Genomic DNA, 54,766 nt, shown 5'->3' on the forward strand with positions numbered 1-54,766 from the left:
CGAGGCCTGTCCGCTAATGAGAACGCACGCGCGCTGATATCCATGATGGCCCGGAGCAAATGCTCCAATCAAAGGCCGGATACATTGATGCAAGACCACTCACCACCTGATCGACGAACCTCTTGCTACGCACGGCCGGACCATACATTGGGTCAAAATGCGAAGAACTCAGAGTGAGCAAATCCAGTCCGCTTCACCCCACTAAGCGGACCTCAACGAGGAGTGTCGTCACTTCGCTGATGGGTTATCAGCCGACGTGATTGCCTGTGAATAATCTAGGAGTCCGGGCCGCGGAGCGGCACTGGTCGAGGTATTGGGTCAATCCGGCCGCGGGAGCCGAACAACCACCCAGTCTCTGAGCGGAACGCAAACTTACCTGGCGCCGGAAACTAGATTGCCGACACAGCTTCTCGACGAAACGAATGTCGACCCAGAGGTGTGCGTGTGCGCAGTCGCAAGCTGTTCTATCTCGAGCGTTCGGCCGCCGCCGTTAGCACAGGATAGCGGGCATAGAGCGTGTCGACGCGGTCCCGCCACATCGCCACGAACGCACCCGAGGTGAGATCATCGACCGACTTCCATTCGCGTTTGACCGCAGGCAGCGTATTGCCCCAGATAGCGCGCTTGCACCATCGCTCGCCCTTTGCCGAGCCCTCCCGGGTTGCGCACATAGACTTCCAGGCAATCCGCTGCGGACGGCTGATGTGTTGGGCGGCTCCTTCCCAGCCCTGCTGGTGGATCAGGTAGAGGTCGGAAAGGGTCGGCTTTTTCTGCGTCAATATTTCGAATAGCGCAGCCTCGCTGAGAAACTTGTAGGCGGCACCTACAGCGTTGTCGCGAGGATTGAGGATGTCGCCCGATCCGTATTTGCTGAACTCATACTTGCTCAGCTGGAACAGGCCGACATAGGAGCCGGTGCGTTGCCTGGGATTGAAATCGGATTCGATTTTGGCGACCGCCTTCATGAAGTTGACATCGACACCGAACGCTTCGGCTGCACGTTCGATCTCCTGGACGGGCGTTCCGAGCGGAACGTCGCTCAACGCCGACAAGGCGATCTTTGCGGGCTTTTCCGGCGGCGGAATTTCCGAGTAGACGTAGTATTTGAGATACGACGGTTTGCCTTCGCCCGGATTGGGCGAAGCAACGGGCGGACGGTCCTGCTGTAGCGTTGCCGAGTTCTCGGGCGACGCTGCCTCAAGGCTGGCGACCTGCAACATTGGCTCTTGCGAAGTGGTTACATCGGACGGCGGCACCGAGTCCGGCGCCGCGGCGCCGAATCCCGCCGCAACGATCGCATTAGCCGATAATCCTGTATCGAATTTCGTCTCGATGGCCGGGGCCGGAAACGCGGCGCCAGCATTTGTCAGAACCGTCGTCACATTCAGCGGGATGCCGCTGAATGCATCAGCCACTCTTGCATTCGGCGTTGCGATGCTTGGGCGCGGTACCGCGATCTGACCAATCGCGACAAGCGAAGTCGCTGTCAGCGCGCCGGCAATACAGCTTGTTTGCCAAATCTTCAATGTCGCCAGCCGCGCGGCCGCGGTCCCCCCCATTCACGTCCCCGACTTGGCACGCAGATTAAGGAGGTGAGGGGATGACAATGGGGCGCACCTGTGGCGCAGGTGCGGCCAGTCTCGGCCGCGTCGCCAAGATTGCCTAAATTGAAAGTTGCGGTCGTGATGCGCCTCCCGCCGAGGAACAGGACGGGCGCCATATCGCGCAACCATCGCTAAACAAGGCATCTTCGTGCGTTAGCGCATCGAGACCGGCGCCCGCGCGCACGCCGCTCCCAAGCATCTCGAGGCCGCGACGTCGCAAGACCCGAGGACGGTTCGCTGGGAATGGACAATCGCGATCCGCTTTATGGCCGCTAGCGTCGGTCTCAGCGGAGCCGGTCTAGCCAAGCTCAGGTCTGCCGTGACCGTTGTCTCCGCTCGGGCCGGAGCGTTGCAGCTCACCACAGCGCCTGCCGCATTCTTGCGCAACAGTAAACTAGTGCGCCAATGTCTCAGTTGGGTCAATCGCGTCGCTTGGCCCGTAGCTCGACGACTTCCGGTCTACTCCCCGCTCCGGACATGTCGCAAACTGAAGCGATGGGCCATAACCGGACTCATGCGTCGCAGCAGAGTGCCGCTATTCAATCGCCTCATGGGATGGAGAGCTAATCGGGCAACCCCGCTTTCCGAAGACCCTCAATAAACAGCTTTGCGTTTGATAGTCCGGCCCGGGCGATAAGCGCCGATATTGTAAAGGCGGGATCGATCTCAAGCACACGCGCCGCCGCGTCGTGCGCCTCAGCGTCACGTCCGAGATGGGCGAAGGCGGACGCGAGCCATTGGTAAGTTGCCAAATAAAGGTTCTGACGAAGGGCTTTCTTCAATACGACGATGGCTTCGTCAAAGCGGCGAAGCTCGATAAGGGCCTGCCCAATGCCAGTAAGCGTCATGTATAGTAGCGGGTCTACTGGGCTCATGCGAACGGCACGTTCAAAGCTCCAGATCGCTTCCTCCGGCAGCCCCGCAATTCTATAGACATGGCCTCTGCAGCTCCATGTGAGCCATGAATTTGGGTTGAGCCCGACCGCCCGGTCAGCCATTTCGATCTCGGCTTCACGATCGCCGACCATGAACGCCGAGATTACGGCAGCCMTTGCTAACGTGTCCGGATCGCCATCGTCGATGCTCAATGCCAAACGAGCAAGCCGAACCGCTTCCTTGCGGTCGAACTGAGGATCGTTGGCATAGCCCAAAAGGACGTTGAGCATGTGGCAGACACCTGCCAGAGCCGCGACAGCGCCGAACCGAGGGTCGAGCTCCAAGGCGCGGTGGAACAGTCGGATTGCCTCGGCCAACCCTTCGCGGGTCCTTAGGTAGAACTGCGGCATGGCACGGAGATAAAAATCATACGCGGTGAGGTTCTCTGGCCGCCGCCGCGTCGCCAATTCAATTTCTGTTTGAAGCATCTTTGGCTCAATGGCCGACACAACGGCGAGCGTTACTTCGTCCTGAAGAGCAAAAACGTCGGTCAGGTCACGCTCAAACCTGTCCACCCAGATGTGTGCGCCTGTAACCGCATCGATCAACTGCCCTGTGATGCGAACTTTCCCCGACGCCTTCCGCACAGACCCCTCGAGGACATAGCGCACGCCGAGCCTTCGCCCGACTTCCTTGATATCGACCGCTCGCCCCTTGAAGGTGAAGCTCGAATTGCGCGCGATCACGAACAGCGACTTGAAGCGCGACAGCGCGGTGATGATCTCCTCGACCATTCCGTCCGCAAAGTATTCCTGTTCGGGATCGCCGCTCATGTTCTCGAACGGCAGTACGGCGATGGAAGGCTTGTCCGGGTGTGGCGGGGCCGCACTCAGCCCCTCTGTCAGCGCCCCTGGCGCTCCGGCGCGGACAGCGTAGGCGCGGACCGGCTTGGAGATGTTCTTGAGCTGCTGCTCGCCACGATCCTCGAAGCCAGCGTCTAGCTTGCCCTCGACTTCGTTGTAGACCTTGTCGGAAATCAGGATACCGCCCGGATCGGCGATCCCCTCCAGCCGAACAGCAATGTTGATCCCGTCGCCGTAAAGGTCGTCGTCCTGTCCAACGATCACGTCACCAAGGTTGAGCCCGATGCGTAGCTTGAATGGACCGCTACCCTCGGCGAGATGATCCTGTATCTCAACCGCGCATCTCATGGCGGCGAGGGGACTGGCGAACTCGGCGAGTGCGCCATCACCCGTTGTCTTGATTAGACGGCCTTCGTGGCGGGAGAGGCTCGGCTCGATCAGTTCTCGCTTGAGCCGCTCGAACTCGGCATAGGTAGCTTCCTCAGCGCGTTGCATCAACGCAGAGTAACCGACCACGTCGGCAGCCAAAATCGCCGCTAATCGCCTTTGAACCCGCTGCTCCGTCACAGCGCTCTCCGAACGGCCAGCCAAAAATTCGTCGCTGGGGCCAGGAGGAGCCTAGCACTTTGTTGCGGACCTGTGAGCGGTAATCGCGGGAGGGCCCTGTTGCCCCGAGGCGGCATTTGCTGTTGCACGGTGGCAGTAAGCGTGCGGCAACTCGGATGGTCCGAGTTGGGTCACGACCGGTAAGGCTTGGATCGAGCACGTGAGTTCTGCTTCGCATCCGAAAGCGGACATCTCGCCTCAATGAGTACACGCCCTCTGGAAGCACAACGCCAATCGGCTTGAATTTCGTGCAAACCTGGAGCTGCAGTGGCGGGAGTTCTCTCTGAAATCTCGCTCTGTATGCCGAGACCCAGTGCCGACCTCTATCGAAATCCATGAGCATCGCCGAATTGCGACACGCGGCCACAACCCCGGCTGTCGGGGAGCCTGCACTGGCGATGCGCTCAATCCCGCGACATCTTCTCATACTTCTTCACCAGCCGTTCCCGCTTCAGCCGCGACAGCCGCTGAATCCAGAACATGCCGTCGAGCTGGTCGATCTCGTGCTGGTGACAGACGGCGCGCAAGTCGTCCGACTCCTCGCTGTGCGTGTTGCCGTCAACATCCTGATAGCTGATCCGCACCCGTGCGTGGCGCTGGACCTCGTCGTTGACGCCGGGCATCGAGACGCTGCCTTCCTTGTGCAGGATCATCTCGGGCGAAGCCCACGCGATCTCCGGATTGACGTAGGTTTGCGGGCCCGCCTTGGCGTCGAGCTCGAGCACGACGACGCGCAAGGGCACGCCGATATGCGGCGCCGTGATGCCGATGCCGGGCGCGGCGCGCATGGTGTCGAGCAGGTCGGCTGCAAGCTCGCGCAACGCGCCGTCGAATGCGGTGACGGGATGGGCCGGCGTCGCGAGCCGGCGATCGGGATAGCGGAGGAGGGGACGAATGGTCATGCAGGCTCCTACCACTCACGGATGGTTGAAGCATCCCGTTCTTGACTGCCTACCAACTGGAAGGTAGTTAATCCGCCATGACCAACGTTTCCTCGACGGCCGACGACATCCTGGCCTGCGCGCGTACCCTGATCATCGCGGGCGGCTATAACGGCTTCAGCTATGCCGACGTGGCCGAAATCGTCGGTATCCGCAAGCCGAGCATCCACCACCATTTCGCCAGCAAGGTCGATCTGGTCCGAACCCTCGTGTCGCGCTATCGCGCGGAAGCCGAGGCGGGACTGTCCGCGCTCGAACGCAATGTCGCGGACCCCCGCGACCAGCTCAAAAGCTATGTCGGGTATTGGGAGGCGTGCATCAATGATGCGACGGCGCCCTTCTGTGTGTGTGCGCTGCTTGCCTGCGAGCTTCCGATCCTGCCGGAGGAGGTGGCGCTTGAAGTCCGCGCGCATTTCCGTTCGCTGGCGTCGTGGCTGACCTCGGTGATGGAGCGCGGTAATCGGAAGGGGCAGCTGCATCTCTCCAGCGCAGCGAAGATCGAGGCTGAAGGCTTCATGGCGACCGTTCACGGCGCGATGCTGTCGGCGCGTGCCTATGGCGATCCAAAGATGTTCGGTGTGATCACCGGGCCGCTGCTGGATCGGTTGTCCGCCAGGCACTGAAACATATCGACGAGACGACAACGACACGCCCGCAGGTGAGCTTGCGGGCGAGGGTGACTTGTTGTGCGAAAACTACCAACTAGTAGGTAAAGGAGAGAGTGCAGTGGCGCATCATCAATTGGATCTCGTTCGGGCCGACCGCGAGCAATGGCTGAAATTCTACTACTTCATCCGGGCGGTGTTCTCCGTCGCCTGGGTCGTTGCTGCGTTTGCCGTCGGGCCGTCATCTGCGGCGATCGCCGGAGCCTTGCTCGTGCTCTACCCGGCATGGGACGCCGCAGCGAACTTCGTCGACGCGTTGCGCAGTGGCGGGCTCGCTCAAAATCGCACGCAGGCGCTGAACGTTCTGGTCAGCCTGGTGACCACTGTCGCGGTCCTCGTCGCCTTGCAGATGAGCATGAACGGGGTGCTCGGCGTTTTCGGGGCCTGGGCGATCCTGTCCGGATTGCTCCAGCTGGGAACCGCGATCCGCCGCTGGAGAAGTTTTGGCGCGCAGTGGGCGATGGTGCTCAGCGGTGGCCAGTCAGCCCTGGCCGGCGGCTTCTTCATCTTTCAGGCCACGACGCCGATGTCTCCAACGATCGCGAATGTCGCGGGCTACGCTGCAGTCGGCGCGATCTACTTCCTGGTCTCGGCGGTATGGCTGAGCGTGACCGAGTGGCGGCGTGGCGCAGCCATGTAAGGCGTCGCCGTGCCGTTCATTCGTGCGGATAAGGCGTGCCGTCCTTGTGCAGGAACCGGCCGCTGGAAGCCGGGCTCATCATGTCAACGTCGGAGCAGGTGATGAGGTCATCGGGCGAGCGCGAGCCGACTTCGAGGTAGACGGCCGTCGCATCAGACCGGTTGATCATGTGATGGCCGTTGCCGCTTCCCTTCGGGAAGGCGGCGCAGTCGCCGGCGCTCAGCACGGTTTCGCCCTCGTCCTCGACAAGCGTCAGCTCACCTTCGAGCACATAGACGAACTCGTCCTCATGCGAATGCCAGTGCCGCTGGCTCGACCAGCTGCCCGGCGGCAGACGCATCAGGTTGACGCCGAAATCGGAGAGGCCACCGGCATTGCCGAGCCGTTTGCGGATGCGATCGGCGCAAGGGCCGGCGAAGGGCGCGGGATAACCGGAGCCTTTCCGGCCTGGCACGGCGGCGAGATCAATCTTTGGCATGCAGCCATTCCCTCCGAAATCGGAACGTTGACAGCGCACCGGATCGGTGGCGTGCGCCGGATCGGCGACGTCCGGAGCGTGATCTGATCGCGTTGGCGGGATGATGACATTGTGCCGGTGTTTTGCCCGACGTGTCAAACGCGCCCCTCGCGTTGCGGGTCGTTGGTAAGTCTTTGATCCGGCAGCGGCCGGCTACTGTGCATGGGGTTGTTTTCGGGATTTTTGTTTGGCGGCGCCAAAAAAATCTGGTGTCCTCGATGCCGTTGTCGGCAGGCGCAGTTCCCATTCGTCTTCCACCCAGACAGTCCTGACGGGAGACCCAAATGAACGCTTCCTCCTATCGCTGGGTGATCGTCGCCGCCGGCGGCTTGCTCGGCTGCGTCGCGATCGGCGGCATGTTTTCGCTGCCGGTGTTCCTCCAGCCGATCGCCAAGGACACCGGCTGGTCGGTGACCGGCATTTCCAGCGCGATGACGATCGGCTTCCTGGCGATGGCCTTCACCAGCATGGCCTGGGGCACGGCGACCGACAGATATGGGCCGCTGCCGGTGGTACTGACGGGATCGATCGTGCTGTCGCTCAGCCTGTTCGCGGCAAGCCATGCGACCTCGCTGCTGGCGTTCCAGTTCATGTTCGGCCTTCTGGTCGGTGCCTCCTGCGCGGCGATCTTCGCGCCGATGATGGCGACCGTCACCGGCTGGTTCGACACCCATCGCAGCCTGGCTGTGTCGCTGGTGTCGGCCGGCATGGGCATGGCGCCGATGACGATGGCGCCGCTCGCGGCCTGGCTCGTCTCCGGCCACGACTGGCGCACCTCGATGCAGATCGTGGCGCTGGTGGTCGGCGCCATCATGATCCCGGTCTCGTTCCTGGTACGACGCCCGCYCGCGCTCGCGCATGCCGTGGCCGCGCCTGCCGGCGAGAGCGCGCCGCAAGGGGAGATGTCGCTGGGCGAGGCGCTGCGCTCGCCGCAATTCTTGATCCTGCTCGCCACCAACTTCTTCTGCTGCGCCACCCATTCCGGCCCGATCATCCACACCGTCAGCTATGCCGTGAGCTGCGGCATCCCGCTGATCGCAGCGGTGACGATCTACAGCATCGAGGGCTTTGCCGGCATGGGCGGCCGTATCGCCTTCGGGCTGCTCGGCGATCGTTTCGGCGCCAAGCGCGTGCTGGTGACGGGGCTGCTGTTGCAGGCGTTCGGCGCGCTCGCCTATGTCTTCGCGCAGCAGCTCGCGACGTTCTACGCGGTCGGCGCCGTCTTCGGCTTCATCTATGCCGGCACCATGCCGCTCTATGCCGTGCTGGTGCGCGAGAACTTTCCGCTGCGCATGATGGGCACGGTGATCGGCGGCACGGCGATGGCCGGCAGCCTCGGCATGGCGACCGGCCCGCTCGCCGGCGGCCTGATCTACGATGCGTTCTCCAGCTACGCCTGGCTCTATATCGCCTCCTGGGCGATGGGCCTCGGCGCTTTCCTGATGGCGATGAATTTCAGGCCATTCGCGAAGCCGCAAGGCGAGGCCGCGGCGGCGGCGGCGTGACGAGGTCTATGACTGGATGTGCTTTTCGAAAAAGAGATCCGGGTAGGGATCATCGTTGAAGCGGGGGATCTCGCGCCAGCCCGTGGTGCGGTAGAGCTGGCCGGCCTCGGCGAGCGCGCTGTTGGTGTCGAGCCGCAGCAGCGCGATGCCGAGGTCGCGTGCGGCATTCTCGGCCGCGTCCATCAGGCGCCGGCCGAGCCGCAATCCGCGCGCTGCGGGGGCGACCCAGAGGCGCTTGATCTCGGCATAGCCGTGATCCGTTCCCTTCAATCCGACGCAGCCGATCGGCAGCGTGTCGGACATCGCGACGATGAAGGTGCCGCGCGGCCGGCGCATGTCCTTGGCGTCAGGATCGCGCGACAGCGACACGTCAAAACCCTGCTTGAAGCGGCGGCCGAGCTCGGAATAGTACTCGTGCAGGCAATAGCGTGCTTCTTCTCTCCGTGGATCCATCTCCTCCAGCGCGACGCGCTCGCGCGTCAATGCGGAGGCGATGAGGTCCATCGCCGCCAGCAGTGCCTCGCGCTGCGAATGTTGCGCCAGGAAGCCTTCGGCCTGCGTATTGGACAGCGCCTCGTAGGCTGCGAACTCGCGCCGTCCCGCACGCGTCAACGTCGCGACACGGCGGCGCGCATCGTCCTCATGCGTCGTGGTCTCGACCAGCCCTTCGTCCTCGAGGCTGCGGAGCAGCCGGCTCATCAATCCGGAATCGAGCCCGAGATAATCGCGGATCTCCGCCACGTCCGAGCGCCCATGTCCGATCGCATTGAGCACCCGCGCCGCCCCGAGCGGCCGGCCGCGCCCGAGGAACGAGGTGTCGAGCGCGCCGACGGCGGAGGTCACGGCGCGATTGAAGCGGCGGACGCGGGAGACGGAATCGAGCATGATACCTGACTTTAGTCAGATATTGTGTGCGGGTCAATCGAGACGGCCGGTCTCACTTCACCAGCGTCAGCAGCGGCTTGTTTTTGGCGACGATATAAGTCGCAAGTTCGCTCGCGGTGTCCTGGCCGACGTTCTTCGCCGCATGAACCGCTCCCGCTGGAATGAACAGCACGTCGCCTGCCTTCAGCGTCACTGGCGGCTTGCCCTCGACGTCGTATTCGATGGCGCCTGTCAGCACATAGATAATCTCCTCGCCTGGATGCGTGTGCCGGCCGAACGCAACTCCGGGCGCGAGGTCGACGCGGACCTGGATCGCCTCGCGGCCGGGCGCGCTGAGATCATGGCGCTGGAGGTCGGTGCGCGTGACGCCGGCCGGCTGGGCTGCCGCCGGCAGGGTGAGAAGGTTGGTGGCAAGCACGGCAGCGCTCGCAAGCAGGCGCAGGGTTCGTAATGGGTAGGGGCTCATGGTCGGCTCCTGATGTTCGCTTGATGGCGGGTCAGACGAGGGTGGTGGTCACCTCGATGTTGCCGTGGACGGCCTTGGAGTAGGGGCAGATGCCGTGCGCCGCCTCGATCAACTCCTGGGCGATCGTGCGATCGACGCCGGGAACGCTGACGTCGAGACGGGCCCGCAGGAAGAAGGCGCCATTGGCGTTGCTCAGGTCGATCGTGGTGTCGACCAACGGCTCGCTCGGCAGGTTGACCTTGCGCTGGGCGGCGGCGAGGCCGAGCGCGCCGAGGTAGCAGGCCGACCAGGCGGCAGCGAACAGGTTCTCGGCGGCCGGGTGCGGCTGGGCCAGCTTGATATCGAGAGAGCCGTCCTTCGCGTGCGCGGCGCCGTCGGGGCCGGAGGTGACGTGGGTCGTGCCGGTGAAGAGAAGCTTTGCAGCGGTGGTCATGGCGGATCCTTTCGGGCTCGGCTTAAATCGTATCCGATCTAATCGGATGCGTTCTTAAATAAACCCGTCGCTCTGTCCGGTCAAGCTCTTCCGATTTAATCGGATGCGATTTATATTGACGCGGAGATCACGAATTGCGGAGGTTCACGTGTCCCGTCCCGCCAAAGCCGCCGGCAAAGGCCGAAAACTGTCGAATTTCCTGTGCTTTGCCGTCTATTCGGCCAATCTGGCCTTCGGCCGCGCCTACAAGCCCCTGCTGGACAAGGTCGGGCTGACCTACACCCAGTACATCGCCATGGTGGCGCTGTTGGACGAGGATGAGCAGACCGTCAGCGCGCTCGGCGAAAAGCTGTTCCTGGAATCCAACACGCTGACGCCGATCCTGAAGAAGCTGGAGCAGATCGGTTACATCAAGCGCCACCGCGATCCCGCCGACGAGCGGCAGGTGCGGGTGAGCCTGACGCCGGGCGGCCGAAAACTGATCGAACAGGATCTCGGCAACTCCGTGATCGAGGCAACTGGCCTCGGCGACGAATTCCCGGTGGTGCAGAAGACGGTGAGCCGGCTGCGCGACAATCTGCTGCGCGCGACCCAGGCGGACGGAGAGAAGAAACGCTGAGCGGGCAGCGTCGTCCCGCTGGGAAAGTCGGAGGCGGCGTCCGCCTCCGATACAAGCACGAAGGAAAAGCGCGCGGCTCTAGTTGCAGACCGTGCGCGGAATCATCCAGGTCGCAAAAGTCTGCCAGAACCCGTCTTCGCGACGGCGCTGGTAAGCGACGAAGTCGGCGTCATCATCATCATGCACGAGTTCATAGCGATAAGTGTTGGCTGCAGTGGTGTTGGGCTTGCTCATGGAGCACTCCATCTCGAATGGGCTTTGCTTCGAGCTAGGTGCGGTGCAGCAAAAGTCCAATGGGAGTATGATGATCAGCGCATCACGTTGTGGAGAGTACTCAGTCCAGCCCGAGCGCCTTGCGCGATTTGCGCGTGAGCTTTGCGACGATCAGGGCATGGGCCTGCGCCAGATAGGCCGTGAGTTCCGCATCGGGAAGTGCGTTGTTGCTGGCGAGCTGCACCCATTTGGCGCGCGCCAGATAGGGCGCCGGTCGTGCCACGCCATGCTCGATCAGCATCGCATAGGCCATGTCCGAGACCTTGAACATGTAGCCGCCGGAGCCCGCGGCAAAGCCGCCGCCGAGCGCGAACATCTTGCCGCCGACCTTGAACACGGAGGTGCCTTCCCACTGCACCACCTTGGTGGCCGCGGGCAGGCGCAGGCAGCGGGCTTCGAATGTCTTGGGTGTCATGCGCTCGCACTTGAGACGAAAGGCCCGCCGTTATGGCAACATGCGTCTTCCAACCAGGGATGAATTGCCATGTCGCGCGTTTCGATCAAGACCAGGGACGATCTGCCGGAGGCGCTGAGGCCGCTGTGGGACAAGATGACGACCTACGGCGCGTTCGAGAACCAGGCCGGTGTCATGGCCCACCGCCTGCCGATCTTCAAGCATATGTGGTCGCTGCTGGCCGATCTTGCTGAAGAAGGCAATGTCTCGAAGCGCCATCTGGAGCTCGCGCTGGTCACGGTCTCGCTGCTCAACAAATGCGACTATTGTGTCTCGCACCACGCACCAAAGCTGGCGGTGCAGGGCGTGTCGGAGGACGGCGCCGCGCGCCTCGTCGATTACAAGGACCATCCCGAGCTCGATGAGCTCGACAAGCTCGTCGTCGAATATTCCATCGCCGTCACCAACAACTGGAACAAGACCCGCGACGAGATATTCGCCCGCCTGCGCGCGCATTTCTCCGAAGCCCAGATCGTCGAGCTGACCTGGCGCATCGCGCTCTGCGGTGCCTTCAACCGCTTCAACGACATCCTTCAGCTCGAGGTCGAGCAGGGCGTTCCCCACAGCGAAGCCGCGGAGTAATCGGCCCCCGGCGGTGCTGGTCCCCCGAGCCGGGACCGGCGCCAAGGCGCCCGATCACAGATTTGTGGGTTGTGGACTGTCTATCGCAAATTATATCGTAAGATATGTTTTACAAAAGGACGTACGATATGCACCACGGACGAGACCACAAAGACTTCCATTTTGGGCATTTCGCCCATTTCGTCATGGGCCGGCACGGCGGCGGACGGCGCTTCGGCCGCGGCGGGCATGGCTTCTTCGGGCGCGGCCCGGGGGGCGATTTCCCCGGCGCAAGGCGGCTGTCCTCGCAGGACCTCCAACTCGTGATCCTGGCGTTGCTCGCCGAAAAGCCGGCTCATGGATACGAGCTGATCAAGATTATCGAGGAGCGGTCCGACGGCTTCTACACGCCGAGCCCGGGCGTAATTTATCCGGCGCTGACTTATCTGGAAGAGGTCGGCCACAGCAGCGTCGAGCAGGATGGCGGTCGAAAGCTCTACAGCATCACGCCGCAGGGCGAGGCGCATCTCGCCGAGAACCGCGCCACTGCGGATGCAATCCTGCAAGCGCTGTCGCGGATCGGTCGCCGCATGGACGAGGTGCGCGAGGCCTTTGCCGGCGTCAGCGATCTCGATGCCGACGCCTCCGACGAATTGCACCGTGCCCGCCACAACCTCAAGCGCGCGCTGCGTTCCAGGCTTGGCAGCGACCCCGCCGAGGCGCGCCGCATCGCGGCGATCCTGGATCATGCCGCCGCGGAAATCCTCGGCAAATAACTGAGAGGCGAAGCAACACATGAATGATCGGCCCCACAGCCCGATTCAAGACCCACGCGTCAACGCCGTCCTCGCGCGCCTCCAAGGCGCGCGGCAGCGGCCGGCCGGCGGCGGGCCGCGCGGCTCCTTCAACAGCCGTGATCCCCACGCCTATGCCGAGCAGGGCTTTTCGATTCATTCCGAGCAGGGCGAACTGATCTATCTGCTGTGCCGTGGCTTGCGTGCTACGCGCGTGGCCGAGTTCGCCACCTCGGTCGGCATGTCCACGCTCTATTTCGCGGCCGCTATCCGCGACAATGGCGGCGGCACCGTGATCGGCTCGGAGATCGTGCCGGCCAAGGTCGAGACCGCCAAACGCAATCTCGCCGAGGCCGGCCTTGCCGACTATGCCGAGATCCGCGAGGGCGATGCGCGAAAAACCTTGCGCGATCTCGGCGGTCCCGTCGACTTCGTTCTGATCGACGGCTGGCCGGGTGAGAGCGGTCCCTCGCTGGCGCGCGAGGTGATCGGGATCGTCGCGCCGCAGCTGCGCGTCGGCGGCTACGTCATGAACGACAATGCCGAGCCCGACTATCTCGATTTCATCCGCGATCCCGACAACGGCTTCGTATCGATGACGCTGCCGCTCAAGGGCGGCACCGAGCTCAGCCTCAAGGTGAGGTAGCGGCGTCGCTTGCGCGATAGGCGTCGGGAACCACGAACACCTCGTCGGCGCGGCCATAACCGCCATCAGGCACTTCCTCGATCAGCACCATGGTGTGCGTCCGCGCCGCTTCGCCGAAATAGTGCGCGAACAGCGCGGTGAGGTTGTGCACGATCTCCGCCTTCTGCGCCCGCGATAAGGCGGCCTGGGGGATCTTGATATTGGCGAAAGGCATGATGGGTCTCTCCGTGTGATGGGGTGTGGTTGCTCCTGTTCGAGAATGCCCGATCGCCGCGACCGGATAATCGCGAAAAACTTGTCATCACTTGTCGGCTGTGGTGAACAATCGGCCATGGACCGGTTTGACGCCATGCGCCTGTTCGTCCGCCTCGTCGAACGGCAGAGCTTTACGGCTGCGGCTGCCGACCTCGGCATTCCCCGCTCGACGGCGAGCGAGGTTTTGCGCGGGCTCGAGGCGCGGCTGGGCGCGCGCCTGCTCGAACGGACGACACGGCATGTCACGCCGACGCTCGACGGCGAGGACTATTACCGCCGCTGCGTCGCCATCCTCGCGGAGGTCGAGGAAGCCGAAACCACGATGCGCGATGCGCGACCGCGTGGCTTGCTGCGCATCGACGCACATCCTTTGCTGACCCGCACCTTCATCTTGCCGCACCTGCCGGAATTCCTGGCGCGCCATCCGCAGCTCGACTTGCAGATCGGGCAGGGCGACCGGCTGGTCGATCTCGTGCGCGAGGGCATCGATTGCGCGATCCGGTCGGGCGAGCCCGAGGACAGCGGGATGATTTTGCGGCGCCTCGGCACCGTCGAGGAAATCACGGTGGCGAGCCCGGCCTATCTCGCCAGCCACGGCATGCCCGCGACGCCGGATGCGCTCGACGGCCATCAGATGGTCGCGTTCATCTCCTCGCGCACCGGCGATGTTTTGCCGCTGGAGTTTTCCGTCGCCGGCGCGCTGCGCAATGTCGTGTTGCCGAGCCGGGTTCGCGTCAACAATTCCGACACCATGGCAGATCTCGCGCGGCTCGGCTTCGGCCTGACGCAGGCGCCCCGCTATCGCTTCGCGGCGGATCTCGCCAGCGGTGTCTGGCTGGCTATCCACCGTCGCCGACGCCGCTCTCCGCGCTCTATCCGCAAAACCGCCAGCTCGCGCTCCGCCTGCGCGTCTTCCTCGACTGGATATCAGGCATCTTTGCTGAGGCGAAATTGTAGAGCTTCGTAGCCCGACAGGCAAAACACCCGAACAGTCGGTCAATCCACTCTACCGGAATTCGGAAACGGCGTCGTTGCGAGCGCGGCGGAGCAATCCAGAAATATCCGCGGAAAGATTCTGGATTGCTTCGCTGCGATCGTATTGACGATGTTGGAACAATCGCCCGCCTCTTTGTGAGTTGTGCCTGCGCCACGAGCCGCTACCATGTGACCGCTCCCGACCACGGGACGCACAGCGAGCGGAGGCGACATGAGCGGGCAGGAACGCAAGGCAAAAGGATCGGACCTGTTTGTCGCGGCGCTGGAGAACGAGGGCGTCGATCGCATCTTCGGTATCCCCGGAGAGGAAAATCTCGACCTGGTCGAATCACTGCGCACCTCCAAGATCGAGCTGGTCCTGACCCGTCACGAGCAGGCCGCGGCCTTCATGGCCGCCACGCACGGTCGGCTCACCGGCAAGCCGGGAGTGTGTCTCTCGACACTCGGCCCGGGCGCGCTCAACCTGTCCACGGGCGCCGCCTATGCACATCTCGGCGCGATGCCGATGATCTTGATCACCGGCCAGAAACCGATCATGAGCAGCCGGCAGGCGCGCTTCCAGATCGTGGACGTGGTTGCGACCATGAAGCCGCTGACGAAGCTCTCTCGGCAGATCATCAGCGCCTCCAGCATTCCGACCGTGGTGCGCGATGCCTTTCGCGTGGCGATGGAGGAACGGCCGGGGCCGGTGCATCTCGAGCTGCCCGAGGACATCGCGGGCGACGAAGTGCCGGCCGTCCCCGTGATCCCGGTCCATCCGATTGAAATTCCGGTCGCCCATCGCGCCGCGCTCGACCGCGCGGCCGAGATGATCCTCGCCGCAAGGCGTCCATTGGTGATGATGGGAGCTGCGACCAGCCGGCCGCGCTCGACCCACGGCATCGCCAGCTTCGTGCGGCGAACCGGCATTCCGTTTTTCACGACACAGATGGGGAAGGGCACGGTGCCCGGCGGCACCAATCTCTACATGGGCACGGCGGCGCTATCAGAGCGCGACTATGTCCACGACGCGATCGACGCAGCCGATCTGATCGTGGCGATCGGCCATGACCCGATCGAGAAGCCGCCCTTCATCATGGGGCCGTCGGGACCGAAGGTCATTCACGTCAGCTACACGCCGGCCAGCGTCGAGCTGGTCTATTTCCCCGATGCCGAGGTCGTCGGCGACGTCGGCCCGAGCCTGGAGCTGCTCGCCGACCGGCTCGAAGGCAAGCTGCCGCAGGCGGCGGCGCTGTTGCCGTTGCGCGAGGGGATCCTCACGCACATCGCCGACCGCGCCACCGAGGCGCGCTGRCCGCCGACACCGCAGCGCATCGTGCACGACATCCGCCAGGTGATCCCGGAGAATGGCATCGTCGCGCTCGACAACGGCATGTACAAGATCTGGTTCGCGCGCAACTACCGAACCCGCGTCGCCAACACGTTGCTGCTCGACAATGCGCTCGCGACGATGGGCGCCGGTCTGCCGTCGGCCATGATGGCTGCGATGCTCTATCCCGAGCGCCGCGTGCTCGCGGTTGCCGGCGACGGCGGCTTCATGATGAACAGCCAGGAGATGGAGACCGCCGTCCGCCTCAAGCTCAATTTGGTCGTGCTGGTGCTCGAGGACAACGCCTACGGCATGATCCGCTGGAAGCAGGCCGTCGATCACTTCGCCGATTACGGCATGACATTTGGCAATCCCGATTTTGTCGTCTATGCGAAGGCCTATGGCGCCAAGGGCCATCGCATCGAGAGCATCGACAGCTTCGGCCCGACGCTCGATGCGGCCTTCAAGGAGGGCGGCGTGCATCTGGTCGTGATCCCGATCGACTATTCGGAGAATGTGCGCGTGCTGGTCGACGAGTTGCGGGCGCATGAGAAGTCAAAGGCGTGAGAACTGCGATCTCGTGCCCCGGACGCAGCGCAGCGCCCCTTCGGCTCTGCGCAGCAACGCCAAGAGCGTTGCAGCGCGTCCGGGACACGAGAGATGCAACCGCACTTGTGTAGCGCACCCCGATCCCCGACACTCACAATCACCCAACCAACCACAGGAATAAGACATGACTCGCGTTCGCTGTATCACCGAGATGGGCATGGGCGTCGACGTACACGGCAGGGACGCCACGAAGGCGGCGAAGCGCGCGGTGTCGGATGCCATCCGGCATTCGAGCCTTGGTTTCTTCCGGATGATCGGGAAGACCGCGAACGATATGTTCGTCGATGTCACGATTGCGGTGCCCAACCCTGAGGCGGTGGACAAGGACGCCGTTGCCAAGGAGCTGCCTTACGGCACGGTGACCGTGACTGCGGTCAAGGGCGGGCTGGAGATTCCCTCGGCCACGGAAGTGGCCAACGATCCCATCCTGATCGCCAATGCGGCGGTGATCGTCAGCTTCGACAAGGACTAGGCCGGTGTCCGACAGCGATGAGCGGCTACTGGATCGTCCGATCTGGAGTGCGCTGACGACGAGCCAGAAGCATCTGGCGGAGGGCGGCCCGCGCGCGCGGCGCTATCCCGTGGACATGACACCGTTTGCCGACATGGTCGACATGTCCGAGGCAAGCTTCGCCGCGCTCGGTGATCTCCTGGCGGGCTCGCAGGTTGCCGCGCTGTTCACGCCGGAGCCGGTCGACGTTCCCGCCAATTTCAAGGTCGTTCTGGCCGAGACCGGCGAGCAGATGATCGGCTCGCCGGCCGACAGTCCGCTTCGCGATGCCGAGATCGTCAAATTGGGCGCGGCAGACGTCGCCGCCATGATGGCGCTGACGGAGCTGACCAAGCCTGGTCCGTTCGCGTTGCGCACCCATGAGCTCGGCACCTTCCTCGGCATCCGCGTTGGTGGAGAATTGGTTGCGATGACGGGCGAGCGGATGAAGCCGGGAACGTTCGTCGAGATGACCGCCGTGTGCGTGCATCCTGACTATCGTGGACGCGGCTATGCGCAGGCGCTGCTGGCGGCGGTCGCGCGCCGGATCGAGGCGCGCGGCGAAATTCCGTTCCTGCACGTGTTTTCTCATAACGCGTCGGCGATTGCGCTGTACGAACGGCAGGGCATGAAGATCCGTCGCCGGCTGCACGTCACGGCGCTGATGAAGATTTGAGGGCCGATCGGACGGTCTTCATTTCCCGCGAAAGCGCGCTATATCCAYCGCAACCATAATTTGGGGGAAACACATGGACGTCAGGACAACGGATTTTTCCGCCGCACGGACGGCGATGGAGCGCTATATCGATCAGGAGATCATTCCGGGTGTGTCCTGGGCCGTGCTCCGTGGTCATGAGGTGGTTGACCAGCAATGCGTCGGCTTCGCCGATCGCGAGGCAAAAGCCGCGCTCCGGCCCGACCACATCTTTCGCGCGTTCTCCAACACCAAGATCTTCGTGACGTCTTCGATCATGCTGCTGGTCGAGGAGGGCCGCATCGGGCTTGATGATCCCGTCGAGAAATTCCTGCCGCAGCTCGGCAATCGCAAGGTGCTGAAGCAGGGTGCCGCGAGCGTTGCCGATGTCGAGCCGGCGAAGAGCCCGATCACGATCCGCCAGCTGCTGACCCACAGCTCGGGTCTCAGCTACGGCATCTTCGATCCCGGCACCGTGCTGTTCAAAGGCTATAACGAGGCGCGCGTGCTCAATCCGCTCACGCCGCTGACCGACATGATCGACAAGCTCGCCGATCTGCCGCTGTCCTATCATCCCGGCGCGGGCTGGGAATATTCGGTGGCGACCGACGTGCTCGGCCGCGTGGTCGAGGTCGTCTCCGGCCATGCGCTCGACACCTTCCTCAAGGCGCGCATCTTCGATCGCCTCGGTATGGTCGATACCGGCTTCTCAGTGCCCGAGGCGCAGCAGGGCAGGCTGGTTGCGCTCTACACCGGCGCAGACGTGCTCGATCCGATGAAGCCGGGCCTGACGCGGGCCGACAATCTGCCTTACCCGCAGGCCTATCGGCGGCCGTTTCCGCGGCTCTCGGGCGGCGGCGGTCTGGTCTCGACCTTGCCCGACATGCTCGCGCTGGTACGCGCGCTGCTCCCCGGTCCGGATGCGCTGCTGAAGCCGGACACGCTGCGGCAGATGATGACGAACCAGTTGCCCGCGGGCCAGACCATCCGATTTGCCAATCTCGGGCCGATCCCCGGCAAGGGCTTTGGTCTCGGCGGCGCCGTCACCTTTGCGCCGACGCCGTTCGATCCCCCGAATTCGACCGGCGAATTCCAGTGGGGTGGGCTTGCCGGCACCCATTGGTGGATTTGTCCGCAGGCCAACACCGCCGGCGTGCTGATGGCCCAGCGCCATATGGGCTTCTGGAACCCGTTCTTCTTCGAGTTCAAGCGTCTGGCCTACCAGGCGGTCGGGGGCTGATCGCGAAAAAATTGCCGGCGTCCGCGAATCCTTTCCGGCCTTCGCGTCCTCTTGATGGTCGAGGCATTTTGCTTCGGCTCATTTCGGAGGATGTGATGGCATTCTACAGGAAGAATATCGGCGGTCTGAATCAGGCGGTGCGGGTTGCGCTCGGAATTGCGGTTGCGATTGCCGCATTCGTGTATCTCGCCGGCGTCACGGCGTGGCTGGTGGCGCTCGGGAGCGCAGGCTTCGCACTGACGGGGCTCGTCGGCTATTGCCCGATGTGCGCGATGGCCGGGATCGGACGAGGAGGCGTGTCGTGAGTGCGGCGGCGATCTCGCTAGACCTGTTCGAGGCGGCCCGGCTCGGCGATCCCCAGGCGATCGCGTCCCTGCTCGAGACGGCGCAGCCGGATATCCGCCGCTACGCACGCGCCACCTGCCGCAGCTCGGCGGATGCTGAGGATGCAACCCAGGAGGCGATGTGGATCCTGTTCCGCCATGTCGGCACGATCCGCTCGCTGGTCGCTTTTTCCGCGTGGCTGTTCAGCGTGGTCCGCCGCGAATGTCTGCGGCTCGCGCGCAAGGCGGGCCTTGCGCCATCGATCGACGACGGCGAGGCGGAGGCTCTGCTGCTGTCGCGCTCCGAAGCGGATTTGCGTCTTGACGTGGCGGCTGCGTTTGAAGCGTTGCCGGCGCACTACCGCGATGTCGCGCTGATGCGGGACGTCAAGGAAATGACCATCGACGAAATCGCCGCCGCGCTCGGTGCGTCCAGGCAGACCGTGAAGGCGCGCCTGCATCGCGCCCGCGCCCTGATGCGCGAATATCTGACGAGGTGAGACATGACCGATTATCAAACGCCTGTCGATCTGAAGTCTGTCCCCGCTTTCGTGGCGCTGGCGCCGGTGGAGGCCAACGCGTTCCTTGCCTTCAACCACTCGGTCGAGCGCAAGGACGGTTTGATCCCGCCGAAATATCGCGAGCTGATCTCGCTCGCGGTGGCACTCACCACGCAATGCGCCTATTGCCTCGACGTGCATACGGCGCAGGCAGCGAAGGCCGGCGCGACGCGGGAGGAAGTCGCGGAAGCGGCGTTGATCGCCGCGGCCGTGCGCGCCGGTGGTACGCTCGGCCATGCGCTGCTGGCGCAGCGGCTATTCGAGCAGCATCGAGACGAGGGAGAAGCATAGATGTCTTGTCGACGTCGGGACGCATGATTTGCCAAACTATCTCGGTCTCGATGGATTTCGCTTCGGCTGGGTCGCAGCCTGGATCGACGAGCGCGGCGATCATGGCTTCGATTACTCGCCGGGCCTGACGCGCTTGCTTGCGTTGCCGCATGCGCGTGCGATGATCGACATGCCGATCGGATTGAATCCGAGCGGCTATCGAGTCTGCGACCTGCGCGCACGCGAGCTGGTCGGCCCTGCCGTGTTTCTTGGCGCGCGCCGCGATCTCTGGACATTTCCCGACATGGCGGCAGCCAATCGCCACTATTGGGAGCGGGAAGGCAAGGGCAGGGGCGTGTCGGCGCAGCTCTGGAACATCAGGGACAAGATCAGGGACGTCGACGAGATCATGACGCCGGTGCGGCAGGCGACAATTGGCGAAGCCCATCCGGAGTTGATTTTCTGGAATCTGGCAGGGCGAGTCCGTCTCCCGAAGAAGACGTCGGCGCAAGGTCGTGAGCAGCGCATTTCGCTGCTGGCGCAACGCGGCTTCACGCGCCTGGAGACATGGCTGACGCAGCGTCATGGCACCGGCATCGGCCGCGACGATCTCATCGATGCCTGTGCCTGCGCGGTCGCGGCCCGCGACAGCACACAGCGTGTCGGCGGCGAGGAAGTCGATCCGCGCGGTCTGCGGATGGAGATCAATTATTGAGGTCGCGGCCTGGTGCGTCTCGATTCGGGAGAAAGTGGCAATTTATTTGAGGCGTGCAGGAACTGTCGATAGTCGGCCCGCGTTCCCCGTGCGAACCGATGACGGAGAAGCTCGTGCGATGAAGGATGCCAGTCAGTTCGCGACCGCGATGCTCGCGCTCGTTTTCACCGGAGCGCTGCTCGTCACCGGGCAGCTCTTCATCGAGCAACGCGCGCAGCGCGATATCGCGTACGCGGCCAGGCATCTGCTGCGGCCCCTGTAGTCCGGCTTCGATGCATGATCACTGCTCGGCCTTGCGCCGTTCGACGGCTCGCCTAGATTAGGCGGCATCTCACGAACGAAGCCGGGGTCCCGATGCCTGATCTGTCCGCCTTTCCCATCACCAAGCGCTGGCCTGCCAGGCATCCGGAGTTGCTTCAGCTTTATTCGCTGCCGACGCCGAACGGCGTCAAGGTGTCGATCATGCTGGAAGAGATCGGTCTGCCTTACGAGGTCCACCTCGTCGACTTCGGCAAGGACGACCAGAAGACGGCGGAATTCCTCTCACTCAATCCGAACGGCAAGATTCCGACGATCCTCGATCCCAACGGTCCGGGCGGCCGGCCGCTGCCGCTGTTCGAGTCCGGGGCGATCCTGCAATACCTCGCCGAGAAGACCGGCAAGCTTCTGCCGGAGGACGCCGCGCGCCGCTACCAGGCCATCCAGTGGGTGCATTTCCAGATGGGCGGCATCGGGCCGATGTTCGGCCAGGTCGGCTTCTTCCACAAATTCGCCGGCAAGGATTTTGAGGACAAGCGGCCACTCGAACGTTACGTGGGCGAGGCCAAGCGTCTGCTCGGCGTGATGGAGACGCATCTTTCCGGCCGGCAGTGGTTCATGGATGACGACTACACCATCGCCGATATCTCCATGCTCGGCTGGGTGCGCAATCTCATCGGCTTCTACGGCGCCGGCGATCTCGTCGAGTTCAGCCAGTTCAAGTCGATCGGTGCCTGGCTCGAACGGGGGCTGGCGCGTCCTGCCGTGCAGCGTGGGCTGAACATTCCGAAGCGGCCGTAGAATCAGGTCAGCGCCTTATGCGTCATGTAGAGCGCCATCACCGAGATGAGGGCGATCATGACCCTGTGCAGCACCGCTTGGCTGACGCCGTTGGCCGCGCGTGCGCCGAGATCGGTGCCGATCCAGAGGCCGGCGAGAATCCCGACGATGGCCGGCCAGCCGACCATGAGCCCCTTGCTCCAGTAGATCCAGGCCGCCGGAATGTTGGTCGGGATGACCGAGAAGATGAGGCTGACGAGTTGCGCCTGGTGCTGCGGGACGCGTAGGCCCGCGGCGAGGCCGACGGTGATCGCGAGCCCGCCGCCGATGCCCATGAAGCCGGAGGAAAATCCGGCAAGCGCGCCGATGAGGAGCAGGGGGAGCCAAGGCAGTTCGTCTCGGTCGGCCGCCGCGAGGCTCCCGTCCTTGCGGTCGCGGCGCAGGATCAGAAGGGCGATCAGCGCGACGAGATAGACGACGTAGGTCCACTGCAGCACCGAGTCGGAGACCGCCGCCGCGGCGTAACCGCCGCCGGCACCGCCGACGAGAAATCCGAGGCCGATCCAGGCGATCCATTGCAGCGGGCTGCGATTGCCGCTCTGCCAGTAGCGGCGTACGCCGGCGAGGCCAGTGGGCGGGACCTGCGTGATCAGCGACGTCCCCTGGGCGACATGCTGCTCCGCGCCGAGCAGAAGCACGGTGAAGACGACAAGCCCGCCGCCCGGGCTCGTACCCATGAAGCCCGATGTCAGTCCGCCGACGAGACCGACGCCAATGCCTGCGAGGAGATCGTGAATCCAGGACATCGCTTACGTCCTGGTCCGTCGCTTGATGTCAGGCCTGGTCGAGCGAAATCCCTCGATCACGCCGCCGACGGCCGTCATGCAGGCCTCGATATCAAAATCCTCGCCCCAGCATTTCTGCAGCACGAAGCCCTGGAAGATCGCGATGAGCACGCGCGCGATCGCATCGGCGCCGAGGTCACGCTTGATCAGGCCGTCATGCTGGCCGCGCTCGACCAGCGCCACGATCAGCGCGCGCGGCATGTCGATGCCTTCGACGACGCTGGTGCGGACGCGGCGGTTACGAAGGGCCTCCGCCCAGCCGTGGATGCCGACGCGACGCCGCGCTTCGCCGGCGGGATCGGTGAGCCATTGCGCGTAGACGCGGATCAGCGCGTGGAGTCCTTCGATCGGATCACCCGATCCCTGTGCCACCGAGTTGAGCACGGCCTCGCGACGATGCCGGTCGTCGGCGAGCGCCTCGATCAAATCGTCCTTGCTCTGGAAGTAGAGATAGACCGCGCCGTGGCTCAAGCCCGACCGTTTGACGATGTCGGCCATGCCGGTCTGGTGAAAGCCTTGCTCGGCGAAGCAGGCAAGCGCCGCTTCGAGGATCTGCTGCCGCCTACCTTCGCGTTGCTTGTCGCTGATCTTGGGCATTTTGGCAGTCCATAAATAACTGACAGATCGGTCGTTTTGACCGTTCGCCTGATGGGGCCGCCATATAGTCGGGCATCAATAAAAAACGATCAGTCAGTCATTTTTATGACCAAAGGCGATCTTGGTCAAGTCCAGACGGTCCGGAAACAGGAGGATCAAGCCGCCGCCGGGGGTATGGCGGGAGGTAACGGCGGCCCGGCCCGCAATCGCGCGGCTAGAACAGTCGTCCGCCGTTCGGCACAGGCTTGCTCGGCTGCACCAGCACGACCTTGCCCTCGGCATCGGGGAAGCCGAGCGTCAACACTTCCGAGACAACAGGACCGATCTGGCGCGGCGGGAAGTTGACGACGGCCGCGACCTGCTGCCCCACCAGCGTCTCGAGCGGATGATTTTCGGTGATCTGGGCCGAGCTCTTGCGCACGCCGATCGCGGGACCGAAGTCGATCCACAGCCGCCAGGCCGGCTTGCGCGCCTCCGGGAACGGTTTTGCATCGACGATGGTGCCGACACGGATATCGACCGCGAGGAAGGCGTTGAAGTCGATGGCTGGCGACGCGGCCGCGGCGGGATCGTGAGTGGCGTGCATTGATGTATCCGTTCGGAGAGCGGGGTTCGTTCGCAATGTTGTTGCGCGAACCGGAGTTTCGTACAACGCTGCAGTCATCCAACGACGCATGCGCGAGGAAGGTCTTGCCCAACATCATCTACGGCATCAAGAACTGCGACACCATGAAGAAGGCGCGCGCATGGCTCGACACCCATGGCGTCGCCTACGAGTTCCACGACTACAAGGCGGCGGGCGCCGAGAAGGACAAGCTCAAGCAGTGGAGCGACAAGGCTGGCTGGGAGACGCTGCTCAATCGCGCTGGCACGACCTTCAAGAAGCTGCCGGATTCCGACAAGGAAGGCCTCACCGAGAAGAAGGCGCTGGCGCTGATGCTAGCGCAACCATCGATGATCAAGCGGCCGGTGCTCGAAGTCGGCGGCAAGCTTCTGGTCGGCTTCAAGCCGGATATCTATGCCAAGGAAGTCAAGGCCAAGTAGGTCAAGGCCAAGTAGGTCGGCGCCAGATCGCGCTAACCCCTAATTCAGCTCGACGATCTCGGTGGTGACGCCGGGCTGATCGGCGAACTCGACGACGTCGGCGGCAGCGATCCGGCCGGGAGCGCGATGGAAGAGATCGCGGTCGATCACCGCGCGTAGTTTCGGGCGCGGCAGCGCGTCATTTCCGCGCATCAGATTCTTGATTTCGAAGCCGCCGTCCTCGCAGAATGTCTTGAGCGAGGCGATGACGTGGCAGACCTTGCCGTCGGTCTGGAACGGCAGCAGCAGCCGTTCATAGGCAACCACGCGGCCATAGATGTCGTCGACGTCGGCCACGCTGTAGACCGGAAGGCCGCGCGCCACGCATTCATAATAGATCGGCATCACGAAGGGTGCGAGGCGCGGCCCGATGTAGTCGTCGAGCAGAACGCCCTTGCCGGTCTGTCCATAGGCGCGCGAGATGCGCGTACCTTCGCTCTGGATGATGAGGCGCGGCGTCGGCGCCGAGATGTCGACGGTATAATAGATGAGATCGGACAGCTCTTCCTCGAGCCGCGCGGGCTGATACTCCCAGATCGCCGGCACCATCTGCCCGCGCGCATAAAGTCGCAGCCACGTGTTCAGGAGATCACGCTGCCTGATCGACTTGACGACAGAAGGAGCGGCGCTTGCAAAATCCAAGGCAATTTCCAAGACAATATTCCCGACGCATAAAACCCGCGCATGATCCATGCGGCGGGAAAATTTTCTATGAAGGCTGGCGCGCGGGAAGAAAGACCGTTAACGACGGCTTGATGACCGGTGCCTTGCGAACCGGGAGGCCGGGCAGGCGACATCAAAACGCGTCCGACTAAGGGAGCATAAGCCTCCCGGCCGGAGACCTGATCTGCTCAGCTTTCCGCCTTGCCTAACCCCCGTCACCTCCGGCATATTCCGCGCCCGGAGGCGACGTTCCGGGACAGGCTCCAAGGCCCCCGGAAAGCCGAAGTAACTAAGGACAGCCACGCGTATTGTGCGGGCAGGGGGAAATCTGTTTGGCCGATGAGTTCATTCTCGAAACGGAAGGCTTGACCAAGGAGTTTGCGGGCTTCTTCGCCGTCCGCGACGTTGCGCTCAAGGTTCGCCGTGGGAGCATTCACGCGTTGATCGGCCCGAACGGGGCGGGCAAGACGACGTGCTTCAATCTTTTGACCAAGTTCCTCAAACCGTCCGCCGGCAAAATTCTGTACAAGGGGCAGGACATCACGGCGATGGCGCCAGCCGACGTGGCGCGCCTGGGACTGGTCCGTTCATTCCAGATCTCGGCGGTATTTCCGCATCTCACCGCGCTGGAAAACGTTCGCGTCGCGCTCCAGCGCCAGCACGGCAGTTCCTTCGATTTCTGGCGCTCCAAGTCCGTGCTCAACCGCTTCAACGATCGCGCGCGTGAACTGTTGAACGATGTCGGCCTCAGCGAGTTTGCCAATACGCCCGCGGTCGAGATGGCCTACGGCCGCAAGCGCGCGCTCGAGATCGCAACGACGCTCGCGCTCGACCCCGAGATGATGTTGCTGGACGAGCCGATGGCCGGCATGGGCCACGAGGACATCGACAAGATCGCGGCGCTGATCAAACGCATCTCCGCGAAGTACACCATCCTGATGGTCGAGCATAATCTGAGCGTCGTGGCCAATCTCTCCGACATCATCACCGTGCTGACGCGCGGACAGGTGCTGGCGCAGGGCCATTACAGCGAACTCACCAAGGACGAGCGCGTCAAGGAAGCCTATCTGGGAGCCGGTCATGCCTGAGACTGCAACCGCGGACGCTCCCGCAAAAGCCGCAACCGGCGGCAACATCCTCCAGGTCCGCAACCTGGAAGCATGGTACGGCGAGTCCCACATCCTGCACGGGATCAATTTCGACGTGAACGCGGGCGAGGTGGTTACGCTGCTCGGCCGCAACGGCGCCGGCAAGACGACCACGCTGAAGTCGATCATGGGCATCATCGGCAAGCGGACCGGCTCGGTGAAGTTCAACAACCAGGACATCATCCGCGCGACCTCCGACAAGATCGCGCGGATGGGCATCGCGTTCTGCCCGGAGGAACGCGGCATTTTCTCCAGTCTCGATGTGCGGGAGAATTTGTTGCTGCCGCCGGTGGTTCGCCCGGGTGGATTGCCGCTCGAGCAGATCTTCGATCTGTTTCCGAATCTGAAGGAACGTCTCAACAGCCAGGGCACCAAGCTCTCCGGCGGTGAGCAGCAGATGCTCGCGATCGCGCGCATCCTGCGCACCGGCGCGAGCTTCCTGATGCTGGACGAGCCGACCGAAGGTCTTGCGCCTGTCATTATCCAGCAGATCGGCCACACCATTGCACGGCTCAAGAAGGAGGGTTTTACCATCCTCCTGGTCGAGCAGAATTTCCGGTTCGCATCCACCGTCGCCGACCGTTATTACGTGGTCGAGCACGGCAAGATCATTGACGGATTTTCCAATTCGGAGCTTGCCGCCAACATGGACAAGCTCCACACCTATCTCGGCGTCTAAGACGGCCAAGCGTCAAACGGCCACGAGAAAATTCACGAGGGAAGTAGCATGAAAAAGTCGATTGCGTCGTTTCTGCTCGGCACGGCGTTGGCCGTCACCACGGCTGGCGTAGCCTTTGCGCAGGACAAGACCGTCAAGATCGGCGCGCTGTCCGATCAGTCCGGCCTCTACGCCGACCTCGGCGGTCCCGGCTCGACGCTCGCCGCCCAGATGGCCGTCGAAGATTCCGGCCTTGCGGCGAAGGGCTGGAAGATCGACATCATCTCCGGCGATCACCAGAACAAGCCCGACATCGGCACCGCGATCGCGCGGCAATGGTTCGACGTCGACAAGGTCGACATCATCGTCGACGTGCCGAACTCCGGCGTGGCGCTCGCCGTCAACAACGTCATCAAGGAAAAGAATGGCGTCTACATCAACTCGGGCGCCGCGACCTCGGACCTCACCAACGCGCAGTGCTCGCCCAACACGGTGCACTGGACCTACGACACCTACATGCTGGCCCACACCACGGGGCAGGCGCTGGTGAAGGCCGGTGGCGACAGCTGGTTCTTCCTGACCGCGGACTACGCCTTCGGTGCGGCGCTCGAGCGCGACACCACGGCCGTGGTCACCGCCAACGGCGGCAAGGTGGTCGGCGGCGTCAAGCATCCGCTCAACACGCCGGACTTCTCCTCGTTCCTGCTGCAGGCGCAAGCTTCGAAGGCCAAGATCATCGGTCTTGYCAATGCCGGCGGCGACACCACCAACTCGATCAAGCAGGCGGCCGAGTTCGGCATCGTCAAGGGTGGCCAGAAGCTCGCGGCGCTGCTGCTGTTCCTCACCGACGTCAAGGCGATTGGCCTCGAGACCGCGCAGGGCCTCAACTTCACCGAGACGTTCTATTGGGACATGGACGACAAGACCCGGGCCTTCTCCAAGCGCTTCTCCGACAAGATGAAGAACAACGCGCCGCCCACCATGGTGCAGGCCGGCGTCTATGCGGGTGTGCGTCACTATCTCAAGACGCTGGAAGCGCTCGGCGGCAATCCTCATGACGGCGTCAAGGTCGTCGAGAAGATGAAGTCGTTGCCGACGGAGGACGACCTGTTCGGCAAGGGCGAGATCCAGCCGAACGGCCGCACCATCCACAGCGCCTACCTGTTCGAGGTGAAGAAGCCCTCGGAGTCCAAGGGGCCGTGGGACTTCTACAAGCTGGTCGGCACCGTACCGGGCGACCAGGCTTTCACGCCGCTGTCCGAGAGCAAGTGCGCGCTCTTGAAGAAGTAAGATAACCGCCCGCAGGCCATCAGGCCTGCGGGCGATTTTCAGGCAACGCCGAAGGGACCGGGTGCGGGATCGATGCAGGCTCTTTACGCTCAGCTACTGGTGGGATTGATCAACGGCTCGTTCTACGCGCTGCTCAGTCTCGGGCTTGCCGTGATCTTCGGCATGCTCAACATCATCAATTTCGCCCACGGCGCGCTCTACATGATGGGCGCGTTCGTTGCCTATTTCCTGCTGAGCCTCGGCGGCATCAACTACTGGTGGGCGCTGCTGATCGCGCCTGTTATCGTCGGCATCTTCGGCATGATCCTGGAACGGACCATGCTGCAATGGCTGACCGGGCTCGACCACCTCTACGGCCTGCTCCTGACCTTTGGCATCGCGCTGATCGTGCAGGGCGTGTTCCAGAACTATTTCGGCTCCTCCGGTCTGCCTTACGCCATTCCGGACCAGCTCAAGGGCGGCATGAATCTCGGCTTCATGTTCCTACCGATCTATCGCGGCTGGGTCGTCATCTTCTCGCTGGTGGTGTGTATCGCCACCTGGTTCCTGATCGAGAAGACGCGGCTCGGTGCTAACCTGCGCGCGGCCACTGAGAATCCGACGCTGGTGCGCGCTTTCGGCATCAACGTGCCGCGCATGATTACGCTGACCTACGGTCTCGGCGTCGGCCTTGCCGCGCTCGCCGGTGTGCTCTCGGCGCCGATCAACCAGGTGCGGCCGTTGATGGGCGCCGACCTCATCATCGTCGTGTTCGCGGTGGTCGTGATCGGCGGCATGGGATCGATCATGGGCTCCATCATCACCGGCTTTGCGCTCGGTGTGATCGAGGGCCTGACCAAGTATTTCTACCCCGAGGCCTCCAACACCGTCGTGTTCGTGCTGATGGTGCTGGTGCTCTTGGTGAAGCCAACGGGACTGACGGGAAGGGCGGCCTGATATGACAGCCTTGACGGACGACACGCTGCCGGTAACCCCGCGCGCGATGCGTGACGAGATGGTCGTGTTCGTGGTGATGGCGCTGCTGCTGGCGTCGGTGCCCTTCACGGGCGTCTATCCGTTCTTCGTGATGCAGGCGCTGTGCTTTGCGCTGCTTGCCTGCGCCTTCAACCTGCTGATCGGCTATGGCGGCCTGTTGTCGTTCGGCCACGCAATGTTCATGGGCACCGCCGGCTATTGCAGCGCGCACGCGCTGAAAGTGTGGGCGTTGCCGCCGGAGCTCGGCATCCTCGTTGGAATCGTCGCGGCGTTCGGGCTGTCGCTCATCACCGGCTATATCTCGATCCGCCGCCAGGGCATCTATTTCTCGATGATCACGCTGGCGCTGTCGCAGCTCCTGTACTTCATCTACCTCCAGGCGCCGTTCACCCATGGTGAGGACGGCATTCAGGGCATTCCGCAGGGGCGGATGTTCGGCTTGCTCGATCTCTCCAAGCCGACGGTGCTTTATTACGTCGTGCTGGCCGGCTTCCTCGCCGGCTTCCTGCTGATCTACCGCATCATCAACTCGCCGTTCGGTGAAGTGCTGAAGTCGATCCGCGAGAACGAGCCGCGCGCGATCTCGCTCGGCTACCGGACCGACCAATATAAATTCCTGGCTTTCGTCCTGTCCGGCACGCTGGCCGGCTTTGCCGGATCGCTGAAGGTGTTCGTGGCGCAGAATGCCTCGCTCACCGACGTGCACTGGACGATGTCGGGCGAGGTCGTGCTGATGACGCTGGTTGGCGGTCTCGGCACCATCTTCGGCCCCGTGGTTGGTGCCTTCGCGATCATCGCCATGCAGCAATATCTGGCGGGTTTTGGCCAATGGGTGACGGTGATCCAGGRCTCGATCTTCGTGGTCTGCGTGCTCACCTTCCGCCGCGGCGTCATCGGCGAAATCGCTCATTACTTCCGGCGCTCGCTCTAAGTCATTGATATCGCGCCAATTTCATTGGCGCGATAATCCGGTGGATGATCCTGCTTCGCGGGCGTGAGATGACACGCGCGCGGGGTGGAAATGGTCTATGACAGTTTCATGACGGTCCGTTCGGGCCGGGCCATTTCCAACCGGTAGCCTATCCCCATGATGCGATGGTTTCGCGCTTTCCTGCCCAAGGAAGAACGGTTCTTCGACCTGTTCGACCGCCATGCACAGACCGTGATCCAGGGCTCGATCGCACTCCAGGGCATGCTCAATGGGGGCGAGGAGACGCCGGTCTACTGCCAGCGTGTCAACCAGTTCGAGAATGACGCCGACAACATCACCCGTGAGGTGCTGACGGCGGTGCGCCGCACCTTCATCACCCCCTTCGACCGTGGCGACATCAAAAATCTAATCACCTCGATGGACGATGCCATCGACCAGATGCAGCAGACGGCCAAGGCCGTGATGCTGTTCGAGGTCCGCACCTTCGAGCCGCCGATGCGGGAGATTGGCGGGCTCCTGATCGAATGCGCCAATCTCGTGGGGCGCGCGTTGCCGCTGATGCAGTCGATCGGCCCGAACGTCGCGATGCTGACCGCGATCACGGAGGAGCTGGGCAAGCTGGAGGGCCGGGTCGACGATCTCCATGACATCGGGCTGAAGGAGCTGTTCCTCAAGCATCGTGATGGCAGCGCGATGGATTTCATCGTCGGCGTCGAGATCTACGACCATCTCGAAAAGGTGGCCGACCGTTTCGACGACGTCGCGAACGAGATCAACAGCATCGTCATCGAGCAAGTTTAGGGCAGGAGTCGCGCCGTGGATGCTGCGCTCGGACTTCCTGTCCTCGTCGGCTTGATCGCCGTCGCGCTGCTGTTCGACTTCCTGAACGGCCTGCACGACGCCGCCAATTCGATCGCGACCATCGTGTCCACCCGCGTGCTGCGGCCGCAATTCGCGGTGCTCTGGGCGGCGTTCTTCAATTTCATCGCCTTCATGGTGTTCGGGCTGCATGTTGCCCAGACCATCGGCACCGGCATCATCGAGCCCGCGGTGGTCGACGCCCAGGTGATCTTCGCGGCCCTTGTCGGCGCGATCGTCTGGAACCTGGTGACCTGGGGGCTGGGCATCCCGTCCTCGTCGTCGCATGCGCTGATCGGCGGTCTCGTCGGCGGCGGCATGGCCAAGGCGGGGATCTCGGCTGCGGTGTGGAGCGGACTGTCCAAGGCGGTGCTGGCGATCGTGCTGTCGCCGCTGGTCGGCTTCCTGCTCGCGATGATGCTGGTCGCGATCGTGTCCTGGCTCTCGGTGCGCTCGACGCCGTTCGCGGTCGATCGCGCCTTCCGCATCCTGCAATTCGCCTCCGCCTCGCTCTATTCGCTCGGCCATGGCGGCAATGACGCCCAGAAGACCATGGGCATCATTGCCGTGCTGCTCTATTCGCAAGGGCATCTTGGCGGTGAATTCTCGGTGCCGTTCTGGGTGGTGCTGTCCTGCCAGGCCGCGATGGCGCTGGGCACGCTGATGGGCGGCTGGCGCATCGTCCGCACCATGGGCCTGCGCATCACCAAGCTGACGCCGATGCAGGGCTTTTGCGCCGAAACCGGCGGCGCCGCGACCCTGTTCATGGCGACCTTCCTCGGCGTTCCCGTCTCGACCACCCACACCATTACTGGCGCGATCGTCGGCGTCGGCGCGGCCCGCCGCGTCTCGGCGGTGCRCTGGAACGTCGCGAGCTCGATCGTCTATGCCTGGGTGATCACGATCCCGGCCTCGGYCATTGTCGCGGCGCTGACCTGGTGGGCGGTCCAGATTTTCGTCAGGTGACGAATTTCAGCCCTGCGATGCCGGCGACGATCAGCCCAATGCTGGCGAGGCGGAACGCCGTGGCCGGCTCGCCGAACAGAATGATGCCAAGCGTGGCGGTACCGACCGCGCCGATGCCGGTCCAGACCGCATAGGCGGTTCCGACGGGCAGCGATTTGAGGGCTAAACCGAGCAGGATGACGCTGCCGGCCATCGCCGCGAGCGTGATGACGGACGGAACAAGCTTGGTAAAACCCTCGGTGTATTTCAGGCCGATCGCCCAGGTAATTTCGAGAAGACCGGCGACGAACAGGATGCTCCAGGCCATGACGACCCTCCATTCAAGGCAGGGTCGTCCCCGCGGCGGATATGCTGATGAGGGGGGAGGCCGTCCTCCCCGGGAGCGGATATGGGGCTGGCCGTAGGGCTCCGCAATCACCACATGAGGCTTGATCAGGCCCATTTTCCCTGCCAAACGCTCCCGCCATGTCCGACATCGCCATATCAGCCGACTCGCCGGCCCGTTCCCCGCTTGCCACCGAGGTGGCGCGGCGGCGCACCTTCGCGATCATCTCCCACCCGGACGCGGGCAAAACCACGCTGACCGAGAAACTGCTGCTGTTCGGCGGCGCCATCAATCTCGCCGGCCAGGTCAAGGCCAAGGGCGAGCGGCGCAACACCCGTTCGGACTGGATGAAGATCGAGCGCGAGCGCGGCATCTCGGTCGTGACCTCGGTCATGACGTTCGAGTTCGAGGGTCTCGTGTTCAATCTGCTGGACACGCCGGGCCACGAGGACTTTTCGGAGGACACCTACCGTACGCTCACGGCCGTCGACTCCGCCGTCATGGTGATCGACGCTGCCAAGGGCATCGAGGCGCGCACCCGAAAGCTGTTCGAAGTCTGCCGCCTGCGCGACATTCCGATCATCACCTTCATCAACAAGATGGACCGCGAGAGCCGCGACGTGTTCGAGCTGCTCGACGAGATCGAGAAGACGCTCGCGCTCGACACCACGCCGATGACCTGGCCGGTCGGYCGCGGCCGCGATTTCCTCGGCACCTATGACGTTGCCAATGGCGGCGTGCGTCTGCTCGAAGGCGGCGGCGCCAAGACCGGCGCTGCACAGCAGATCGAGATCGCCGAGCTCGGCAAGCTCAACGCCAACCTCGATGTCGGCGCGGTCAAGGACGAGCTCGAACTCGTCACCGAGGCTTCGAAACCGTTCGAGCTCGCCGCGTTTCGCGAGGGCCATCTGACGCCGGTCTATTTCGGCAGCGCGCTGCGCAATTTCGGCGTCGGCGACCTCCTGGAAGGTCTCGGCAAGTTCGCGCCGGAGCCGCGCGCGCAGGAGAGCGACCAGCGCAAGGTCGAGGCGACCGATCCGCGCATGAGCGCCTTCGTGTTCAAGATCCAGGCGAACATGGATCCGAACCACCGCGACCGCATCGCCTTCGCGCGCCTGTGCTCCGGCAAGCTCAGCCGCGGCATGAAGGCCAAGCTGGTGCGCACCGGCAAGAGCATGCCGCTGTCGAGCCCGCAATTCTTCTTCGCGCAGGATCGTTCGGTCGCGGACGAAGCCTTCGCCGGCGACGTCGTCGGTATTCCCAATCACGGCACGCTGCGCATCGGCGATACCCTGACCGAGGGCGAGGATTTCACCTTCGTCGGCGTACCGAGCTTCGCGCCGGAAATCGTCCGCCGCGTGCGTCTCACCGACGCGATGAAGGCGAAGAAGCTGAAGGAAGCGCTTCAGCAGATGTCGGAAGAGGGCGTGGTGCAGGTGTTCCGCCCGCGCGACGGCGCACCGGCGCTGGTCGGCGTGGTCGGGGCGCTGCAGCTTGACGTGCTGAAGGCACGCCTCGAGGCTGAATATTCGCTGCCGGTCGAGTTCGAGGTCAGCGAGTTCCAGCTCGCCCGCTGGGTCTCATCCGAGGACCGCAAGAAGCTCGACGCCTTCATCGCCGCCAACACCTCGAGCATCGCCGACGATGTCGACGGCGATCCCGTGTATCTGGCGAGAAACGAGTTCTATCTCGGCTACGCCAGGGAACGCGCGGAGGGCATCGAGTTCACGAACGTCAAGGACGTCAAGAAGAAGGGGTAGGGCGCACTCCGCTGTCATTCCCCGCGAAGGCGGGGAATCCAGTCAGCCTCTCAATTCCATCACAGCCGTCTCGGAGTACTGGGTCGTCCGGTCGAGCCGGGCGACGACACCGGAGCTAAACGCGAGCATGTGAACAGCCGCAGGCTTGACGGGTTCGTTGTCGATGCCACGTTGGTTGGTGTGGCATTGTGAGCTTGCATCATGTGGCGCGGCATCCTGGTCTTTCTCCTGCTGGCGATATCGACGGTTGCCGCCGATGCGCAGCGCCGCCAGATCAATCCGATCCCGTTTTCGCATGAGCCGTGCAGCGTGCTCGCCGGCCGGCCCTGCACGCCGTACTATTGCAGCCCGCTCGAGCCCGGCCCCTGCATTCCCGAGATCGATTACCCCTACGGCCAGAATCTCCAGCTCACGATCGAAACCGTGCCGGCGGAGGCAGATCGCTCGAAATATCAGAGGCCGGATCACGATCTCGATACGATCGGCGATCTCTTCGCCGAGCTGCGCACCTGCTGGTCGCCGCCATCGGACAATGCGCGCGCGGGCATGCAGATGGCGGTGCGCTTCAGCTTCAACAAGGCGGGCGGCATGATCGGTCCGCCGCAGCTGACCTATGCGACCGCGGGCGTCCCGGCCGATACCCGAACGACCTATCTCAATGCGATCAATTCATCGCTGAAAGCCTGCCTGCCGCTCAAATTCACCAACGGCCTCGGCGGCGCTCTGGCCGGACGCCCGATCGCGATCCGCTATGTCGATAATCGCGAGCTTGGAAAATAGCTCTATCCCCGCATCTTGCGGACTGCGCTTGCGCGGGTCTCACAGGATGAAGGCCGCGCTGTTGCAGACCCGAGCCTGCACGCCTCACCATGAGGCGTGAGAGTTGCGACCCGCGCCCAATCGATGATACGCCATAGGCGGGGGCGCTGGTTGAGGGGAGGATGTCGTGGGTCTGCTGGTCATGATCCTGGGGCTGATGCTGTTTTTTGCGGCCCATGTTTTCACAACGAAACGAGAGGCGCGCGCGCAGGCGATCGCGAGACTGGGCGAGGGGACCTACAAGATCCTCTATGCGGCCGTCTCGCTTGCGGGACTGGCGCTGATCATCTGGGGCTTTGCCCATTATCGCGCTGCCGGAATGATCCCGATTTGGGAGCCGCCGGTCGCATTCAAGCACATTACAGTCGCGCTGATGCTGCCCGCTGTCATCCTGGTGGTGGCGTCCTACTTGCGCGGGCGCATCTATGCGACGCTGAAGCATCCGATGCTGGCGGGCATCAAATTGTGGGCGGCCGCGCATCTGCTCGCCAATGGTGATCTCGGCTCCATCATCCTGTTTGGCTCGTTCCTGGGCTGGGCCGTGTACGACCGCATCTCGCTGAAGCATCGCACCGATGGCGGCGGCCCGCCGATTCCGGTGGGCGGGGTCACCAATGATCTGATCGCCGTTGCAGTCGGTGTCGTCGCTTATCTCGCGCTGGCCTTCGCATTCCACCCGGTTGTGATCGGCGTTCCCGTCATGGGAGGCTGACGACAGCCGATCAGCGCAAGACGGTTCCGCGCAGCCGTGCGCGGAACGTGACAAAGCAACAGCCGAGGGCATCCCGATGGACTGGTCGCATTCTCAGATCCCGCCGATGCGGTTCGAGGCGCGCTTCGGCGATCGGATGGTGCCGGCCTTCAGCGACCGGCCGGCGAGCCTGTGGGCGATGATCGCGGACGCTTGCGCCCGCAATCCGGATGGCGAAGCGCTGATCGCAGGCGATGTCCGGTTGAGCTGGCGGCAGGCGGTGGAGCAGGCCACGCGGATCGCGGCGGGCTTTCGCAAGCTCGGCCTGCAGCGCGGCGATCGCATCGCGATCCTGCTCGGCAATCGCATCGAATTTCCGCTGCTGCTGTTTGCCGCCGCGCATGAGGGGCTGGTGACGGTGCTGCTCGGCACGCGCCAGCAGAAGCCCGAGATCGCCTATGTCCTCGCCGATTGCGGCGCCAAGATTCTTATCCATGAAGCGGGGCTCACCGGGCGGCTGCCCGATGCGCTTGATGTCCCCGCTGTCATCCACCGCATCGCCGTCGACAGCAATCAGGCCCTGTCGCGTTTCGCCGTGCTCGCCGACAACGTCCCGGCATCGGCGCCGGTCGAGATCGGCGAGGAGGACACCGCGATGATCCTCTACACCTCGGGCACGACGGGCAAGCCGAAGGGCGCGATGCTCGCCCATTGCAACATCGTCCATTCCTCGATGGTGTTCGTCTCCTGCCTGCAATTGACGGAAGCGGACCGCTCGATCGCGGCGGTGCCGCTCGGCCACGTCACCGGCGTCGTCGCCAACATCACGACGATGATCCGCTGCGGCGGCGCGCTGATCATCATGCCGGAGTTCAAGGCTGCCGATTATCTCAAGCTCGCCGCGCGCGAGCGTGTCACCTACACGGTGATGGTGCCGGCGATGTACAATCTCTGCCTGCTCCAGCCCGATTTCGACAGCTACGATCTCTCGAGCTGGCGCATCGGCGGCTTTGGCGGCGCACCGATGCCGGTCGCGACCATCGAGAAGCTCAAGGCGACGATTCCCGGCCTGAAGCTCGCGAACTGCTACGGCTCAACCGAGACGACGTCGCCCTCGACGATCATGCCGGGCGAGCTGACCGCGAGCCACATCGACAGTGTCGGCCTGCCGTGTCCCGGTGCCCACATCGTCGCGATGGGAGCGGACGGGCGCGAACTGCCCGCTGGCGAGATCGGCGAGCTCTGGATCCAGAGCGCCTCCGTCATCAAGGGCTACTGGAATAACCCGAAGGCCACGGCCGAAAGCTTCACGGGCGGATTCTGGCATTCCGGTGATCTCGGCTCGGTCGATGCGGAGGGGTTTGTCCGCGTGTTCGACCGGCAGAAGGACATGATCAATCGCGGCGGCCTGAAGATCTATTCGGCCGAGGTCGAGTCCGTGCTGGCCGGCCACCCCGCCGTGGTCGAGAGCGCGATCATTGCCAAGGCTTGCCCGGTGCTGGGCGAGCGCGTCCACGCCGTGGTGGTGACGCGCGCGCCGGTGACCGGCGAGGCCTTGCGCGCCTGGTGCGCGGAGCGGCTGTCCGACTACAAGGTCCCCGAAACTATGGCGATCACCCCCGAGCCGCTGCCGCGCAATGCCAACGGCAAGGTGCTGAAGCGGCAGCTGCGGGAGCTCCTGGGAACCTGAGCCGGACAGGCCGGCTCCGGGCTATCCCGGGTGGTTAACGCCTTGATTGGGCTCGCTTTGCCTTGCCACCGCCATATCGTTAGGGTACCCCGCCGCCACGTGGGGGACGGGATTCCTGACGCGAACGCATTGGCGCGCGCACCCGGACGGGCATGGGATTAGCATAAGTGTCTGAATTATTTGACGAAGTCGACGAGGAAGTACGTCGCGAACAGCTCAAGAAGCTGTGGGACAAGTATTCGATTGTCTTCATTGCCCTGATGGTGCTGATCGTGGCCGCCGTCGGCGGCTGGCGCGGCTACCAGTATCTGGAGGGCAAGAAGGCCGCCGAGGCCGGCGCCGCCTTCGAGAAGGCCGCTGAGCTGTCCGACCAGGACAAGCACGCGGAGGCCGAGGCCGCCTTCACCGCGCTCGCCGCCAAGGCTCCCTCGGGTTATCGCACCCTGGCGCGGCTACGTGCCGCGGCCGAGGCAGCGCCCCGCGATCCCAAGGCGGCCGCCAAGATGTTTGACGACATCGCCGCCGATCGCAGCATCGGTGGTGAGTGGCAGGATCTGGCGAAGATCCGCGCCGCCGGCTTGCTGGTCGACAGCGCGTCCTATGCCGACATGCAGCAGCGGCTGGAGTCCTCCGCCGCGCCCAAATCCACGTTCCGCCACAGCGCCCGCGAGTTGCTGGCGCTATCGGCCTGGCGCAACAACGACATGACCGCGGCCCGCAAATGGCTCGACGCGATTGCCGAGGACGGCGAAACGCCGCCCGGTTTGCGCTCACGCGCCGAGGCGCTCCAGGCCCTGCTGCCGCCCGTCGCCAAAAGCTGACCAAGAGCTGACCTTCGGGCTCTCTGACGTAGACGAGACACAAGATGCGCCGCACGCCCCGCTTGATCGCAGCCGCCGTCCTGATCGCCTTCACGGGCATCCTGGGCGGCTGCTCCAGCTTCGATCCAAGCGACATGCTCGACTTCCTCGACACCAAGAAGAAGCTGCCGGGCGACCGCAAGCCGGTCTTCCCGGAGGGCGTTCCGGGCCTCGAGCAGGGCGTGCCGCGGGAGATGTACAAGGGCGCAGCACAGCAGCAGCCGGATCCGAACGCACCGGCCGTCGCGGCTCTGCCCGCCGAGCCGTCGCCCGAGGCCAAGCCGGCAAAGGGTGCCAAGGCGAAGAAGACCAAACAGCCTTCCAGCACCGCGGCCGCGCCCGCTGAGGCGCCCGCGGGCGAGGTCGACGGCGAGGCCCAGCCGGAGGCCGCGCCGCCCACGGCCGCTCCGCCGCCCAAGCAGAAGATCGTGCGCAAGCGCACCACCGCCCCGCCGCCGGATCAACCCGTCCAGCAGGCGCAACCGACCCAAACCACCCAGCAGCAATCGCAGGGAGCTTTCCCGGCACCGATGCCGAGCGGCAGCTTTTCGCGCTGATCACTTCATTACATTGACAGGCGCGGCCTTCGCAGCGCACGAATGACCGATGTCCTTCACGATTGCTATTATCGGCCGGCCAAATGTCGGCAAATCGACGCTGTTCAACCGCCTGGTTGGGCAGAAGCTCGCGCTCGTCGATGACCTGCCGGGCGTCACCCGCGACCGCCGCGAAGGCGAGGCCAGGCTCGGCGACCTCGAATTCACCATCATCGATACCGCCGGCCTCGACGAGGGCGCCAAGGGCTCGCTGACCGCGCGCATGCAGGAGCAGACCGAGGCCGCGATCGCACAGGCCGACGCGCTGTTCTTCGTCATCGACGCCCGCATCGGCCTGACGCCCACCGATCGCGCCTTCGCCGATTTCGCCCGCAAGGCCGACAAGCCGGTACTGCTGGTCGCCAACAAGAGCGAAGGCAAGCACGGCGATGCCGGCGCGATGGAGGCCTTTGCGCTCGGCCTCGGCGATCCCATTCAGGTCTCGGCCGAGCACGGCGAAGGCATGGGCGAGCTGTATGACGCCCTCCGCGAGTTGATGCCGGAGCCTGTCGAGGAAGATGAAGCCGAGGACGACGAGCCGCTGACCGAGGAGGAGGCCGCGACGCGTCCGATCCGCGTCGCCATCGTCGGCCGGCCCAATGCCGGCAAGTCGACGCTGATCAATCATCTGCTCGGCGAGGAGCGCCTGCTGACGAGCCCGGAGGCCGGCACCACGCGCGATTCCATCGCGGTCGAGATCAACTGGAAGGGCCGCGATTTTCGCGTGTTCGATACCGCAGGCCTGCGCCGTCGCTCGCGCATCGAGGAAAAGCTGGAGAAGCTCTCGGTCGCCGACGCGTTGCGCGCGGTGCGCTTTGCCGAAGTCGTCGTGATGATGATGGACACGCAGAACCGCTTCGAGGAGCAGGACCTGCGCATCGCCGATCTGATCGAGCGCGAGGGCCGCGCGGTCGTGCTCGCCGTCAACAAGTGGGATCTGATGGAGACCAAGGGCGGCGGCGCCATCTCGGGCCTGCGCCGGGATGCCGACCATTCGCTGCCGCAGATCAAGGGCGTGCCGATCGTCGCCGTATCAGGTCTGATGGGCGAGGGCATCGATCGTCTGATGCAGGCGATCCAGGACGCCTACGCGGTCTGGAACAGGCGCGTGCCGACATCCGCGCTCAATCGCTGGTTCGAGCAGGCCGTGCAGGCCAATCCGCCGCCGGCCGTGTCCGGCCGACGGCTCAAGCTGAATTACATCACGCAGAACAAGGCGCGTCCGCCGAGCTTCGTGCTGTTCTGCTCGCGCGCGGACGCGGTGCCGCAGTCCTATTTGCGCTACCTGACCAATTCCATGCGCGAGACCTTTGAGCTGCCGGGTACGCCGGTGCGCATCACCTTGCGCGAAAAGGCCAACCCCTTCGCCCACAAGCGCAAGCGGCCGTCGTGAGCAACGATGCCGGCGAGGCGACGGCGCGAAGCGCTGCGCCGGTCCGGCGTGGTGCCGTCGCCTTCATCTTCGTCACCATCCTGCTCGACATGCTCGCGCTCGGCGTGATCATGCCGATCCTGCCGAAGCTGATCGAGAGCTTCGTCGACAACGACACCGCGCATGCGGCCCGCATCTTCGGCCTGTTCGGCACCGCCTGGGCGCTGATGCAGTTCGTGTTCTCGCCGGTGCTCGGCGCGCTGTCGGATCGCTTCGGACGGCGGCCGGTGGTGCTGCTGTCGAATTTCGGGCTCGCCGCCGACTATGTGCTGATGGCGCTCGCGCCGTCGCTGCTCTGGTTGTTCATCGGCCGCGTGATCTCGGGCATCACCTCGGCGAGCATTTCGACCGCCTTTGCCTATATCGCCGACATCACGCCGCCGGAGCGGCGCGCGGCCGTCTTCGGCAGGATTGGAGCTGCCTTCGGCGCCGGCTTCATCCTGGGCCCGGCGCTCGGCGGCCTGCTCGGCGATATCGATCCGCGGCTGCCGTTCTGGGCGTCGGCGGCTTTGAGCCTTGCCAATGCGCTCTATGGGCTCTTCGTCCTGCCGGAATCGCTGGCGCCGGAGCGGCGCGCGCCGTTCCGCTGGACCAGCGCCAATCCGGTCGGAGCGCTGCACTTGCTGCGTTCCAACGCGGCACTGGCCGCGTTATCCATCGTCAACTTCATCGCACAAGTCGCGCATGTCGTGCTGCCCTCGACTTTCGTGCTCTATGCGACCTATCGCTACGGCTGGGATTCCAAGACCGTGGGTCTGACGCTCGCGATGGTCGGCATCTGCGCCATGGTGGTGCAGGGGCTCGCCATCGGCCCGATCGTACGCGTGTTCGGTGAGCGGAATGCGCTGGTGCTCGGTCTGTGCTGTGGTGCGATCGGCTTCGTGATCTTCGGCGCCGCGCCGACCGGCCCGCTGTTCTGGATCGGCATTCCCGTGATGTCGCTGTGGGGCATCTCGGGCGCCGCCATGCAATCGCTGATGACCCGACTGGTCGCGCCCGATCAGCAGGGCCAGTTGCAGGGCGCGACCGCGAGCGTGCAGAGCGTGTCGCAACTCGTCGGACCGTTCCTGTTCACGCTGACGTTTTCCTATTTCATCGGCGCCAGCGCGCCGTTGCATCTGCCCGGCGCGCCGTTCCTGCTTGCGGCGGTATTGATGGTGGTATGTGTCGCGATCGCGATGCGGACGCTGGTGACTACGAAGACGGTTTCGTAGGGTGGGCAAAGCGAAGCGTGCCCACCGCTACTTCGTCAACTCGCGGAGAGAAGGTGGGCACGGCGCTTACGCGCCTTTGCCCACCCTACGGCGGCGTCGACGGTCTTACTTCTTCACCAGCGGGCACTCGCTGTCCTTGAGCGGCTTGGCCGCGTCTTCCGCCGCGATCGTGGCGATCTGCTTGTAGTAGTCCCACGGGCCCTTCGACTCCTCGGGCTTCTTCACCTCGAACAGATAGGCCGGGATGAGACGGCGTCCGTCTTGGCGCAGCGGGCCATTGCCGAACAGCGGATCGTCGGTCGGCAGCTCCTTCATCTTGGCGACGACCTTGGCGCCGTCGTGCGGATTGCCGCCGAGCGCTTCCATCGCCTTGAGATAGTGTAGCACCATCGCGTAGTTGCCGGCCTGGGTCATAGACGGCATCGCGTTCTTGCTGGCCAGGGCAGCGAAGCGCTTCGACCAGGCGCGGGTCTGCTCGTTCATGTCCCAGTAGAACGACTCGGTGAAGGTCAGGCCGTGCGCGGTCTTTAGCCCCAGCGAATGCACGTCGTTGATGAACAGCAGCAGCGCCGCGAGCTTCTGGCCGCCCGATACGATGCCGAATTCGGCCGCCTGCTTGATCGAGTTCGTGGTGTCGCCGCCGGCATTGGCGAGGCCGACCACCTTGGCCTTGGACGATTGGGCCTGCAGCAGGAAGGACGAGAAGTCCGAGCTGTTGATCGGGTGCTTGACGCTGCCCAGCACCTTGCCGCCGTTCGCCGTCACGACGGCCGTGGTGTCGCGTTCCAGCGCGTGGCCGAAGGCGTAATCCGCGGTAAGAAAGAACCAGGTGTCGCCGCCAGCCTTGGTCAGCGCCTTGCCGGTGCCGTTGGCGAGCATGTAGGTGTCGTAAGTGTAGGAGATTGTGTTCGGCGTGCAGGCCTTGCCGGTCAAGTCGGCAGAGGCGGCGCCGGAATTCAGCAGCACCGAATTCTTTTCCTTGACGAGGTTGCTGACCGCAAGCGCGACGCCGGAGTTCGGCGTATCAGCGATCGCATCGACCTTCTCGTTGTCGATCCACTGCCGAGCGATATTGACGCCGACGTCCGGCTTGTTCTGGTGATCGCCGCTCAGAACGTCGATCTTCCAGCCCTTCTTGAGCAGGCCGGAATCCTCGACGGCCATCTTGATCGCGACCACGGAGTTCGGGCCGCCGATATCGGCATAAAGGCTCGACATGTCATTCAAGACGCCGATCTTGACGGTCTTGTCCTGCGCGTAAGCGGATGTTGCAAAACCGAAGGCGGCACAGGCCAGAAGGGCCGCATAGCGGCGCGCGAGCGTCGTCGTCATAAAAGGTCTCCTCCATTTTCAATATGCGGACGGCTCTCTTGCGGAGCCTTGTTCCGGCTGATCGCTCTACCGTGTCCCACGGCTGGCGGCAATGCGCCTAAAGCCGGATGACGCTGCGGCGTAGCGTCATCCGTCGGTTAACCTTTGGGCAAAGTGTGTTGAGACGCTATTTGAGCGCGTCCGAGGTCAGCTTGAATTTCTGGATGCGCTTACCGGTGTCGACCTCGGCGGTATAGACGTTACCCTTGGCGTCTATCGCCATGGCATGCACCCAGTGGAACTGCCCGGCATTGCGGCCGTTGTGCCCGAAGCTGCCGACCACGCTGCCGTCCTCGCGCTTGATCACCCGGATCTCGTTGTTCTCGCCGTCGGCGCTGAGCAAATAGGTCTGCTTCGGATCGGGCCAGATCGCGACGTCCCACACCGCGCCGTTGCCGAGCGTGTTCTTCTCGAAGAAGAACTCCTTCACGAAGGTGCCATCCTTTTTGAACACCTGGATGCGATTGTTGATGCGGTCGCAGACGTAGACGAGACCGTCATTGGCGAGCTTCACGCAATGGACGGGATTTCCGAATTGCTGGGAGACAGGCGCCTTGGGATCATACGCCGGCTGCTTGTCGTCGTTGGGTTTGCTGCCGTAGGCGCCCCAGTGCCGCTTGTAAGCGAGCGTCGTCGCATCGAACACGATGACGCGGCGGTTGCCATAGCCGTCGGCGACGTAGATTTCGTTCGCCTCCTTGTCGATTGCGGTTTCGGCGGGCTTGCCGAGCTGCGTGGTGTCGTTGCTGCCGAGGCTCGGCGCGATCTTGCCGATCTGGGCGACGAACTTGCCGTCGAGCGTGAATTTCAAAATGGCGTTGTCGTTGTCGGCGTTGCCGCCGACCCAGACGAAGCCGCGCTCGTCGACCTCGATGCCGTGCTCGCGGCCGACCCATTCATAGCCTTCGCCCGGACCGCCCCACGACCGCAGCAGATTGCCGTCCGTGTCGAATTCGAGCACGGGCGGCGCCGACACGCAGCACTTCGAGCGCGGCGGGTTGAGGCCCGCGCCTTTCTCGTCATCGGTGAGCGAGCGCGGGCGATGGATCACCCAGATATGGCCCTGCCAGTCGACGGTGATGCCGCCGACCTGGCCGAGGATCCAGTTGTTAGGTAGCTGTTTTGGCCAGGAGGCGTCGACCGCGAAGGTCGGGACGTCGCCCGCAGACGCCGTGCCTGGAAGCACGAACGCAATGACTGCAATCAGGATGGAGAAGGCTTGAGAGAGTCGTACGAGCGCACGGCCGAGCCTTGTACAGACAAGCCCTGCGCGATCATGCCACGGCGCCATGGCAACCTCCCTTTTTTGGCTTGCGGCTTGCTGCCGCTTGAGCGCGGGCAGTCAATCGCGGGGAGGCGCTTGAGTCAATCAGGCCGGCGAGCGGAAGCTCATCAGCGTGCGGGTCTTGTAGTCGTAGAACTTGCCGGTTTCGGTCCAGTCAGGCGCGCACATCGGGACGATGAATTCGGCAACCTGCTCGGGTGTCTCCAGGGTCGCCGGATCTTCGCCCGGCATCAACGTGGCGCGCATGCGGGTACGGATCGGGCCCGGGTTGAACAGGTTAACACGGAGCGGCGTGTTCGCGGTTTCCTGCGCCCAGGCGCGGGCCAGTGTTTCCAGCGCGGCCTTGGAGGCGGCGTAGGGGCTGACATAGGCGGTGGCCTTGTTGGCGGCGCCCGAGGTGATGAACACTGCCCGGCCGGCATCGGACTGCCTCAGCAGCGGCTCCATGCAGCGGATCAGCTGGAAGTTCGCCGAGACGTTGACGGCCATCACGTCGGTGAAAGTTTTCAGTTCGATATGGCCGACCGGCGAGGAGGGGCCGAGCACGCCGGCATTGCCGACGAGGATGTCGAGCTTGCCATAGCGTTCGTGCAGGCCGGCCCCGAGCCGCGCGATGCCGTCGGAATCGGTGAGATTGAGCGGCACCAGCGTGGCGCTGCCGCCGTCTTTCCGGATCTCGTCATCGAGCTCTTCCAGCCCGCCCTGCGTGCGCGCCGTCGCAACGATATGCGCGCCGGCCTTGGCCAGCGCCCTGGCCGTGGCGAAGCCGATGCCGCGCGAGGCGCCGGTGACGAGAGCGATACGGTTGGCGAGGGGTTTTGTCATGGCGGGGTTTTACAGGCGTGGATGGCCGGGACAAGCCCGGAATTTCTGCCCTCGATCTCCCGCCGCAGCCCTACTGGATATTGGTACTATTGTTCGGGCCGTTCGCCGAGCTGTCAGGCGGCACCTTCATGCCCTGCCTGAAGGCGAAGACGATGAAGCCGACCAAAAGCCCTCCGCAGAGAATGGCGATGGCCAGCTGCATCGTCGCGGTCTTTCGTCAGCTCGCCTCCGCCAGCAACGACAATTGCCGCGGCTGCTGCTCGGTCTGGGTCTGGTCGGTGAGATGAGTCGGATACGCCCCGGTGAAGCAATGATCCGAGAATTTCGGATTGGCGGGGTCGCGGCCGGGCTCGCCCATGGCGCGATACATGCCGTCGATCGACAGGAAGGCGAGCGAGTCGGCGCCGATGATCTCGCGCATCTCCTCCAGCGAATGCGTCGCGGCCAGGAGGCCGCCGCGATCCGGCAGGTCGATGCCGTAATAATCGGGATAGAGGATCGGCGGCGAGGCGRGGCGGAAATGCACTTCCTTGGCGCCCGCATCGCGCATCATGCGCACGATCTTCTTCGAGGTGGTGCCGCGCACCAGCGAGTCGTCGATCAGGATGATGCGCTTGCCTTCGATCGCGGCGCGGTTGGCCGAATGCTTCATGCGCACGCCGGACTCGCGGATCGCCTGGGTCGGCTGGATGAAGGTGCGGCCGACATAGTGGTTGCGGATGATGCCGAGCTCGAACGGTACGCCGGAATGCTGGCTGTAGCCGACCGCGGCTGGCACGCCGGAATCCGGCACCGGCACGACGACGTCGATCGGCACATGGCTCTCGCGCGCGAGCTGCGCACCAAAGGCCTTGCGTACTTCGTAGACCGAGCGGCCGTGAACGATGGAGTCCGGGCGGGAGAAATAGATGTATTCGAAGATGCAGGGGCGCGGCGCCATCGGCGGGAACGGCTTGTGGATGTCCTGGCCGTTCTCGTCGAACACGATGACTTCGCCGGGCTCGATGTCGCGAATGAAGCGCGCGCCGATGATGTCGAGCGCGCAGGTCTCCGAGGTCAGGATCGGACAACCGTCGAGCTCGCCGAGCACCAGCGGGCGGATGCCGCGCGGATCGCGCGCGCCGACCAGCTTCTTGTTGGTCAGCGAAACCAATGCATAGGCGCCCTCGATCTCGCGCAGCGCGTCGATGTAGCGCTCGATGAAGCGGCTGCGCCTGGAGCGCGCGACGAGATGCAGGATCACCTCGGTGTCGGTGGTCGACTGCATCATCGCGCCGTTCTTCACGAGCTCGCGGCGCAGCGTCAGGCCGTTGGTGAGGTTGCCGTTGTGGGCGACCGCAAGGCCGCCGGCATTGAGCTCGGCGAACAGCGGTTGCACGTTGCGCAGGATGGTGGCGCCGGTGGTGGAGTAGCGGACATGGCCGACGGCCATATTGCCGGGCAGGCGGTCGATCACCTCGCGGCGGGAGAAGGTGTCGCCGACGAGGCCGAGGCGGCGTTCCGAGTGAAAGCGGCTGCCGTCGTAGGAGACGATGCCGGCGGCCTCCTGGCCGCGATGCTGGAGAGCGTGGAGACCGAGCGCAGTGATGGYGGCGGCGTCAGGGTGGCCATAGATGCCGAAGACGCCGCATTCCTCGCGGAGCGTATCGCCCTCCAGGTCGTCCTGAAGCTCTAGCGCGGCTGGGCCGAGATCAAGTTGGGCGTCCTGGTCAGGGTGTCGCATCTCGTCCGCGCCTCTCTTTTAGGGCCTAATCAACGCGCCGCAGGTTTCTCGATCAGCTTCTTGAGGCTGTCACGAGCCGGTTTGCTGTATCCGTCGCCAGTGCCCGAAGGCTGCTGTTCGGAATCAGCTTGATCATCATCTGGTTTGTTTTTCTTGAATCTCTTCAAGATGGTGTTCTCGGGGTCGTCAGGCAAGAGGGCCATCAGCCAATCCCCGGTTCCCTGGAGCACCACGCGAGATTTGGCTCCCGTGACCCAGTCCGGGCGCTGCTTGTCCGGCACCAGCCAGGTGAAGAACAGGAACGCGACCACGACGATCAAAAGCCCGCGAGCGAGGCCAAACAGGAAGCCCAGGGTGCGGTCCAGCGCGCCGATGCGCGAATCCAGGATCATGTCGGAGATCCGGACCGTGATCACGGAAACCACGACCAGGGTGCCCACGAACACGCCGGCGACCACGACGACGCTCGCCACCGTGTCGTTGTTGAAATAGGTCTTTGCGGTCGGCAGCAGCTTCGAGAACGAGTACAGCGTCACGATCGCCGCTGCGCCCCAGGCCGCGATCGACAGGATTTCGCGCATGAAGCCGCGGACCATGGCGAGCAGGCCCGAGATCAGCATCACACCGAGCAGGATCAGGTCGAGGAGTGTTACTGGCATCGGCTGGTCGGGTCCGCTCGTACTTCAAAGGTGCTCAGCGAATCGGTGCTTGGCCGTGGCCCTAAGTGAGGGCCAGACGGCGTTCCCGGCAAGGCCGCAACCACGCAATCCCATGCTGCTTTTGTGACGGCTGTATAGCGGTGGGGGCGGAGGACGTCACCTCCGCCTAACCCTCTCCACGGCGGAATCTTGCCGGTGTGGCATTTTTCTCCGCCGGCGGGCTCTGTTCGCCGCGGCGGGAGCCCCGGGCCGCGATCTCGGCCACCAGTGTCGTCAGGCTGTTGATCGCGTTCAGGGACAGTCCGGCGTCGCCGCCGGCATCGCCGCCCCGGGCCGATTCGGGCAGCACGGCGCGCTTGAAGCCGAGCTTGACCGCTTCCTTGAGCCGGGCCGGGGTCTGCGCCACCGGGCGGATGACGCCGGACAGCGAAATCTCGCCGAAATAGACGGCATCGGTGGGTAACTGCGCATTAACCAGGGATGAAACCAGTGCGGCCGCAGCGGCCATATCGGCCGCCGGCTCGTGGATGCGCAGGCCGCCCGCGACGTTCAGATAGACGTCGTGGCCGGACAGCTTGACCCCGCAATGGGCCTCCAGCACCGCCAGCACCATGGAGAGCCTGCTCTGATCCCAGCCGACCACCGCCCTACGCGGGGTGCCGAGCGAGGTGGGGGCGACCAAGGCCTGCAATTCGACCAGAACGGGCCTCGTGCCCTCGATGCCCGCGAAGACTGCGGTGCCCGGCGTGCCCAGGTCGCGCTCGGACAGGAACAGCTCGGAGGGATTGGTGACCTCGCGCAGGCCAAGGCCAGTCATCTCGAACACGCCGATCTCGTCGGTCGGGCCGAAGCGGTTTTTCACGGCGCGCAGGATGCGGAATTGCTGGGAGCCTTCGCCCTCGAAGGACAGCACCGCATCGACCATGTGCTCGACCACGCGGGGGCCGGCGATCTGGCCGTCCTTGGTGACATGGCCGACCAGGATGATGGCAGCACCCGTCTTCTTGGCGAAGCGGATCAGCGCCTGCGCCGAGGCGCGCACCTGGGTGACCGTGCCGGGCGCGGATTCCACCGTGTCGGTCCACATGGTCTGGATCGAGTCGATCACGATCAGCCGCGGCACCGCGCCTTCCGACAGCGTCGAGACGATGTCCTCGACAGAGGTCTCGGCCGCGAGCTGCACCGGCGCGTCCGACAGGCCGAGCCGCTCGGCGCGCAGGCGCACCTGGGCGACCGCCTCTTCGCCGGAGATGTAGACGATGCGGTGGCCGGCGCGCGCCATCATGCTGGTGGCCTGCGTTAGCAGCGTCGACTTGCCGATGCCGGGATCGCCGCCGACCAGCAGCACCGAGCCGCGGACGAAGCCGCCACCGGTGACGCGGTCGAGCTCGGTCATGCCCGAGGACAGGCGAGGAGCGTCCTGGGTCTTCCCCGACAGGCTCTCCAGCGCAAACGTCCGTCCCTTGCGCTTTGAGCGGATCGAGACCGGCACGCTGCCGGTCGTGTCCTCCTCGGCAAGCGTGTTCCACTCGCCGCAGGATTCGCACTTGCCCTGCCAGCGGTTATAGGCCGCGCCGCAGTTCTGGCAGACGAAGGAAAGCGTGTTCTTGGCCATGGGGACAGCGAGTCGAGGGTTTCAGGTTTGCTGATAGCACGGAATGACGGGCGAGACGGCGATCGCCGGCACCCCCATTAGCCCAATTCACCGCAGCCGATACACCCTTTGTTAGCTCTACGCCGCCGCGCCGTTCCGGACTTTGCCAAATGTTAGCGGACGCAGGTCCAGTTTCGAAACCGATACGGGATGGCGAAAACGAATGACGGTAGTCTTGCGGATAATGCTCGCCGTGGGCATGGCCTGCGGCTTTCTTCTGCCGGTTGGCGGCGCCGTTGCGGCCGAAGCCGGGCGTCTCAACATCGTTTTCGTCAACCCCGGCAAGACCGGCGAGGTCTACTGGGACATGGTCGCGCAGACCATGCAGGCCGCGGGCCGCAAGCTCGACGCGCATGTCGAGGTGCTGACCAGCGAGCGGAATTACCGCACCATGCAGGAGCTTGGCTTCGGCGTGGTGGCACGCGCCGACAAGCCGGACTTCCTCATCCTGTCGAATGAGGAATCCGCTGCCGTTCCCATCCTGGAAGCGGCCGAGGCCGCCGGGGTCAAGACGCTGCTGCTCTCGAACACGCTGATCGGCGACGACGCCGCGCGCCTCGGACCGCCCCGGCAAAAGCTCAAGACCTGGCTCGGCGACATCACGACGGATCTCCAGACCGCGGGTGCGAGGATGGCCAATGCCTTGATCAAAGTGGCGCGCGCCGAGAAATGGCAGAGCCCGGACGGCAAGATCCACATTCTCGGCATCGGCGGCGACGAGATCACGCCGGCCTCGATCGCCCGCAACGCCGGTCTCAAGCTCGCGGTGGACGCCGCGCCCGACGTGGTGGTGGACCGGATGCTGTTCGCCAACTGGACCCAGTCGGAGGCGGAGCAGGTCACCAGGAATTATCTGAGCTGGGCCGCGCGCAAGGAGATCCGGCCTGCCGGCATCTGGGCCGGAAACGATCCGATGGCGCTCGGCGCGCTTCGCGCGGTGGTCGCTGCCGGCCTCACGCCCGGCCGGAACATCCAGCTGGTCGGCCTCAACTGGTCGGAGGACGCGCTGCGCGAGATCAAGGCGGGCCGTCTGCTCATGACCGATGGCGGACATTTCCTGCTCGGCGGCTGGTCGATCGTCCTCCTGCGCGACTACGCCGACGGCTGCGACTTCGCGGCCGCATCGCCCCGCGTCGAGGCCAAGACGTCTGCGATCACGCGCGACAATCTCGCTGCGGTCGGGGACCTCATCAAGACGCGCGCCTTCGATCGGATCGATTTCGCGCGCTTCAGGGCGAGAGCGGGGCGCTGCGGCCAGTATGATTTCTCCATCGATGCGCTCATCTCTTCGCTGACGCTTCCGGAAGGCGCTGCTGACTGATGCGAAACGGTGACGACATGACCGATCCGGATCGCAAGCAGCAGGCGGCGGCGCCGTCGCGCTCGCGCTCGGTGGTCCGCGCGATGCTCTGGGCCACCGTGCCGGTGCTGCTGGTGGTGCAGCTGCTCGCCTCCGCCGGCGTCGAGGCATCGAGCTTCTGGTCGCAGATCAGGCAGCTCGACGCGCGCATTGCCCGCACGGCCGAGAGCCGCGCCGAGCTGATCGCCGAGCCGCTCTGGAAGATGCGCTACGATCAGGTCACGAGCGTCCTCAACGAGATCATGCACGACGAGACCATTGCCGCGGCGGCCGTTTATGACGACACCGGCGTCGCGATCGCCCGCGTGGTGGCGCGGCCGGCGGACCAGGCGGTATCGGAAGTCTCGCGTCCGATCCGCTACAGCAACGGCAACATCGCCGTGCAGGCCGGTCGTATCGCGATCGCCTATTCCTATGCGACGGTCTACACGGACACGGGCAGCCGGCTGATGTTGCTGCTGGTGGTCGGCCTGCTCGCGACATTTGCCACCCTGATCGCGATGCGGATCTCGGCCAACATCTTCATCGGCAAGCCGCTCACCGCGATCATGTCGGCGATCCAGCGCAGCAAGCAGGACGGGCGCGCCTATCCGGCCGACATCAAATCGACGAACGAATTCGGCCAGCTCGCGCGTGCCTTCAACGCCATGCAGCACACGACGTCGGGGGCGCTCGACCGGCTCGGGCACATGGCCGCGCACGATCCGCTCACGGGCCTGCCCAATCGTCGCTCGCTGTCCGAGCATCTGGTGACCCTGAGCGGCGATGCCGGCTCGCCGGACTCGCTGATCGCCTTCTGCTTCATCGATCTCGACGACTTCAAGGGCATCAACGACACCTTCGGCCATGATGCCGGCGACAAGTTCCTGGTGCACATCTCCGAGCGCCTTCGTGATGCGGTCGAACCGCAGGATTGGGTCGCCCGGCTCGGCGGCGACGAATTCGTCGTCATCCGCCCCGAGGTCAGCAATGAAGCGACCGCTCAGGCGTTCGCGCGCCAGCTGTTAGATGCGATTTCCGAGCCGATCCGGCTGCACGACAAGCAGGTCGTGCCGCGCGCCAGCATCGGCCTTGCCGTGCGCCGCGCCGGCGATCCCGAGCTGTCGCATTTGCCGGCGCTCGCCGACATCGCGCTCTACCATGCCAAGAGCAAGGCGCCGGGCACCGTCGCTGTGCTCGACGAAGCGCTTCAGCGCGACTATCGCCGCCGCCGGGACCTCGAGCTCGCCATTCCCGCGGGCTTCGCCGAGGGGCAGTTCGAGGTCTGGTATCAAAGCCAGGTCGACCTCGGGAGCCAGGCCGTTGTCGGCCTCGAGGCGCTGATCCGCTGGCGCCATCCCGAACTTGGCTTGATCGGTCCCGGCGAATTCCTGTCGCTGATCGAGCGCAGCGGCAACAATGCGCGGCTGACGCGCTACGTGCTGACCGATGCCTGTCGCGCGTTGCAGCGACTGGCATCCGCCGGCAGGCCGCAGATCCGGATCGCGATCAACCTGCCGCCGTCCGAGCTCGCCGACCATTCGCTCGCTGCCGAGCTGCGCGCGACCTGCGCGCGTTTCGATGTCGCGGCATCATTGCTGGAGCTCGAGATCACCGAGGGCTCGCTGATCAACAACATCGCCAGCGCCTCCGAGACGCTGCACCGCCTGCGGCGCCTGGGCGCAACCATCGCGCTCGACGATTTCGGCACGGGCTACAGCTCGCTCGCGCATCTCAGGCGGTTCCCGCTCGACAAGGTCAAGATCGACAAAGCCTTCATCAGCGAGATCCCTGACAGCGCGGAAGACAAGGCGATCGTCGGCGTCATCGCCTCGCTCGCCGGCACGCTAGGGCTGACGCTCGTCGCGGAAGGCATCGAGCGGCCCGAGCAGGCCGACGCCATGCGCGAGATGGGCGTGATGCTCGGGCAGGGTTATCACTACCATCGGCCGCAGCCGCTCGACGCCGTGCTGCAATGGCTCGAAAAGCAGGCGGTACCAACTGAGACAAGCCGCGTCCTCGCCGGCAGCCCGTCGATCGCGCCCGAATTCGCCGCCTGAGCGCGATTACGACTGCGTTGCGTTCCAGAGCATGGAGAGGCCCGCAGCGATCATGATCGCGTCCATCACCACGCGGAACATCTCCGGCTTGAGATGCAGCACGAAGCGCTTTGCGATGAAGGCGCCCGACATCAGCGAGGAGCCTGCGATCAGGCCCTTGATGAAGACGTCAGCGGTCAGCGCGCCGAAACGTTCGAAGGTCACGGACTTCGCGAAATAGAGGCCGAGTGAGGAGGCCGCTTCGGTTGCGAGGAAGGCGCCCTTGGACAGGCCGTAGAACAGGAACAGCGGCACGCTGAGCGGGCCGGTCGAGACCACGATGCCGGTGAGATAGCCGATGATCGCCCCGCCGATCGCGAGGTGCCAGAGATTGGCCTTGAGATCGTGCCGCGCCAGCCAGTGCCGCACCGGCACCATCGCGATCAGGAAGACGCCGATGGCGAGATCGACGGCGTGCGAGGGGAGCGCGAGCAGCGTGCGCGCGCCCAACACGGCGGCCGGAATGCCCGTCACCGAATAGGCCGCGCAGGCACGCCAGTCGACCTCGCGCCACCACGCCAGGATCCGCGAGAAATTCGCCATCACGGAGGCGACCGCCATGATCGGCACGGCTTCCTTCGGCCCATAGGCATAGACCAGCACCGGCATCAGCATGATCGACGACCCCGTGCCGACGATGCCTGAGACGGTGCCGGCGATCAGGCCGACGATGAGGACGAAGAGAAAGGCCAAGGTGCTCTCCACGAATCGGGAGAGTTTAGCCGTGGCCGGCGATGCGGGCGATCCATTCCAGGCGAGGGAACCAATCGCTCAGCGCATGCCATCCCGGCCGGCCGTCAGCCTTGCTCGTCCATGATGCGCAGCTTCTCGACGCGGCGGCGAAAATCCTCGTCCGTCGAGAACTCGGCCGAGAGATAGGACGAGACCAGATCCACGGCGAGCCAGGCGCCGACGATCTGCGCTCCGATGCACATGACGTTGACGTCGTCATGCTCGACGCTCTGATGGGCGGAATGAACATCGTGGCAAACCGCGGCGCGGATGCCCTTCATCTTGTTGGCTGCGATCGAGGCTCCGACGCCGGTGCCGCACACCATGATGCCGCGTGCGGCTTCGCCTGACGTCACCTTCTGAGCCACGGCCCGCGCGATGTCGGGGAAGTCCACCGGCTTGTCGTCATGGGAGCCGACATCGACGATGTCGTGGCCGAGGCTGCGGATGTGATCGATAACGGTCTGCTTGAGCGGCCAGCCGGCGTGGTCGGATCCGATGACGAGACGCATGTGATGTCCTTCTTGATTTTATGTTGGTCGTGACAGCCGCTTCGCGGCTGCCACGATTTTCCCTGGTTTCAGCTGCGCATGTCGGGCGGCAGCTCGACCCCGTGGAATTTCTTGTAGATCGCGTTGAGCTTGCCGTTCTTGACGTTCTCGGTGATCCAGGCGTTGAGCTTGTCCATCAGGCGCTGCTCGCCCTTCTTCAGGCCGATCGCGAGGTCGAAGGTCGCCAGCGGGATCCGGGATTCGAACACGCGCGACGGGTTCTTCACCCCGATCTGGTTGATGATCGTCGCCGACGAGGCGACGCAGTCGACCTGGCCGGAGACGGCCGCCGTCACCATCGTGGCGTCGTCGTCGTAGCGCGAGATCTTGAGGTCCTTGTCCTTCATGTTGGACAGGGTGGTGTCCTGCGTGGTGCCGCGGGAGACGCCGATCGACTTGTCCTTCAAGTCGGGCCAGTCCTTGACGGTCGAGGATTTCAGGCAACCGACGTCGGATTGCAGCGTCGCATAGCGCTTGGTGAAGTCGATGACCTTGGCGCGATCGGGCGTCACCGACAAGGTCGAGATGATGATGTCGGCCTTGCCGGTCAGGACGTTGGGGATGCGTGTCGCGCCGGTGGTCTGGATGAATTCGAGCTCGAGCCCCCAATCCTTGGCGAGCAGTTGCGCCACTTCGACGTCGGAGCCGGTCGGCTTCATGCTGCTGTCCATCATACCCGAGGGCGGAATGGCGACGTCCGTCGAGATGCGGATCTTCTTGGCCTGCGTGATGTCGTCGAGCAGATCGGCCGATGCCGGCGTGGCTGATATCATGACGAGGCCGAACAGCGCGGTGGCGGTCCCCAGCAGTGTCTTGTTTGTCATCCTTGGTTCTCCYCTCCTGTTATGATTTTAAGTTTCCAGTGCCCACGAATTGCGTGAGTTCGGGCGTCGCCGGCGACGTCAGGATCGAGGCGGGGCCGGTCTCGTGGACCTTGCCGCGATGCATGAAGACGATCCGGTCGGCGATGCCTTTGGCAAAACCCATCTCATGGGTGACCATCACCATGGTCATGCCGTCCGCCGCCAACTGCTCGATCACCTTCAGCACCTCGCCGGTGAGCTCGGGATCGAGCGCGGAGGTGACCTCGTCGAACAGCATCACCTTCGGCTGCATCGCGAGCGAGCGGGCGATCGCCGCGCGCTGCTGCTGGCCGCCCGAGAGCTGCTCGGGATAGGCGTGCAGTTTCTCGTCGAGCCCGACCTGCGCGAGCACTTTTCGGGCGAGGTCCCTGGCTTGCGAGGTGGCCATGCCCTTCACGGCGCAGGGGGCGAGCGTGA

61 protein-coding genes and 1 pseudogene (1 of these 62 cut by a window edge) are annotated in these 54,766 nt (G+C 64.2%); 36 read left to right on the top strand and 26 right to left on the bottom strand.

Features of this window, described 5'->3' with window-relative positions:
* Nucleotides 1–464: 464 nt before the first annotated feature.
* The 3 genes from AB4Z51_RS03635 to AB4Z51_RS03645 all read right to left on the bottom strand — a co-directional run bounded on the left by AB4Z51_RS03635 (nucleotide 465) and on the right by AB4Z51_RS03645 (nucleotide 4,851).
* Nucleotides 465–1,559: a transglycosylase SLT domain-containing protein gene (locus tag AB4Z51_RS03635; RefSeq protein WP_439034735.1), complete on the bottom strand. Its 1,095-nt coding sequence runs from the start codon at nucleotides 1,557–1,559 to the stop codon at nucleotides 465–467.
* A 608-nt stretch (nucleotides 1,560–2,167) separates the two neighbouring features.
* Entirely contained in the window at nucleotides 2,168–3,910 is a 1,743-nt protein-coding gene (locus AB4Z51_RS03640) for a tetratricopeptide repeat protein (protein ID WP_441497059.1), read from the bottom strand.
* A gap of 443 nt (nucleotides 3,911–4,353) precedes the next feature.
* Nucleotides 4,354–4,851, bottom strand: coding sequence for a peptide deformylase (locus AB4Z51_RS03645; protein ID WP_441268226.1), 498 nt, complete (start codon nucleotides 4,849–4,851; stop codon nucleotides 4,354–4,356).
* Between the two features lie 77 nt (nucleotides 4,852–4,928).
* On the opposite strand from AB4Z51_RS03645, the gene AB4Z51_RS03650 reads away from it, so the two are divergent.
* Both AB4Z51_RS03650 and AB4Z51_RS03655 read left to right on the top strand, forming a co-directional pair.
* Complete coding sequence (locus AB4Z51_RS03650; RefSeq protein WP_441268225.1) at nucleotides 4,929–5,513, top strand: TetR/AcrR family transcriptional regulator; 585 nt, start codon at nucleotides 4,929–4,931, stop codon at nucleotides 5,511–5,513.
* Between the two features lie 103 nt (nucleotides 5,514–5,616).
* Nucleotides 5,617–6,195 (top strand): DUF308 domain-containing protein, encoded by a 579-nt coding sequence (locus AB4Z51_RS03655; protein WP_441268839.1) that lies wholly within the window; start codon nucleotides 5,617–5,619, stop codon nucleotides 6,193–6,195.
* 16 nt (nucleotides 6,196–6,211) lie between these two features.
* Here the strand turns inward: AB4Z51_RS03655 and AB4Z51_RS03660 are convergent, their stop codons facing one another.
* Complete coding sequence (locus AB4Z51_RS03660) at nucleotides 6,212–6,673, bottom strand: cupin domain-containing protein (protein ID WP_441268224.1); 462 nt, start codon at nucleotides 6,671–6,673, stop codon at nucleotides 6,212–6,214.
* Between the two features lie 323 nt (nucleotides 6,674–6,996).
* On the opposite strand from AB4Z51_RS03660, the gene AB4Z51_RS03665 reads away from it, so the two are divergent.
* Nucleotides 6,997–8,217: an MFS transporter gene (locus AB4Z51_RS03665; protein ID WP_441497060.1), complete on the top strand. Its 1,221-nt coding sequence runs from the start codon at nucleotides 6,997–6,999 to the stop codon at nucleotides 8,215–8,217.
* Nucleotides 8,218–8,223: 6 nt separating this feature from the next.
* Here AB4Z51_RS03665 and AB4Z51_RS03670 read toward each other — a convergent pair whose 3' ends face one another.
* Genes AB4Z51_RS03670 through AB4Z51_RS03680 form a run of 3 tightly spaced genes read right to left on the bottom strand, consistent with a single transcriptional unit; the run spans nucleotide 8,224 to nucleotide 10,001 of the window.
* Nucleotides 8,224–9,102 (bottom strand): bifunctional helix-turn-helix transcriptional regulator/GNAT family N-acetyltransferase, encoded by an 879-nt coding sequence (locus tag AB4Z51_RS03670; RefSeq protein WP_441268222.1) that lies wholly within the window; start codon nucleotides 9,100–9,102, stop codon nucleotides 8,224–8,226.
* Between the two features lie 52 nt (nucleotides 9,103–9,154).
* Complete coding sequence (locus AB4Z51_RS03675; protein WP_441268221.1) at nucleotides 9,155–9,568, bottom strand: cupin domain-containing protein; 414 nt, start codon at nucleotides 9,566–9,568, stop codon at nucleotides 9,155–9,157.
* A 31-nt stretch (nucleotides 9,569–9,599) separates the two neighbouring features.
* Nucleotides 9,600–10,001 carry an Ohr family peroxiredoxin gene (locus AB4Z51_RS03680; RefSeq protein ID WP_441268220.1) on the bottom strand — a complete coding sequence of 134 codons (402 nt, stop codon included), beginning with the start codon at nucleotides 9,999–10,001 and terminating at the stop codon, nucleotides 9,600–9,602.
* Nucleotides 10,002–10,149: 148 nt separating this feature from the next.
* Between AB4Z51_RS03680 and AB4Z51_RS03685 the strand changes: the two genes are divergently transcribed.
* Entirely contained in the window at nucleotides 10,150–10,620 is a 471-nt protein-coding gene (locus tag AB4Z51_RS03685; protein WP_441268219.1) for a MarR family winged helix-turn-helix transcriptional regulator, read from the top strand.
* A gap of 78 nt (nucleotides 10,621–10,698) precedes the next feature.
* On the opposite strand, the gene AB4Z51_RS03690 is transcribed toward AB4Z51_RS03685, so the two are convergent.
* Together AB4Z51_RS03690 and AB4Z51_RS03695 are read right to left on the bottom strand one after the other, a co-directional pair.
* Nucleotides 10,699–10,854, bottom strand: coding sequence for a hypothetical protein (locus tag AB4Z51_RS03690; protein WP_094184234.1), 156 nt, complete (start codon nucleotides 10,852–10,854; stop codon nucleotides 10,699–10,701).
* 100 nt (nucleotides 10,855–10,954) lie between these two features.
* Nucleotides 10,955–11,308, bottom strand: a complete 354-nt coding sequence (locus AB4Z51_RS03695) for an MmcQ/YjbR family DNA-binding protein (RefSeq protein ID WP_014495871.1) — start codon at nucleotides 11,306–11,308, stop codon at nucleotides 10,955–10,957.
* Nucleotides 11,309–11,377: 69 nt separating this feature from the next.
* On the opposite strand from AB4Z51_RS03695, the gene AB4Z51_RS03700 reads away from it, so the two are divergent.
* The 3 genes from AB4Z51_RS03700 to AB4Z51_RS03710 all read left to right on the top strand — a co-directional run bounded on the left by AB4Z51_RS03700 (nucleotide 11,378) and on the right by AB4Z51_RS03710 (nucleotide 13,348).
* The gene (locus AB4Z51_RS03700; RefSeq protein ID WP_441268218.1) at nucleotides 11,378–11,929 is read left to right on the top strand and encodes a carboxymuconolactone decarboxylase family protein; all 552 of its coding nucleotides are present in this window, start codon (nucleotides 11,378–11,380) and stop codon (nucleotides 11,927–11,929) included.
* A 128-nt stretch (nucleotides 11,930–12,057) separates the two neighbouring features.
* Nucleotides 12,058–12,684: a PadR family transcriptional regulator gene (locus AB4Z51_RS03705; protein ID WP_071914765.1), complete on the top strand. Its 627-nt coding sequence runs from the start codon at nucleotides 12,058–12,060 to the stop codon at nucleotides 12,682–12,684.
* Nucleotides 12,685–12,703: 19 nt separating this feature from the next.
* Entirely contained in the window at nucleotides 12,704–13,348 is a 645-nt protein-coding gene (locus AB4Z51_RS03710; RefSeq protein WP_354179888.1) for an O-methyltransferase, read from the top strand.
* Here the strand turns inward: AB4Z51_RS03710 and AB4Z51_RS03715 are convergent.
* Entirely contained in the window at nucleotides 13,335–13,562 is a 228-nt protein-coding gene (locus tag AB4Z51_RS03715) for a tautomerase family protein (protein ID WP_014495867.1), read from the bottom strand. The two genes, AB4Z51_RS03710 and AB4Z51_RS03715, sit on opposite strands and share 14 nt — an antisense overlap.
* A gap of 117 nt (nucleotides 13,563–13,679) precedes the next feature.
* On the opposite strand from AB4Z51_RS03715, the pseudogene AB4Z51_RS03720 reads away from it, so the two are divergent.
* From AB4Z51_RS03720 to AB4Z51_RS03770, 11 genes and pseudogenes are all read left to right on the top strand, one after another.
* Nucleotides 13,680–14,560 (top strand): annotated as a pseudogene (locus AB4Z51_RS03720) (LysR family transcriptional regulator).
* Between the two features lie 250 nt (nucleotides 14,561–14,810).
* On the top strand, nucleotides 14,811–16,475 hold the full coding sequence (locus AB4Z51_RS03725; protein WP_441497061.1) for an acetolactate synthase large subunit: 1,665 nt from the start codon (nucleotides 14,811–14,813) through the stop codon (nucleotides 16,473–16,475).
* Nucleotides 16,476–16,641: 166 nt separating this feature from the next.
* Nucleotides 16,642–16,989 (top strand): Lin0512 family protein, encoded by a 348-nt coding sequence (locus AB4Z51_RS03730; protein ID WP_063983745.1) that lies wholly within the window; start codon nucleotides 16,642–16,644, stop codon nucleotides 16,987–16,989.
* Between the two features lie 4 nt (nucleotides 16,990–16,993).
* Entirely contained in the window at nucleotides 16,994–17,683 is a 690-nt protein-coding gene (locus AB4Z51_RS03735) for a GNAT family N-acetyltransferase (RefSeq protein ID WP_441268215.1), read from the top strand.
* Between the two features lie 73 nt (nucleotides 17,684–17,756).
* The gene (locus AB4Z51_RS03740; protein ID WP_441268214.1) at nucleotides 17,757–18,941 is read left to right on the top strand and encodes a serine hydrolase domain-containing protein; all 1,185 of its coding nucleotides are present in this window, start codon (nucleotides 17,757–17,759) and stop codon (nucleotides 18,939–18,941) included.
* A 95-nt stretch (nucleotides 18,942–19,036) separates the two neighbouring features.
* Nucleotides 19,037–19,246 (top strand): YgaP family membrane protein, encoded by a 210-nt coding sequence (locus AB4Z51_RS03745; protein ID WP_441268213.1) that lies wholly within the window; start codon nucleotides 19,037–19,039, stop codon nucleotides 19,244–19,246.
* Entirely contained in the window at nucleotides 19,243–19,764 is a 522-nt protein-coding gene (locus AB4Z51_RS03750) for an RNA polymerase sigma factor (RefSeq protein WP_441268212.1), read from the top strand. The genes AB4Z51_RS03745 and AB4Z51_RS03750 overlap by 4 nt, the downstream gene beginning before the upstream one ends.
* A gap of 3 nt (nucleotides 19,765–19,767) precedes the next feature.
* Nucleotides 19,768–20,115 (top strand): carboxymuconolactone decarboxylase family protein, encoded by a 348-nt coding sequence (locus AB4Z51_RS03755; protein WP_441268211.1) that lies wholly within the window; start codon nucleotides 19,768–19,770, stop codon nucleotides 20,113–20,115.
* Between the two features lie 28 nt (nucleotides 20,116–20,143).
* Entirely contained in the window at nucleotides 20,144–20,809 is a 666-nt protein-coding gene (locus AB4Z51_RS03760; RefSeq protein ID WP_441497062.1) for a DUF429 domain-containing protein, read from the top strand.
* 118 nt (nucleotides 20,810–20,927) lie between these two features.
* Complete coding sequence (locus tag AB4Z51_RS03765) at nucleotides 20,928–21,071, top strand: hypothetical protein (protein ID WP_166095729.1); 144 nt, start codon at nucleotides 20,928–20,930, stop codon at nucleotides 21,069–21,071.
* Nucleotides 21,072–21,163: 92 nt separating this feature from the next.
* Nucleotides 21,164–21,868 (top strand): glutathione S-transferase family protein, encoded by a 705-nt coding sequence (locus tag AB4Z51_RS03770; protein ID WP_441268209.1) that lies wholly within the window; start codon nucleotides 21,164–21,166, stop codon nucleotides 21,866–21,868.
* A gap of 2 nt (nucleotides 21,869–21,870) precedes the next feature.
* On the opposite strand, the gene AB4Z51_RS03775 is transcribed toward AB4Z51_RS03770, so the two are convergent.
* The 3 genes from AB4Z51_RS03775 to AB4Z51_RS03785 all read right to left on the bottom strand — a co-directional run bounded on the left by AB4Z51_RS03775 (nucleotide 21,871) and on the right by AB4Z51_RS03785 (nucleotide 23,875).
* Nucleotides 21,871–22,653 carry a sulfite exporter TauE/SafE family protein gene (locus tag AB4Z51_RS03775; RefSeq protein ID WP_441268208.1) on the bottom strand — a complete coding sequence of 261 codons (783 nt, stop codon included), beginning with the start codon at nucleotides 22,651–22,653 and terminating at the stop codon, nucleotides 21,871–21,873.
* Nucleotides 22,654–22,656: 3 nt separating this feature from the next.
* Nucleotides 22,657–23,289 (bottom strand): TetR/AcrR family transcriptional regulator, encoded by a 633-nt coding sequence (locus tag AB4Z51_RS03780; protein WP_441268207.1) that lies wholly within the window; start codon nucleotides 23,287–23,289, stop codon nucleotides 22,657–22,659.
* A gap of 214 nt (nucleotides 23,290–23,503) precedes the next feature.
* Nucleotides 23,504–23,875, bottom strand: coding sequence for a tRNA-binding protein (locus tag AB4Z51_RS03785; protein ID WP_071914740.1), 372 nt, complete (start codon nucleotides 23,873–23,875; stop codon nucleotides 23,504–23,506).
* Nucleotides 23,876–23,979: 104 nt separating this feature from the next.
* On the opposite strand from AB4Z51_RS03785, the gene AB4Z51_RS03790 reads away from it, so the two are divergent.
* Nucleotides 23,980–24,333, top strand: coding sequence for an ArsC family reductase (locus AB4Z51_RS03790; protein ID WP_441268206.1), 354 nt, complete (start codon nucleotides 23,980–23,982; stop codon nucleotides 24,331–24,333).
* Between the two features lie 39 nt (nucleotides 24,334–24,372).
* Here the strand turns inward: AB4Z51_RS03790 and AB4Z51_RS03795 are convergent, their stop codons facing one another.
* Nucleotides 24,373–25,065, bottom strand: a complete 693-nt coding sequence (locus tag AB4Z51_RS03795; RefSeq protein WP_063983736.1) for a hypothetical protein — start codon at nucleotides 25,063–25,065, stop codon at nucleotides 24,373–24,375.
* Between the two features lie 302 nt (nucleotides 25,066–25,367).
* Between AB4Z51_RS03795 and AB4Z51_RS03800 the strand changes: the two genes are divergently transcribed.
* The 7 genes from AB4Z51_RS03800 to AB4Z51_RS03830 all read left to right on the top strand — a co-directional run bounded on the left by AB4Z51_RS03800 (nucleotide 25,368) and on the right by AB4Z51_RS03830 (nucleotide 31,861).
* On the top strand, nucleotides 25,368–26,123 hold the full coding sequence (locus tag AB4Z51_RS03800) for an ABC transporter ATP-binding protein (protein ID WP_063983735.1): 756 nt from the start codon (nucleotides 25,368–25,370) through the stop codon (nucleotides 26,121–26,123).
* On the top strand, nucleotides 26,116–26,862 hold the full coding sequence (locus AB4Z51_RS03805; protein ID WP_014495849.1) for an ABC transporter ATP-binding protein: 747 nt from the start codon (nucleotides 26,116–26,118) through the stop codon (nucleotides 26,860–26,862). The genes AB4Z51_RS03800 and AB4Z51_RS03805 overlap by 8 nt, the downstream gene beginning before the upstream one ends.
* Nucleotides 26,863–26,910: 48 nt before the next feature.
* Nucleotides 26,911–28,131 (top strand): ABC transporter substrate-binding protein, encoded by a 1,221-nt coding sequence (locus tag AB4Z51_RS03810; protein ID WP_441497063.1) that lies wholly within the window; start codon nucleotides 26,911–26,913, stop codon nucleotides 28,129–28,131.
* Between the two features lie 72 nt (nucleotides 28,132–28,203).
* Nucleotides 28,204–29,067, top strand: a complete 864-nt coding sequence (locus tag AB4Z51_RS03815) for a branched-chain amino acid ABC transporter permease (RefSeq protein ID WP_063983732.1) — start codon at nucleotides 28,204–28,206, stop codon at nucleotides 29,065–29,067.
* A gap of 1 nt (nucleotide 29,068) precedes the next feature.
* Nucleotides 29,069–30,037 (top strand): branched-chain amino acid ABC transporter permease, encoded by a 969-nt coding sequence (locus AB4Z51_RS03820; protein ID WP_441497064.1) that lies wholly within the window; start codon nucleotides 29,069–29,071, stop codon nucleotides 30,035–30,037.
* 156 nt (nucleotides 30,038–30,193) lie between these two features.
* Complete coding sequence (locus AB4Z51_RS03825) at nucleotides 30,194–30,838, top strand: DUF47 domain-containing protein (protein ID WP_014495845.1); 645 nt, start codon at nucleotides 30,194–30,196, stop codon at nucleotides 30,836–30,838.
* A 15-nt stretch (nucleotides 30,839–30,853) separates the two neighbouring features.
* The gene (locus tag AB4Z51_RS03830) at nucleotides 30,854–31,861 is read left to right on the top strand and encodes an anion permease (RefSeq protein WP_441497065.1); all 1,008 of its coding nucleotides are present in this window, start codon (nucleotides 30,854–30,856) and stop codon (nucleotides 31,859–31,861) included.
* Here the strand turns inward: AB4Z51_RS03830 and sugE are convergent.
* The gene (gene sugE, locus AB4Z51_RS03835) at nucleotides 31,854–32,168 is read right to left on the bottom strand and encodes a quaternary ammonium compound efflux SMR transporter SugE (RefSeq protein WP_231144876.1); all 315 of its coding nucleotides are present in this window, start codon (nucleotides 32,166–32,168) and stop codon (nucleotides 31,854–31,856) included. The two genes, AB4Z51_RS03830 and sugE, sit on opposite strands and share 8 nt — an antisense overlap.
* Nucleotides 32,169–32,326: 158 nt before the next feature.
* On the opposite strand from sugE, the gene AB4Z51_RS03840 reads away from it, so the two are divergent.
* From AB4Z51_RS03840 to AB4Z51_RS03875, 8 genes are all read left to right on the top strand, one after another.
* Entirely contained in the window at nucleotides 32,327–33,946 is a 1,620-nt protein-coding gene (locus tag AB4Z51_RS03840) for a peptide chain release factor 3 (protein ID WP_441268204.1), read from the top strand.
* A gap of 201 nt (nucleotides 33,947–34,147) precedes the next feature.
* Complete coding sequence (locus AB4Z51_RS03845) at nucleotides 34,148–34,726, top strand: hypothetical protein (RefSeq protein ID WP_071914722.1); 579 nt, start codon at nucleotides 34,148–34,150, stop codon at nucleotides 34,724–34,726.
* A gap of 166 nt (nucleotides 34,727–34,892) precedes the next feature.
* Nucleotides 34,893–35,477, top strand: a complete 585-nt coding sequence (locus AB4Z51_RS03850; protein ID WP_441268203.1) for an NnrU family protein — start codon at nucleotides 34,893–34,895, stop codon at nucleotides 35,475–35,477.
* A 76-nt stretch (nucleotides 35,478–35,553) separates the two neighbouring features.
* Nucleotides 35,554–37,146, top strand: coding sequence for a class I adenylate-forming enzyme family protein (locus AB4Z51_RS03855; protein ID WP_441268202.1), 1,593 nt, complete (start codon nucleotides 35,554–35,556; stop codon nucleotides 37,144–37,146).
* A gap of 167 nt (nucleotides 37,147–37,313) precedes the next feature.
* Nucleotides 37,314–37,967 carry a tetratricopeptide repeat protein gene (locus tag AB4Z51_RS03860; RefSeq protein ID WP_063983726.1) on the top strand — a complete coding sequence of 218 codons (654 nt, stop codon included), beginning with the start codon at nucleotides 37,314–37,316 and terminating at the stop codon, nucleotides 37,965–37,967.
* Nucleotides 37,968–38,011: 44 nt separating this feature from the next.
* Nucleotides 38,012–38,563, top strand: coding sequence for a hypothetical protein (locus AB4Z51_RS03865; RefSeq protein ID WP_208086392.1), 552 nt, complete (start codon nucleotides 38,012–38,014; stop codon nucleotides 38,561–38,563).
* Between the two features lie 49 nt (nucleotides 38,564–38,612).
* Complete coding sequence (der, locus tag AB4Z51_RS03870; RefSeq protein WP_247311469.1) at nucleotides 38,613–39,995, top strand: ribosome biogenesis GTPase Der; 1,383 nt, start codon at nucleotides 38,613–38,615, stop codon at nucleotides 39,993–39,995.
* A complete protein-coding gene (locus AB4Z51_RS03875; RefSeq protein ID WP_441268201.1) occupies nucleotides 39,992–41,248 on the top strand; it encodes a TCR/Tet family MFS transporter in 1,257 nt (418 codons plus the stop codon). Before der ends, AB4Z51_RS03875 begins: the two co-directional genes overlap by 4 nt.
* Before the next feature lie 105 nt (nucleotides 41,249–41,353).
* On the opposite strand, the gene AB4Z51_RS03880 is transcribed toward AB4Z51_RS03875, so the two are convergent.
* From AB4Z51_RS03880 to radA, 7 genes are all read right to left on the bottom strand, one after another.
* Nucleotides 41,354–42,580: an ABC transporter substrate-binding protein gene (locus AB4Z51_RS03880; RefSeq protein ID WP_063983724.1), complete on the bottom strand. Its 1,227-nt coding sequence runs from the start codon at nucleotides 42,578–42,580 to the stop codon at nucleotides 41,354–41,356.
* Between the two features lie 166 nt (nucleotides 42,581–42,746).
* Nucleotides 42,747–43,910: a hypothetical protein gene (locus tag AB4Z51_RS03885; RefSeq protein ID WP_441268200.1), complete on the bottom strand. Its 1,164-nt coding sequence runs from the start codon at nucleotides 43,908–43,910 to the stop codon at nucleotides 42,747–42,749.
* Between the two features lie 78 nt (nucleotides 43,911–43,988).
* Nucleotides 43,989–44,729, bottom strand: a complete 741-nt coding sequence (locus tag AB4Z51_RS03890) for an SDR family NAD(P)-dependent oxidoreductase (protein ID WP_354117582.1) — start codon at nucleotides 44,727–44,729, stop codon at nucleotides 43,989–43,991.
* Nucleotides 44,730–44,799: 70 nt separating this feature from the next.
* Entirely contained in the window at nucleotides 44,800–44,931 is a 132-nt protein-coding gene (locus AB4Z51_RS03895; RefSeq protein WP_439036340.1) for a hypothetical protein, read from the bottom strand.
* 15 nt (nucleotides 44,932–44,946) lie between these two features.
* Nucleotides 44,947–46,452: an amidophosphoribosyltransferase gene (gene purF / locus AB4Z51_RS03900; RefSeq protein WP_441497066.1), complete on the bottom strand. Its 1,506-nt coding sequence runs from the start codon at nucleotides 46,450–46,452 to the stop codon at nucleotides 44,947–44,949.
* A 29-nt stretch (nucleotides 46,453–46,481) separates the two neighbouring features.
* Nucleotides 46,482–47,111, bottom strand: coding sequence for a CvpA family protein (locus AB4Z51_RS03905; RefSeq protein WP_071914705.1), 630 nt, complete (start codon nucleotides 47,109–47,111; stop codon nucleotides 46,482–46,484).
* A 166-nt stretch (nucleotides 47,112–47,277) separates the two neighbouring features.
* Nucleotides 47,278–48,726, bottom strand: a complete 1,449-nt coding sequence (gene radA, locus AB4Z51_RS03910; protein WP_354117583.1) for a DNA repair protein RadA — start codon at nucleotides 48,724–48,726, stop codon at nucleotides 47,278–47,280.
* A 202-nt stretch (nucleotides 48,727–48,928) separates the two neighbouring features.
* Between radA and AB4Z51_RS03915 the strand changes: the two genes are divergently transcribed.
* Both AB4Z51_RS03915 and AB4Z51_RS03920 read left to right on the top strand, forming a co-directional pair.
* Nucleotides 48,929–50,086, top strand: coding sequence for an ABC transporter substrate-binding protein (locus AB4Z51_RS03915; protein WP_441497067.1), 1,158 nt, complete (start codon nucleotides 48,929–48,931; stop codon nucleotides 50,084–50,086).
* On the top strand, nucleotides 50,086–52,164 hold the full coding sequence (locus AB4Z51_RS03920) for a putative bifunctional diguanylate cyclase/phosphodiesterase (protein WP_439034762.1): 2,079 nt from the start codon (nucleotides 50,086–50,088) through the stop codon (nucleotides 52,162–52,164). Before AB4Z51_RS03915 ends, AB4Z51_RS03920 begins: the two co-directional genes overlap by 1 nt.
* A 6-nt stretch (nucleotides 52,165–52,170) precedes the next feature.
* Here the strand turns inward: AB4Z51_RS03920 and AB4Z51_RS03925 are convergent, their stop codons facing one another.
* From AB4Z51_RS03925 to AB4Z51_RS03940, 4 genes are all read right to left on the bottom strand, one after another.
* Nucleotides 52,171–52,896, bottom strand: coding sequence for a sulfite exporter TauE/SafE family protein (locus tag AB4Z51_RS03925; RefSeq protein ID WP_439034763.1), 726 nt, complete (start codon nucleotides 52,894–52,896; stop codon nucleotides 52,171–52,173).
* Nucleotides 52,897–53,000: 104 nt separating this feature from the next.
* Entirely contained in the window at nucleotides 53,001–53,447 is a 447-nt protein-coding gene (gene rpiB / locus AB4Z51_RS03930; RefSeq protein ID WP_085402833.1) for a ribose 5-phosphate isomerase B, read from the bottom strand.
* A gap of 68 nt (nucleotides 53,448–53,515) precedes the next feature.
* Nucleotides 53,516–54,310, bottom strand: a complete 795-nt coding sequence (locus tag AB4Z51_RS03935; protein WP_071914695.1) for a transporter substrate-binding domain-containing protein — start codon at nucleotides 54,308–54,310, stop codon at nucleotides 53,516–53,518.
* A gap of 19 nt (nucleotides 54,311–54,329) precedes the next feature.
* Nucleotides 54,330–54,766: the 3' portion of an amino acid ABC transporter ATP-binding protein gene (locus tag AB4Z51_RS03940; protein WP_439034764.1), read on the bottom strand. The gene runs 322 nt beyond the window's last position; the window shows 437 of its 759 coding nt (coding positions 323–759); its start codon lies off the right edge, out of view — the gene reads right to left on this strand; it ends in the stop codon at nucleotides 54,330–54,332.

The sequence above is a fragment of the Bradyrhizobium sp. 2TAF36 genome, assembly GCF_052114925.1.
Lineage (GTDB): Bacteria > Pseudomonadota > Alphaproteobacteria > Rhizobiales > Xanthobacteraceae > Bradyrhizobium > Bradyrhizobium barranii.

Bases quoted from the DNA above. Each gene is read 5' to 3' on its own strand.
- AB4Z51_RS03660 (WP_441268224.1), bottom strand. From the start codon at position 6,673: ATGCCAAAGATTGATCTCGCCGCCGTGCCAGGCCGGAAAGGCTCCGGT.
- sugE (WP_231144876.1), bottom strand. From the start codon at position 32,168: ATGGCCTGGAGCATCCTGTTCGTCGCCGGTCTTCTCGAAATTACCTGG.
- AB4Z51_RS03755 (WP_441268211.1), top strand. From the start codon at position 19,768: ATGACCGATTATCAAACGCCTGTCGATCTGAAGTCTGTCCCCGCTTTC.
- AB4Z51_RS03845 (WP_071914722.1), top strand. From the start codon at position 34,148: ATGTGGCGCGGCATCCTGGTCTTTCTCCTGCTGGCGATATCGACGGTT.
- AB4Z51_RS03650 (WP_441268225.1), top strand. From the start codon at position 4,929: ATGACCAACGTTTCCTCGACGGCCGACGACATCCTGGCCTGCGCGCGT.
- AB4Z51_RS03785 (WP_071914740.1), bottom strand. From the start codon at position 23,875: ATGCACGCCACTCACGATCCCGCCGCGGCCGCGTCGCCAGCCATCGAC.
- AB4Z51_RS03740 (WP_441268214.1), top strand. From the start codon at position 17,757: ATGGACGTCAGGACAACGGATTTTTCCGCCGCACGGACGGCGATGGAG.
- AB4Z51_RS03895 (WP_439036340.1), bottom strand. From the start codon at position 44,931: ATGCAGCTGGCCATCGCCATTCTCTGCGGAGGGCTTTTGGTCGGCTTC.
- AB4Z51_RS03855 (WP_441268202.1), top strand. From the start codon at position 35,554: ATGGACTGGTCGCATTCTCAGATCCCGCCGATGCGGTTCGAGGCGCGC.
- AB4Z51_RS03775 (WP_441268208.1), bottom strand. From the start codon at position 22,653: ATGTCCTGGATTCACGATCTCCTCGCAGGCATTGGCGTCGGTCTCGTC.
- AB4Z51_RS03710 (WP_354179888.1), top strand. From the start codon at position 12,704: ATGAATGATCGGCCCCACAGCCCGATTCAAGACCCACGCGTCAACGCC.
- AB4Z51_RS03885 (WP_441268200.1), bottom strand. From the start codon at position 43,910: ATGGCGCCGTGGCATGATCGCGCAGGGCTTGTCTGTACAAGGCTCGGC.
- AB4Z51_RS03780 (WP_441268207.1), bottom strand. From the start codon at position 23,289: ATGCCCAAGATCAGCGACAAGCAACGCGAAGGTAGGCGGCAGCAGATC.
- radA (WP_354117583.1), bottom strand. From the start codon at position 48,726: ATGGCCAAGAACACGCTTTCCTTCGTCTGCCAGAACTGCGGCGCGGCC.
- AB4Z51_RS03680 (WP_441268220.1), bottom strand. From the start codon at position 10,001: ATGACCACCGCTGCAAAGCTTCTCTTCACCGGCACGACCCACGTCACC.
- AB4Z51_RS03815 (WP_063983732.1), top strand. From the start codon at position 28,204: ATGCAGGCTCTTTACGCTCAGCTACTGGTGGGATTGATCAACGGCTCG.
- AB4Z51_RS03745 (WP_441268213.1), top strand. From the start codon at position 19,037: ATGGCATTCTACAGGAAGAATATCGGCGGTCTGAATCAGGCGGTGCGG.
- AB4Z51_RS03695 (WP_014495871.1), bottom strand. From the start codon at position 11,308: ATGACACCCAAGACATTCGAAGCCCGCTGCCTGCGCCTGCCCGCGGCC.
- AB4Z51_RS03765 (WP_166095729.1), top strand. From the start codon at position 20,928: ATGAAGGATGCCAGTCAGTTCGCGACCGCGATGCTCGCGCTCGTTTTC.
- AB4Z51_RS03865 (WP_208086392.1), top strand. From the start codon at position 38,012: ATGCGCCGCACGCCCCGCTTGATCGCAGCCGCCGTCCTGATCGCCTTC.
- AB4Z51_RS03795 (WP_063983736.1), bottom strand. From the start codon at position 25,065: ATGGATCATGCGCGGGTTTTATGCGTCGGGAATATTGTCTTGGAAATT.
- AB4Z51_RS03880 (WP_063983724.1), bottom strand. From the start codon at position 42,580: ATGACGACGACGCTCGCGCGCCGCTATGCGGCCCTTCTGGCCTGTGCC.
- AB4Z51_RS03670 (WP_441268222.1), bottom strand. From the start codon at position 9,102: ATGCTCGATTCCGTCTCCCGCGTCCGCCGCTTCAATCGCGCCGTGACC.
- rpiB (WP_085402833.1), bottom strand. From the start codon at position 53,447: ATGCGTCTCGTCATCGGATCCGACCACGCCGGCTGGCCGCTCAAGCAG.
- AB4Z51_RS03675 (WP_441268221.1), bottom strand. From the start codon at position 9,568: ATGAGCCCCTACCCATTACGAACCCTGCGCCTGCTTGCGAGCGCTGCC.
- AB4Z51_RS03730 (WP_063983745.1), top strand. From the start codon at position 16,642: ATGACTCGCGTTCGCTGTATCACCGAGATGGGCATGGGCGTCGACGTA.
- AB4Z51_RS03715 (WP_014495867.1), bottom strand. From the start codon at position 13,562: ATGCCTTTCGCCAATATCAAGATCCCCCAGGCCGCCTTATCGCGGGCG.
- AB4Z51_RS03690 (WP_094184234.1), bottom strand. From the start codon at position 10,854: ATGAGCAAGCCCAACACCACTGCAGCCAACACTTATCGCTATGAACTC.
- AB4Z51_RS03825 (WP_014495845.1), top strand. From the start codon at position 30,194: ATGATGCGATGGTTTCGCGCTTTCCTGCCCAAGGAAGAACGGTTCTTC.
- AB4Z51_RS03770 (WP_441268209.1), top strand. From the start codon at position 21,164: ATGCCTGATCTGTCCGCCTTTCCCATCACCAAGCGCTGGCCTGCCAGG.
- AB4Z51_RS03700 (WP_441268218.1), top strand. From the start codon at position 11,378: ATGTCGCGCGTTTCGATCAAGACCAGGGACGATCTGCCGGAGGCGCTG.
- AB4Z51_RS03705 (WP_071914765.1), top strand. From the start codon at position 12,058: ATGCACCACGGACGAGACCACAAAGACTTCCATTTTGGGCATTTCGCC.
- AB4Z51_RS03890 (WP_354117582.1), bottom strand. From the start codon at position 44,729: ATGACAAAACCCCTCGCCAACCGTATCGCTCTCGTCACCGGCGCCTCG.
- AB4Z51_RS03915 (WP_441497067.1), top strand. From the start codon at position 48,929: ATGACGGTAGTCTTGCGGATAATGCTCGCCGTGGGCATGGCCTGCGGC.
- AB4Z51_RS03805 (WP_014495849.1), top strand. From the start codon at position 26,116: ATGCCTGAGACTGCAACCGCGGACGCTCCCGCAAAAGCCGCAACCGGC.
- AB4Z51_RS03905 (WP_071914705.1), bottom strand. From the start codon at position 47,111: ATGCCAGTAACACTCCTCGACCTGATCCTGCTCGGTGTGATGCTGATC.
- der (WP_247311469.1), top strand. From the start codon at position 38,613: ATGTCCTTCACGATTGCTATTATCGGCCGGCCAAATGTCGGCAAATCG.
- AB4Z51_RS03920 (WP_439034762.1), top strand. From the start codon at position 50,086: ATGCGAAACGGTGACGACATGACCGATCCGGATCGCAAGCAGCAGGCG.
- AB4Z51_RS03935 (WP_071914695.1), bottom strand. From the start codon at position 54,310: ATGACAAACAAGACACTGCTGGGGACCGCCACCGCGCTGTTCGGCCTC.
- AB4Z51_RS03635 (WP_439034735.1), bottom strand. From the start codon at position 1,559: ATGGGGGGGACCGCGGCCGCGCGGCTGGCGACATTGAAGATTTGGCAA.
- AB4Z51_RS03645 (WP_441268226.1), bottom strand. From the start codon at position 4,851: ATGACCATTCGTCCCCTCCTCCGCTATCCCGATCGCCGGCTCGCGACG.